The following is a 57,152-nucleotide window of genomic DNA, read 5'->3' as shown; positions in this document are numbered from 1 at the left end:
AAGGATGGCCTGCTGATCCTCTCCACCCCCAACCGCACCGCGCTGTCGCGGCTTGCGTTGATTACCGTGGGGGAAGGGCTCGGGCAAATCCCGCGCGGCACGCATGACTGGGACAAGTTCCTGACGCCGGATGCCCTGACCGAATTGGTCGAGGCGGCGGGCTTGCGCGTCGTCGATGTGCGCGGGCTCGGCTTCTCGGTCGCCAAGGGCTTCGTACTGAGCGACGACACCAAGCTCGATTATTTCGTGACGGCGGTGCGGGCATAACGCCAACACGCGCGCCATTCTTCCCCCCTCCCTGGAAGGGAGGGGCTGGGGGTGGGTGGCTCTCCGTGCTGGGCGACAGCGCGACCAACGGGCCGACCCACCCCCGCCCCCTTCCTTCCAGGGAGGGGAGCGCCGCTCACTACAACCCCAGCCGACGCTCCAGCCAGCGCGCCGCATCCTCGGGCGACACTTTGCCCCGGTCGCGGTCGACCAGATAATTCGCCTCGCGCATCGAAGCGACCGGGATGCGCCCGACCAGCGGCTTGAGCGCCGCCACCAGCCTAGCGTCCTTCGCCCGCTTGGGTGCCAGCAGCAGAATCGCGTCATAGCCCGGAATCGCGCGGCGCGGGTCGGTGAGCACGGTCAAATGCTCCGCCGCGATCCGCCCGTCCGACGAGAAGGCCGAGATGACATCGGCCTGACCGCTCTCCAGCGCGCGGTACATGAAGGTCGGGCTATAGGCGTGCGTGGCGGCAAAGCGGATTGGATAAGCGCGCTGCACCGCCGCCCATTCGGGCCGCTCCAGAAATTCGAGGTCGGAGCCGAGCGTCAGCCCCGGCGCCGCGCGCACCAGATCGTCGAGCGAGACGATCCCCTTAGCCCGCGCCGCATCGCCGCGCATCGCAAAGGCATAGGCATTCTCGAACCCCAAGGCCCCGAGCAGCCGCACGCCCGACGTCTGCGCGCTCCACGCACCGATCGCCGCCACCATCGCGGGCCGCGCGGGCGTGTCGCTGCGCCGCATCGCATTGGTCCAGAGCGTCCCCGCATAATCGACATAGACATCGATCGCGCCTGAGCTGAGCGCGCCATAGATCACCGCTGAGCCCAGCCCCTCGCGATATTCGACGCGGTAGCCCGCGCGTTCCAGCCGATGCCCGATCACGCGCGCGAGAATATATTGCTCGGAGAAATTCTTGGCGCCGATCACGATCGTCGGCGAACGCGGCACCGCCAGCGGCGCGAGCGCGGCCAGCACGCCGAGCAGCAGCACCGCGCCCGCGCCGTAAACCCGCCCGCGCCTGCGCGTCGCAATGCCGCGCTCGATCAGACCGAGCAGCGCATCCACCGCCAGCGCCAGCCCCGCCGCGCTGACGCACCCGGCCAGTACCAACGCCCAATTCTGCGTCTGCAACCCGGCGAAGATCAGATCGCCCAGGCTCGGCTGGCCGACCGTGGTCGACAGCGTCGCCGCACCGATCGTCCACACGGCAGCCGTGCGCACGCCCGCCATCAGCACGGGTGCCACCAACGGGGCCTCGACCAGCCGCAGCTTCTGCCACGCCGTCATGCCGATGCCGTCCGCCGCCTCGATCACGGCGGGGTCGATCCCGGCGAGCCCGGTCACGCCGTTGCGCAGGATCGGCAGCAGCGCATAGAGCGTCAGCGCCAGCAGCGAAGGCAGGAAGCCCAAGGCCGGTATCCCGCCCCCGACCAGCCCCGACACGAACAGCAACAGCGGATAGAAGAGCGCGAGCAGTGCCAGGCTCGGGATCGTCTGCACCAAACTCGCAAAGGCCAGCGCGACCCGCGCAACACCCGGCCGCCGCGCCGACCAGATCGCCAGCGGCAGGCTGATCGCCAGCCCCAGCGCCAATGCCGCCGCCGCCAGCAACAGATGCGCGGCGAGCAGCGGCGGCACGCGCGTCATCGCCTCGAGGAACGGGCTCATGCCCCCTCCTCCAGCGCGCGCAACCGCCGCGCCTGTTCACGCGGTACCGCCACCAAGGCATCCGCCACCGCGCCGCCTTGCCCGGCGAGCAAGGCTTGCGGCGTGGCGTCCGCCACGATCCGCCCAGCATCCATCACCAGCACCCGGTCCGCCAGGATCAACGCCTCGGCCATGTCATGCGTCACCATGATCGTGGTCAGGCCCAACCGATCGTGAAGCGCGCGCACCGCTGTGCCGAGTTGGTCGCGCGTCACCGGATCGAGCGCGCCGAACGGTTCGTCGAGCAACAACAGCCCCGGCGCGGTCGCAAGCGCGCGCGCCACGCCGACGCGCTGCCGTTGCCCGCCCGACAGCGCATCGGGCATCCGCACGGCGAAAGCCTGCGGCAAATCGACCAGATCGAGCAATGCCGCCACGCGCGCGGCAGTGTCGCGCCCGCCCGCCAGCCGCAGCCCTATCGCGACATTCTCGCCCACCGTCATATGCGGGAACAGCCCGATATTCTGGAAGACATAGCCGATCCGCCGGCGCAGCGCGGGTGCCGCACCCTCGGCAACATCCTTCCCGTCGATCCGCACAAGCCCCGCGCTCGGCACGATCAAGCGGTTGATCATCTTTAGCAGCGTCGATTTGCCGGAGCCCGAACTCCCGACCAACGCGACGAAAGCGCCGCCCGCAATTTCCAGCGAGACATCGTCCACCGCGACCGCGCCGCCACGGTAGCGCTTCGTCACCGCGTCGAAGGCAACGCTTGGGCCTGTACTGTGAGAATCCGGCATCGACGCGGACACTGGGGGAGGATACCGTTCGCGTCAAAGGGGAGAGGGATCATGACCCAACAAAAGGCAATCTTCATCACCGGCGGCGGCTCGGGCATCGGCCAGGCGACCGCGCGGCTGTTTGCCGAGCGCGGCTGGCGCGTTGGCCTCGCCGACGTCAACACGACGGGCTTGCGCGAAACCGCAGCAATGCTGCCGGCCGGCATGGCCGAAACCTATCAAATGGACGTGCGCGACCGCGCCGCCTGGGTCGCCAGCCTCGATGCGTTTACCGCGACCACCGGCGGGCGGCTCGACGTGCTGTTCAACAATGCCGGAATCGGCACTGGCGGGGCGATCATCGACATGTCGTTCGACGATCTCGACCGCGTCGTGGCGATCAATCTAGTCGGCGTGCTCAACGGTGCCAAGATCGGCTATGCTTATCTCGCGCGCACGCAGGGTTCCTGTCTGCTCAACACCGCCTCCGCCTCGGCGATCTATGGCACGTCGGGGCTACCCGTTTATTCGGCGACCAAATTCGGGGTGCGCGCGTTAACCGAGGCGCTCGACGGCGAATGGTATGGGGCGGGCGTCAAGGTACGCGATCTGGTGCCAAGCTTCATCGACACGCCTTTGCTGGCAGCGCCAGCGGGCAGCACCAATTATTCGATCAAACAGGTCGTTACCAATGCCGGACTCGAACTGACCGGGGTCGATGCCGTGGCGCAAGCCGCGTGGGATGCGGTGCACGGCGACAAGGTCCACACCTATGTCGGCAAGACCGCCGACCGCATGGCCTTTGCCGCCCGCTGGCTCCCCGGCCGCCTGCGCAAGATGATGCGCCGCAGCCTCGTGGCCTCAGCCCACTAAACTGTCGATCGCCTCCGCCAGCGCCACGTCCTTGTGCGACAGCCCACCTGCATCGTGCGTGGTCAACAGCACATCGACGCGGTTCCACACATTGTACCATTCGGGGTGATGATCGGCCTTTTCCGCCAGCAAGGCGACGCGCGTCATAAAGGCGAACGCCTCGCTGAAATCGGCGAAGGTGAAGGTGCGGGTGATCGCGTCGCGTGCTTCGTCGAAATCCCATTCGTCGAGCGTGTCGAGCGCCTCGGCCCGTTCGTCATCGCCCAGTGGTTCAACGCGCACCGCTTGCTCTCCTGCTGGCGCACCGTGCGCCTTCGCCGTAAGGCATAGCCGATGGTGCAGGCCGATCAACCTCCGGGCCCGTCTTTTGGCTCCGCCGCCGTTGTCGACGGGCGAGGCACGAACGCCGCTCTGGCCTTCCGCGACGTCACCTGCGTGCGCGGCGGGCGCGTGTTGTTCGAACGCCTGTCCTTTGCGGTGCCGCCGGGCGGCGCGGCGCTGGTCACCGGCCCCAACGGCATCGGCAAATCGAGCTTGATCCGCGTCGCCGCCGGGCTTTTGCGGCCCGCCAACGGCGAGATTGCGGGAGCGGCAACGCGCACGCTGATGGCCGAAGCCGCCGCGCTCGATGCCGCGCGCCCTCTGCGCGATGCGCTCGGCTTTTGGGCGGCGCTGGATGCCGACCCAGACGACCCGTACGGACGCGTCGCCCACGCCCTCCATGCGGTCGGCCTGTCGCATATCGCCGACGTGCCGGTGCGGCTGCTCTCCACCGGCCAGCGCCGCCGTGCCGCGCTCGCCCGCGTCGTGGCGAGCGGTGCGATGGTGTGGCTGCTCGACGAACCCGCCAACGGTCTCGACGTGGCGAGCGTGACGGTGCTCGAACACTTGATCGCGGCGCACCGGGGGCGCGGCGGCGCGGTGCTGGTCGCGACGCATTTGCCGATCGCCTTGCCCGACGCACAGACGATCTCGCTCTTATGACCGGGCTCGGCGCGCTCATCACTCGCGACGTGCGGATCGCCTGGGCCAGTGGCGGGGTGGTCAATGCGCTCGCTTTCTTCCTGCTCGTCACCATCCTGTTTCCCTTTGCGGTTGGGCCCGACACGGCGTTGCTGGCGCGGATCGGCGGCGGCGTGATCTGGGCGGCGGCGTTGCTCGCGGCGTTGATGCCGGTCGAACGGCTGGTCGGCCCCGATGCCGAAAGCGGCGTGCTCGATCAGTTGAGCGTGCGCGGCTTTTCGATGCCGACGGTGGCGGCCGCAAAAATCGCCGCGCATTGGATCGGCTTCGGCCCGCCGCTGATGCTCGCCACGGTGGTTGCGGCGGGGTTGCTCGGCTTGTCGGCGCAGACGCTCGGTGCGGTCGAGCTCGGGCTGCTGATCGGCACGCCGGGGCTCGCCGCGCTGGCGGTTGCGACCGCCGCGCTGGTCACAGGGCTGCGCGGCGCGGGCTCGGTCGCGGGGCTGGTAATGCTGCCGCTGGCCGTACCGCTGTTGATTTTCGGCGCAGGGTCGATGGAGGGCGGTGTCGGCGCGATCAAACTGCTCGGTGCGGTCAGCCTGATGCTGCTGGCCGGTGCGCCGTTCGTCGCGGGTGCGGCGATGCGCGGAGCACTCGAGTAAGCGAGCCGTCGGCGGCCCGAAGCGCCGGGTTGCGCCCTTCCCCAAAAAAATTCTGAAAAAACTGTCATGCGCGACGGGCCGGGAAACATTTGCGACAAAGCAACGTTACACAAACCCAACGATGTTAAGCCCGCGCCCCCCCGCATCGCATATCCTCGCCTACGCCCAGACCCTTGATGGGGGCGGGGTCGAAAAGGCGCTGCTGCGGCTGGTCCGTAGCTGGAGCGAAGTGGGACGACGCGTAACGCTGGTCCTCGGGGACGTAACGGGGCCGCTTTCGCGCGACCTGCCTACCGGCATAGAAACACGCATCCTCGGACGGCACTCTATGCTTGGCATGGGGGCCATTGCCGCGTTGACCGAGGAAATCGCGCCCGACATCCTGTTTTGCCCGGGCAACCATTATTCGGCACTGGCCGCGTGGACCAAGATGCGACTCGGCCACCGCTGTCCGCCGATCGTGGCGAAAATCTCCAATGCCCTGGTACGGCGCGATCACGGCGCAGCCTTTGCCGCCGCCTATCGCACCTGGCTGCGCTGGCATCCGCACTTTGTCGACGAACTGGTCGCAATGAGCCCGGCCATGGCCGACGAGGCACGGATCGAAATGGGTGCGCGACCGGAGATGCTGCACGTCATCCCCAATCCGCCGCTGCGTCCGGTGCTTGGCGCGAGCATCCCCGCCTTGCCCAACGGGCGCTTTCTCCTCGGAGTGGGGCGACTCGCCCCGCAAAAGCGCTGGGACCGGCTGATCGACGCTTTTGGTCAGGTAGCGCAACGCGATCTGGCGCTGGTGATCATCGGCGAAGGCGGCGAGCGCGCCGCGCTCGAAGCGCAAGTTGCTCGACTTGGCTTGGAGGGCCGCGTGTTGCTGCCCGGCCATGTCGCCGATCCGACACCGATTCTGGCGCGCGCGGCGGCGCTGGCGCTAGTGTCGGATTTCGAGGGGGTGCCGGGCGTGTTGCGGGAAGCGCTCGCCGTCGGCACGCCGGTGGTGACCACCGATTCAAGCGTCGCCGTGCGCGAAATCGTGACCCACCCGTCGCTCGGCAGCATTGTTCCGCCGGGCGATGGTGTGGCGTTGGTGGCAGCGCTCGACGATTGGTTGGTTCCCGGGCGCGCACGCCCGACGCCTGTGCCCCAGCCGGGCGAAAATGCCGCTGCCGCCTATCTCGATTTGTTCGACCGCGTCGTGCTGGATCGCCGGGTCAAGCTTGCGGCTTGACGCGATCGGGATGCGCCGCGGCGATCTCGGCGACGTTTGAGGCTGCGGTGTCGGCAGCGAGCAGTCGCGGGAAAGCGTCGAGCGACACCGAAAAGCGCCGCGCATTATAAAGCTGCGGCACCAGGCACACATCGGCGAGATTCGGCATATCTCCGCCCAAAAAGGGCCCGGGCACATCGGCGGTCATCGCCTCCAGCGCGGCAAGGCCTTCGACCATCCAGTGCACGTACCACGCCTCGCGCGCGGCCTGATCTGCCCCGAACTGGCTGGTCAGCCGGTTGAGCACGCGCAAATTGTCGATCGGGTGAAGGTCGGCGGCGATCACCAGCGCCTGTGCCAGCACCGCCGCCCGCGCGACCGGGTCAGCCGGAACCATGGGGGGCGCTTTGTGGATGGCGTCGAGATAGTCGATGATCGCCAGGCTCTGCGTCAGCACCACCGTTCCGATGTCCAGCGCGGGCAGCAGCCCCTGCGGGTTGCGCGCCAGGAAGGCCGCCGACCGATGCTCACCCTGCGTCAGGTCGACCGCGACCCGTTCATAAGCGACGTGTTTCAGGCCAAGCGCGATCCGCACGCGATAGGAAGCCGAGGAGCGCCAATAATCGTAAAGGACCGGCATCATGCCTTTACCGCCGCTTCGTCCTCGCCTTCCGCCTCCGAGCTGCGCTCCAGCGCGACCTTGATCATCGCGGTCAGCGGATCGGCCAAGGTCAGCCCCAGCACGCCAAACAGCGTCCCCGCCAGAATCTGCATCGACAGCGTCAGCGCGGGCGGCAAATCCACCGTGCGCCGTGCCACCATCGGGATCACGACATAGCCATCGAGAGTCTGGATGAAGACATAGATGGCGATCGCCCAGAAGCCGGTGTGCATCCCCGCACTGAACCCGACCGCGACCATCAGCACGCCGCTGGTGATCGCGCCGATATTGGGCACAAAGGCCAAAATCCCGGTGATGATGCCGAGCACCAGCGCCATCGGCACGCCCGCCAGTGCGAGCGCAATGCCCGTCATCACGCCTTCCAGCGCCATGCCGAACAAGCGCCCGGCCAGCAGCCGCCGCATCGTTGTCGCCATCTGCTCGATCGTGCCGGCGAAGCGCGCGCGCTGGTCGCGCGGGATCAGCCATTGCAACCCGCTTTCATACAGCCGCGGCTCCATCGCGATGAACAGGCCGATCACCAGCACCATCACCAGGCTGGCAAGGGCCCCGAAGGCGATACCGAGATAGGAGGTGAGCTTGCCGAACGAGCCCAGCGCCTGTTGCGCGATGCCATTAAGGTCGGCCTTGCCTGGCATGATGCCGATGCGCGACGCCCAGTCCATCAGCTTGGTCGCTTGCGTCATCAAGGTGCTGCGCAATTGCTGGACCTGTTCGGTGATGCCCGCACCCGTCAGGTACATCACCCCGACGATGAAGGCGACGGTCAGAACCACCACGATCAATAACCGCCACGGCCGCCCGATCGGCAGCACGCGGCGCAGCAGCCGCACCCCGCCGTCGAGCATCGAAGCGAAGACAAGCCCGCCAAAGATGATCAGCAGCGGCTGTACCAGCAGCACCGCCAGCGCGATCGCCCCCGCAAGCCCGAGCCAGATCGTCGCGCGCTTCAGCTCCTGCCGCACGAAGGGATCGCGCAGTTCGTTGGGGGCCGGTTCGCTGACCAGCTCAGGCTTTGCGCCCTGGCTCATTTATCGCGCTCGGCATGAAGCGAGGTTCCCGCGCGACCACCGCGGAAGGACTGCCCCCAGGTCAGCGGATTCCAGCTCCCCAGCCCGGTCTTGGAAAAGGTGATGAACTCGGCGCGGCCGCCGAGATATTCCCACGGCACCGGCCCACCCAGCCCTTGTTCGGCCAGGCTGAAACGGCTGTCGGCACTGCGATCGCGATTGTCGCCCATCAGGAAAACATGCCCCGGCGGGATCAGCGTTTCGGGATAATTGTCGCCCGGCGATGGCCCCAGATCGACCGTCTCATAATGCCGCCCGTTCGGCAGCGTTTCGGTATAGAGCGGCAGACGGCAATAGTTCTTTCCGTCTGCCCCGGTGTGGAGCGCACCGGGATATTGCAGCGGATCGCAGGTCACGCCGGGTTCCGACACCAGCGGCGCGCCACCATAATTGGGAATGTCGACATAATGCAGCGGCCCGCGCTTCAGCGGCACGCCGTTCAGGATGACGATGCCGTCGCGCACCGCGATGCGGTCGCCCGGCAAGGCGATGAGCCGCTTGATATAGTCGGTCTCGGTACCCGGCGGCGTGACGATCACGACATCGCCCCGCTCGGGCAGCTGCCCAAGCAAGCGGCCATGAAGGAACGGCAAAACGTGGAAGGTCGGCGAGACAAACGACCAGCCATAGGGAAATTTGCTCACCACCAGCTGATCGCCGACGAGCAGACCCGGCAGCATCGATTCCGACGGGATATAGAAGGGCTTGGCGATGAAGGTGTGGAAGCCGAGCACCGCCAGGATCAACCACAGGATGCCGCGCAGTTCGGACGCCCAATCGGTCTTGCTTGGTTTGGCGGCGGAGGCGGTGGCGCGCTCGCTTTCGCCGGGCTCCCCGGCTTCGGTCGTGCTCAGCGCCAAGTCGTCCTTCATGTCTCGTCCTTCGGGCGCTCAGCCACCGCGCGCGCTTCAAGGACGACCAGCGCCTGTGCCCAGGGATGGTCGTCGGTCATCGTCAAATGTACCACCGCGACGTGGCCGTCGGGCGTCAACGCGTCAAGCCTCGCCTTGGCCCCACCGGTCAGCAACAAGGTTGGCGCGCCCGAGGGGGCGTTGACCACGCCAATGTCCTTCATGAAGACACCGCGCTTGAATCCGGTGCCGACCGCCTTGGAAAAGGCTTCCTTCGCGGCAAAGCGTTTGGCCAGCGTGCCCGCCTTCGTGAACGGGCGTCGCGCCGCCTTGGCGCGCTCCACATCGGTGAACACCCGCTGCTCGAAGCGGTCGCCGAAGCGGTCAAGCGATGCCTGGATCCGCTCGATATTGCACAGGTCGGAGCCGAGCCCGATAATCATACAATCCCTCTCCCACCGGGAGAGGGAGGGAGCCGCGAAGCGGCGGAAGGGTGAGGGTGACAGGAGTGGTACGAGGCCGCCCTCACCCTTCCCACGCCTGCGGCGCGGGCCCAGTTTCGGGTGAACAGTGCCCCGCGCTGTTCAGGTCGTGCCGGGGGCACGACCGACCCGAAACTCCTCTCCCGATGGGAGAGGGATATCACCGCGCCGCGTCCATCGCCGCGCGCATCTGCTGCACGCTGGTCGCCAACCCGACGAACAGCGCCTCGCCGATCAGGAAATGCCCGATATTGAGCTCGCGCACTTGCGGGATCGCCGCGATCGGCGCGACATTGGCATAGGTCAGGCCATGCCCGGCATGGACTTCGATCCCGTTGCGCGCCGCCAAAGCCGCCGCATCCGACAAACGGCGCAGTTCGACCGCCTGCGCTTCGCCCTCGAGCTCGGCATAGCGCCCGGTGTGCAGCTCCACCACCGGCGCGCCCAGGCGAATCGCCGCGTCGATCTGCAGCGCATCGGGTTCGATGAACAGAGAGACGCGAATCCCCGCGTCGCGCAACGCCGCCACCAACGGTGCCAGCGTGTCGAACTGACCCGCCGCGTCGAGCCCGCCCTCGGTGGTCCGCTCCTCGCGCTTTTCGGGCACGATGCACGCGGCGTGGGGGCGATGCCGCAAGGCGATCGCCAGCATCTCGTCGGTCGCCGCCATTTCCAGGTTGAGCGGGATCGTCAATTCGACTGAAAGGCGCGCAATATCGTCGTCGGTAATATGCCGCCGGTCCTCGCGCAGATGCGCGGTGATGCCATCCGCTCCCGCCTCCGCCGCCAGCAACGCCGCGCGCACCGGATCGGGATAGCCCGACCCACGCGCATTGCGGACGGTGGCGACGTGATCGATATTGACGCCGAGGCGGAGCGGGGCGCTCACGCCGCGCGGCTCCCGGGCTTGATCGCGGGGATCGCCGCCAGTTCCGGCGGCAGCGAATCGGCGGCGTAGGTCGGCACGTCGAGCCGGATCAGCGGGAAGAATGGCACGCCCAGCTCGGCGGTGCCGTTCGAACGATCGACCAGAGCCGCCGCCGCCACGGTTTCCCCTCCCGCCCGGGCGATCGCCGCGATCGCCTCGCGCGAGGACAGGCCGGTGGTCACGACATCCTCCATCATCAGCACCTTGGTGCCGGGCGCGAGGCGGAAGCCGCGCCGCAGCTCGAACACGCCCTCGGGCCGTTCGAGGAACATCGCAGGCACCCCCAGCGCGCGCGCCATTTCATGCCCGGCGATCACACCGCCCATCGCGGGCGACACCACGGCCGCAATGCTGTCGCGAATCTCGACGGGAAGGCGGGCAGCCAGCGCCGTTGCCAGACGGCTACCGCGCGCCGGGTCCATCAACACGCGCGCGCACTGCAAATAGCGCGGCGAGCGCAGACCGGACGACAGAATGAAATGACCCTCCAACAACGCCTCGGCGGCGCGGAATTCGGCCAGAACATCATCGTCGGTCATCGTGGTGGTCATCGTTTCTGATCCTGCGGAATGGGACGCCTGATTAGGGTCCGGGGGGCGTCGGTGCAACGATTGCGCCAAAAAAGGTGCCGCGCGGCTTGAGGCCCCGGCATCCCCTGCGTATAGACACCAGATAGAGGGCACATATCTGCCCCGTCCGGCCCCGCACGATCGGGGCGATTGATAGGGGTAGACGCAGGGGATGCACATGATCGGGATCAAATCGATCGTACTGGCAGCTGGGCTCGCGATGCTGAGCGTCGGCGCGGCGCAGGCGGCACCCGCTGCGCCAGCCGCGAAGCCGGTGGCGGCCGCACCCGCCACACCCGCCGCAGCAGTGTCGCACGATCCCATGCTCGCGGTCGACGGCGCGCCGGCCATGGCGATCGACCCCAAGGTCGGCCAGCCGGTCGATGGTCTCATCACCATCCAGCCGCAGGTCACCCCCAATGGGCAACAGGCGCTGTGGTTTCACAACACGCTGCTGATGCCCGTCATCACCGGCATTTGTATCCTGGTGCTGGTGCTGCTCGGCTGGGTGGCGCTGCGCTACCGCCGCGCGGCCAATCCGGTTGCGTCCAAGACCTCGCACAACACCATCCTGGAAGTGTTGTGGACCGGCATTCCGGTGCTGATCCTGCTAGGCCTCGCTTTGCCGTCGATCGGGCTGCTGCAAGCACAGTACAAGCCCGCGCCCAAGAATGCGGTGACGCTGAAGGCGATCGGCAACCAATGGTATTGGACCTATCAATATCCCGATCATGGCGGGTTCGAAATCACCTCGAACATGCTCAAGGAAGCGGGTGAAGTCGGCAAGGGCGAACGCGCCCGCACTGCCGTCGATGGCCCGCGCCTGCTCGCTACCGACAATCGCGTCGTGCTGCCGGTCGGCGTGCCGATCCGGCTGATCACCACCGCCAATGACGTGATCCACAGCTGGGCGATCCCGGCCTTCTGGATCAAGCTCGATGCGGTGCCCGGCCGCCTGAACGAGACCAGCTTCACCATCAACAAGCCCGGCGTCTATTTCGGCGTCTGCTCGGAACTGTGCGGCGCACGGCATGGCTATATGCCGATCACGGTCGAGGCGGTCAGCCCGGCGGTGTTCGCGCAGTGGATCAAGGCCAAGGGCGGCACCATGCCGGGCGCAGCGCCTGCGCCCGCCGCAGCCCCCGCTGCCGCCACCACCGCTTCGATTGCCACCCCAGGCGCAGCGGCTCCCGCCGCCGCCGTCGCCACCGCTGGACAATAAGCCATGACCGACACCGCCCTCACCCCGAGCGCCTTCGAGGCGCATCACGATGACGCCCACGCGCATGACACGCACGAAATGTCGTTCTTCACGCGCTGGTTCATGTCGACCAACCACAAGGACATCGGCACGCTGTACCTGATCTTCGCGATCGTCGCGGGCATCATCGGTGGCGGCATTTCGGGCCTGATGCGCGCCGAACTCGCGCAGCCGGGCATTCAATATCTCGGCTATTGGGCAAGCTTCCTGCCCGGTGGCGAACAGGGCCTCGACCATTCGCTGCACCTGTGGAACGTGCTGATCACCGCGCACGGCATCATCATGGTGTTCTTCATGGTCATGCCCGCAATGATCGGCGGCTTCGGCAACTGGTTCGTGCCGATCATGATCGGCGCGCCCGACATGGCCTTCCCGCGGATGAACAACATCTCGTTCTGGCTGCTCATCCCCGCCTTCACGCTGCTGCTCGCCTCGCCCTTCTTCGGCGGTGCCGGTAACGGCTGGACGCTCTACGCGCCGCTGTCGACGTACGGCGAGCCTGGCCCGTCGACCGACATGGCGATCCTCGCGCTGCATTTGGCGGGTGCCTCGTCGATCCTCGGCGCGATCAACTTCATCACCACCATCTTCAACATGCGCGCGCCGGGCATGACGCTGCACAAGATGCCGCTGTTCGTGTGGTCGGTGCTGGTCACCGCCTTCCTGCTGCTGCTCTCGCTGCCGGTGCTGGCGGCTGCCATCACCATGCTGCTGACCGATCGCAATTTCGGCACCACCTTCTTCGATCCCGCCGGTGGTGGCGACCCGATCCTGTACCAGCATCTGTTCTGGTTCTTCGGCCACCCCGAAGTCTACATCATGATCCTGCCGGGCTTCGGCATCGTCAGCCAGGTGATCTCGACCTTCTCGAAAAAGCCGGTCTTCGGCTATCTCGGCATGGCCTATGCCATGGTCGCGATCGGCGTGGTCGGCTTCGTCGTGTGGGCGCACCACATGTTCACGACGGGCCTCAGCGTGAACACCAAGATGTACTTCACCGCCGCCACGATGGTGATCGCGGTGCCGACCGGGATCAAGATCTTCTCGTGGATCGCGACAATGTGGGGCGGTTCCTTGAGCTTCAAGACCCCGATGCTGTGGGCAATCGGCTTCATCTTCATGTTCACCGTCGGCGGCGTTACCGGCGTCGTGCTCGCCAATGGCGGCATCGATGATTACATGCAGGACAGCTATTATGTGGTGGCGCACTTCCACTATGTGCTGTCGCTGGGTGCGGTCTTCTCGCTCTTCTCGGGTTTCTATTACTGGTTCCCGAAAATGTCGGGCCGGATGTACAACGAATTCCTCGGCCAGCTGCACTACTGGATCTTCTTCATCGGCGTGAACCTGCTGTTCTTCCCGATGCACTTCCTCGGCCTGCAGAACATGCAGCGCCGCGTGCCCGATTACACCGATGGCCTCGCGCATTGGAACTGGGTCGCCAGCATCGGCTATGCGGTGATGGCGGTCGGCATGGGCGTGTTCTTCGTCAACCTGATCTGGTCGCTGCTCGCGGGCAAGAAGGCCGGTGACAACCCGTGGGGCGAAGGTGCGACCACGCTCGAATGGACGCTGTCGAGCCCGCCGCCCTACCACCAGTTCGAAACGCTGCCCCGGATCGATTGATTATGGAGTACCCCTCTTCCACTCGCGGGAGGGGGGTACTTCTTTATTCCCCTCCCGCTTGCGGGAGGGGCTAGGGGAGGGCAGTGAACGCCCACCCGACACAGCCCTCCCCCAACCCCTCCCGCGCGCGGGAGGGGAGGATCAATTCCATGACCGCTGCCACCATGCCGAGCACCACCCTCCCCGCCGACTGGCGCGATTTCTTCGCGCTGACCAAGCCGCGGGTGATGCGTTCGGTCGTGCTGACCGGGCTGTGCGGGATGTTGGCCGCGCCGGTGCATTTGCCTTTCGTGCTCGGCTTCACTGCGATCCTGTGCATCGCGCTGGCGGCGGGCGCGGCAGGCGCGCTCAACCAATGGTATGAATCGGATATCGATGCGCTGATGAAGCGCACCGCCAAGCGCCCGCTCCCGGCCGGCAAGATGGACCGCGAGACCGCGCTCCATTTCGGCGTCGGGCTCGGCGTGTTCTCGGTGCTGCTGATGGGCCTCGCCATCGGCCTGCTCGCCGCTGTGCTGCTGGCGGTGTCGATCCTGTTCTACGTGCTGATCTATACGGTCGGTCTCAAGCGGCTGACCCCGCAGAACATCGTCATCGGCGGGGCCGCCGGGGCCTTCCCGCCGCTGATCGGCTGGGTCGCCGCCACCGGCAGCATTTCGACGCTGCCGCTGTTGATGTTCGCGATCATCTTCCTGTGGACCCCGCCGCACAGCTGGGCGCTGGCGCTGCTGATTCGCGACGATTACGCCAAGGGCGGCGTGCCGATGCTTCCCGTCGTGGCGAGCGCGGCGACGACGCGCTGGCAAATGCTGTTCTACGCGGTGCTGATGGCCGCCGCCGCCGTGTCGCCGTGGGCGCTGGGGTTGGCCGGGATCGCCTATGGCGCGGTCGCCGCGATCGGCTCGGCGGTGTTCCTCAGCCTCACGCTCTGGGTCGTTGCGGCGCGCGCGGGCACCCCCGCCGAGATGAAGGCCGAACGCTTCCTGTTCGTCTATTCGATCGGCTATATTCTGATGATCTTCATTTCCCTCGCAGTCGATCGGCTCACCGCATGACCCCCGACCCGCACAGCGACCTCGTCCGCAAGCGTCAGCGCAGCCGCGCGACAGCGCTCGCGCTGATCCTCGGTGCTTTTGTGGTGCTGGTGTTCGCGATCAGCATCGCCAAGATCCAGGCGGGGATGCCGCACTGATGGCGATCGACCGCAAACTGCGCACGGCGCTGTTCGCGGTGGCGGGCATTTGCTTCATGAGCGGGCTTGGCTGGGCGAGTATCCCGCTCTACCGCCTGTTCTGCCAGGCGACCGGCCTCAACGGCACCACCCAGCGCGGGCTCGTGGCACCGGGCGCGGTCAACCGGCAGATCCGCATCGATTTCGACACCAATGTCGCGCCGCACATGCCGTGGAAGTTCGCGCCCGAACATCCATCCGAAACCGTCGATATCGGCGGGCGCGACATGGCGTTCTTCACCGCGACCAACACATCGGACCATCCGATCACGGGCACCGCGACCTACAACGTCACCCCGGCGCAAGCGGGCAAATATTTCACCAAGATCCAGTGCTTCTGCTTCACCCAGCAAACGCTGAAACCGGGCGAAACCGCGCGGATGCCGGTGATCTTCTTCGTCGACCCGAAGATCCTTGCGGATCCGGACGCCAGTGACGTGCAGACGATTACGCTCAGTTACACTTTTTACCCGGTGGATTCCACCAAAGCCAAGAGCTAGAACCGAACGACAAAAGAGGACGAGGGACAGATGGCCGGCGCCAAGAACCACGATTACCACATCCTTCCCCCCAGCATCTGGCCGTTGGCCGGGGCGATGGCGGCACTCGCCATGGCATCGGGTGGCATCATGTGGATGCATTCGGCGGCCGGGGGCGGCGCGGTGTTCTTCGCCGGCGTCGCGGGCGTGCTCGCAGTGATGTATGGCTGGTGGCGTCAGGTCATCCTCGAGGCGCATGCAGGCGACCATACCCCTGTCGTCCAATTGCACCTGCGCTACGGCATGATCCTGTTCATCGCCTCCGAAGTGATGTTCTTCGTCGGCTGGTTCTGGGCGTTCTTCGACTTTTCGCTGTTCCCCGCCCACATCGTCTATGATTCGGTGACCAAGACCGTCTCGGTCGCCGCCGATGTCGCAGCGCAATGGCCGCCCAAGGGTCTGGAAGTCATCGACGCCTTCCGCTTCCCGCTGCTCAACACGCTGATCCTGCTCACCAGCGGTACCACGATCACCTGGGCGCACCACGCGCTGATCCATGGCGACCGTGACGGCCTGAAGAAGGGCCTGTGGGTCACGATCATCCTCGGCCTGCTGTTCAGCTCGATCCAGGCCTATGAATATGCCGACGCCCCCTTCCCCTTTAAGGGCCTGAACTATGGCGCATCCTTCTTCATGGCGACCGGGTTCCACGGCTTCCACGTGATGATCGGCACGATCTTCCTGATCGTCTGCCAGATCCGCGTCTATCGCGGCGATTTCACTCCGCAGCAGCATTTCGGCTTCGAAGCGGCGGCGTGGTATTGGCATTTCGTCGACGTGGTGTGGCTGTTCCTGTTCGTCTCCATCTATGTCTGGGGTGGCTGGGGCGCGCCCATCCACGCCGGCTGATCGCCGTCCGATGACCGAGGTGCGGGCCGAGGCCGTAACGCCGACGCCCGAACCGGCCCCCTTGCCCGCTGCGTTCAAGGGCCTGTGCCCGCGCTGCGGCGCACCGAGCTTGTTCAAGGGCTGGCTCGCTTTTGCCGATCGCTGCGCCGTGTGCGGGCTCGATTACACCCGCTTCAATGTCGGGGACGGACCTGCCGCGCTGCTCGTCCTGCTGCTCGGCGCGATCGTAGTGGGCGCGGCGATCACGATCCAGCTGACGCTTGCCCCGCCGATCTGGCTGCAACTCATCCTCTGGGTGCCGGTGACCATCGCCGCCGTGATCGGTGCACTCCGCGTCGCCAAGGCAGCCTTGCTCGGTTCCGAATATCGCACCGCCGCGCGCGAGGGGCGCATAACCCCGCTCGACCCCAATCCATGAACCGCATCCCGGTCCTGCCGACGGTACTCGTCGGCATCGCCATCGCCGCGATGATCGCGCTCGGCGTCTGGCAATTGCAGCGCCGCGCCGAAAAGGAAGCGCAGCTCGTGCAGTATGCGCGCAACGTCACGCTGCCGCCTGTCGCCTTCCCGCGCATCCCGGTCGATGAGGATGGCAGCCTGCTGTTCCGCCGTGCCAGCGCCTTCTGCCTGCAACCGGTCAGCTTCCGCATCGAAGGCGGGCGCAATGCGCGCGGCGGCACCGGCTGGCGGCAGATCGCCGAATGCCGCACCGGCGCAGAAGGCCCCGGCTTCACCGTGCAGATCGGCTTCGGCCTCGATCCCCATGCCAAGCCCAATTGGAGGGGCGGCCCAGTGCGCGGCTATATCTCGCACGTCCCCGGCCACGCCCCGCTGATCGCCTCCGCGCTCGGCGGCGCACCCAAGATGCTGATGCTCGTCGCGGATCCTCCCGCCGCGGGACTCGACCCCAATCCCGCGCCCGATCTGTCGGCGGTGCCCAACAATCACCTCGCTTATGCGGTGCAGTGGTTCGTCTTCGCCGCCATCGCTGCGATCATCTATGCGCTGGCGCTGCGGCGGCGGACGGTTGCCCCGGCGGCTCCACCTCGCTAACCGCAGGGGTCATGCGCTACACAAGCACGCGCGGCTCCGCGCCCACCCTCGATTTCCGCGACGTCACGCTCGCGGGCCTGGCCAAAGACGGCGGCCTCTATCTGCCCGAAAGCTGGCCGCGCTTCTCGACCGAACAGATCGCGGCCCTGCGCGGCCTGTCTTATGTCGACACCGCCGTCGCGGTGATGCTGCCCTTCGTCGAGGGCACGCTCAGCGAGGCCGATCTGCGCCAACTCTGCACCCAGGCTTATGGCCGCTTCGCCCATGCCGCCGTCGTGCCGCTGGTCCAGCTCGATCCGCAAAACTGGCTGCTGGAGCTGTTCCACGGCCCCACGCTCGCCTTCAAGGACGTCGCGCTGCAATTGCTCGGGCTGCTGTTCGAGCGCTTCCTCACCGGCAGCAGCCAGCAAGTCACCGTGATCGGCGCGACCTCGGGCGATACCGGCTCGGCTGCGATCGATGCGCTGGCCGGCCGCGCCGGGGTCGATGTGTTCATGCTCCACCCCAAGGGCCGCGTGTCCGAAGTGCAGCGTCGCCAGATGACCACCGTCATCGCCCCCAACATCCACAATATCGCGCTGGAGGATGCCAGCTTCGACGATGCGCAGGCGCTGGTAAAGGCGATGTTCAACGACGACGCTTTCTCGGGCAAGTTCGCGCTGTCGGCGGTCAATTCGATCAACTGGGCGCGGCTGATGGCGCAAGTGGTCTATTATTTCTACGCCGCCGTCCGTCTGGGCGCGCCCGAGCGCCCCGTCGCCTTCTCGGTGCCGACCGGCAATTTCGGCGATGTCTTCGCCGGTTACGTCGCCGCCAAGATGGGCCTGCCCATCGCCAAATTGATCGTCGCCACCAACGTCAACGACATCCTCCACCGTGCGCTCAGCGCCGGCGATTATTCGCAAGGCACCGTCGTGCCGACGCCAAGCCCGTCGATGGACATTCAGGTGTCGAGCAATTTCGAACGACTGCTGTTCGATCTCGGCGGCCGCGACGGTGCCGCGCTCGCTGAACAGATGCGCGGTTTCGAAACAACCAAGGCCATGCGGTTGACCAACGCGCAGCGCGAAGGTGCCGCCGCTCTGTTCGGCAGCGACCGCGTCGACCTCGACGACATGGCACTGGCAATGCGCTGGGCGTGCGAATCGAGCGGGGAGATCATCGATCCGCACACCGCGATCGGCCTCGCCGCCGCGCGCCGCGCCGGGCTTCCCGCCGATGTGCCGGTGGTGACGCTGGCAACCGCCCACCCTGCCAAGTTTGGAGATGCGGTCGAGCGCGCGACCGGCAAACGGCCGCCGCTGCCCGCACGGATTGGCGATCTGCTCGAGCGCGAGGAACGCTACGCCTCGCTGCCGGGCACGTTCGACGCGGTCACCGCCTATATCGCCGAACGCGCGAGCGCGCGGTGAGCGATCTCAAACTCACCCTCACCCTTCCCACTCGGCTGCGCCGAGCGGGCCCCTTCCCTCTCCCGTTGGGAGAGGGAGGGAGGAGCGAAGCGACGGAAGGGTGAGGGTGAGCAAAATGAACGACCTAATAACCCTCATCACCGAACCCTGGCCCGATTACGGGCTCATCGACTCCGGCCACGGCCGCAAGCTCGAACGCTATGGCCGGTTCCGCTTCATCCGCCCCGAACCGCAGGCGATGTGGGCCCCGGCGTCGGAAAGCTGGGAAGCCGATGGCGATTTCATCGGTGCGTCGGATGAAGAGGGCGGCGGGCGCTGGCATCTGTCGCGGGATGTGCCGCGCGGTGGCTGGCACGTGCGCTGGGAGGAAGTGCTGTTCCTCGCGCAGAACACGCCCTTCCGCCACCTCGCTTTCTTCCCCGACATGGCACCGCAATGGCAGTGGATGCGCGGGCGCGTCGCCGAGGGGGATCAAGTGCTCAACCTGTTCGGCTATACCGGGGTCGGCACGCTGGCGCTCGCCGCCAGGGGCGCGGCGATGACGCATGTCGATGCCTCCAAAAAGTCGGTCGAGGCGGGCAAGGCCAATGCGTTCCTGTCCGACATGGCCGACCGCCCGATCCGCTGGATGGTCGACGACGCCGCCAAATTCGCCGCGCGCGAAGTGCGGCGCGGGAAACGCTATGACGGCATCTTCCTCGATCCGCCAAAATTCGGGCGCGGGCCCGATGGCGAAGTGTGGCGGCTGGAAGAGGGCCTGCCCGGCCTGATCGCGGATTGCCGTCGCTTGCTCGACCAGGACAGCAAGTTCCTGGTGCTGACCGTCTATGCCGTGCGCATGTCGGCGCTGGCGATCGGCGAGGTGGTGCGTCAAGCGCTGGCCGACCTCGGCGGCACGGTCGAAGTCGGCGAGATGGCGGTGCGCGAGGAAGCGCGCGGGCTGTTGCTGCCGACCGCGATCTTCGCGCGCTGGTCACGGTAAACCCGTCAGGCCCCCCGCAAAACGCCTCATCATATTGGATGGACCACGGTTCCCGCTCTTTTCTTGGCGTTTGCCGCGCCACACTTATGCCGCTAATGCGCGGCAATGGGGCCGCCCTGACCGGCCAAGAAGCGGACAAACGCGCCACGTGGATAACTATACGACTGGACCAGTGATCGGCGTTTCGACGCAGGGCGCATCCGCGCACCTTTCGCTGCCGCCGATGCCCGGAACGCCCGATCTCGCCGGCCTTGAGCCGATGGCACCGCTGGCGCGACGCTGGCCCTCCTATCTGGGCGCAGCGGTCACGCTCGTAATGATCGTGTGGCTCGGCTTGAAGCTCCATGCGCTGGGCGTCGACAGTCTGGTCTCGGCGCTGCCGAGCAGCCCGCTTTTCTATCTGTTCTTCGGACTCTTCTACCTTTCTCCGGTGACGGGCGACTTCATCATCTTCCGCAAATTGTGGGGGATCCCGGCGGCCGGTTACGTGGCATTGACCAAGAAGCGCATCGCCAACGACGTGCTCAATTATTCGGGCGAGGCCTATTTCTACGCCTGGGCGCGGCAACGGTCGTCGATGGTGGCGGCACCGTTCGGCGCGGTGAAGGATGTCAGCATCCTGTCGGCGATTGCCGGCAATATGGTGACACTGGCGATGATCGCGATCGCGATGCCGCTGGGCATCGGCCTGCTTACCGAACAGCAATTGCACAATGCACTCTGGTCGGTGGTCGTGGTATTCGCCATGTCGCTGCCTTTCCTGATCTTCTCGAAACGCGTTTTTTCGCTCCCGCGCGCGACTTTGTGGTGGATCTTCGGCATCCACTGTCTGCGGTTGATTGCGGGATCGGTGCTGATCGCCTTTACCTGGCATTATGGTCTGCCAAGTGTGTCGCTCGGGATGTGGCTGCTGCTGTCGGCAGCGCGGCTGATCGTCGGGCGGCTGCCACTTGTGCCGAACAAAGACCTTCTTTTCGCCACCTTCGCCACCCTATTGATCGGTCAGGACGCAGCCTTGTCGGTGCTGATCGCGGTCACCGCGGCGCTGCCGTTGCTCGTCCATGTTGTGCTCGTCGCGATGTTCGGGCTGGTCGACTTGGTGAGAAAGAGTTGAAAATGGTGCGCAAGGTTTTGATGGCGGCGGCAATCACCGGCGCAGCACTTCTGCCTGTCACGGCAAGCGCGGCGCAGATTCTCGGTAGCGACGCCGCGGCCTGCACCTCGGGCGGCCCCGCGATTCGCGTGACCGTCGATGGCTTGAAGGATCGCACCGGCGAACTGAAGCTCGAGCTGTTTCCCGCCAACGACGCCGATTTCCTGAAGGATGATCGCGACCTGATCAAGGAAGGCAAGTTCTTCCGTCGCGTGCGCCTGCCTACCCCGGCCAGCGGCCCGATCGTGCTGTGCATCCGCGTGCCGACGCCTGGCCCCTATGCCTTGCTGTTCACGCACAATCGCGACGGCAAGAACAAGTTCAACCTGTGGCAGGATGGCGCGGGCTTCCCGACCAACGCCCGGCTCGGCCGGTCGCGTCCCAAGCTTGCGATGGCGCGGATCGTCGTGCCGCAGGGGGTGGTATCCACCGAGATTCGGGCGCAATATCTGCGCGGGCTCGGGGGGTTCGGGCCGCTCAAGGACGAATAGACGCCATGCGGATCGTCGACGTCAATGAATTCTACTCGCCGACCGGTGGGGGTGTGCGCACCTATATCGATCGCAAGATGGGCATCATGTCCGATCTCGGGCATGAGCTGATCGTGCTCGCCCCTGGTCGCGAAAATGCGGTCGAGGAACGCCCCGGCGGCGGCAAGGTCATCTGGATCCAGACCGGTCATTTGCCGCTCGACCAGAATTACGGGCTGTTCTGGGAATCGGCCCCGATCGTGAAGCTGCTCGACCAATTGCAGCCCGATGTCGTCGAAACCTCCTCGCCGTGGCGCTTGCCGTGGGTGATTGGCAAGTGGCAGCCCAAATATGAGGGCGGTGCGGTGAAGAGCTTCTTCATGCACAATGACAATATGGCCGCTTATGCGCTGCGCTGGTTCGAGGGCCTCGCCCCGCAGGAGCGGATCGAGCGCGCTTTCTCCTGGTACAGCCGCTATATGAGCGGCTTCCTCCAGCATTTCGATGCGGTCGTCACCAACGGCCCGGCGCTGGAAAAGCGGCTTAAGGCGCGCGGCGTGCGGATCGACGCGGCGATGCCGCTGGGGATCGAGCGTGGCCATTTCTCGCCCGATCTGCGCGACGATCGCTTGCGTGCCGCGTTGCTCGCGCAATGCGCTTTGCCGCCCAGCGGGCATTTGCTGCTCGGGCTTGGCCGCCATCATCCCGAAAAGCGCTGGCGGCTGGTGATCGACGCGGTCGAGCGCGCCGGTTCGGATTTGCCGGTCGGGCTGATCCTGCTCGGCACCGGGGTCGAAAGCCGCCAGATCGAGGCCCGCATCGCCGGATCCCCGCACATCCGCATGTTCCGCCCGGTCTATGACCGCGAACGCCTCGCCCGCATCGTCGCGAGCTGCGACGCGCTGATCCACGGATCGGAGGCGGAACCGTTCGGCTTGGTCGCGTCCGAGGCAATGGCGGGGGGCCTGCCCCTGATCGTGCCCGACACGGGCGGTTGCGCGGAGGTTGCCGACCGCCACGCCTCCGAATTCTACACCGCGCGCGATGCGCAAAGCGCCGCGGCGGCGATCCACCGGCTGTTCGCACGCGACCAGCGCGTGCTGCGCCGCGCGGTGCTGGTAGCGGCGGGCAAGGTGCGCAGCGACCGCGACCATGCGGTGGAACTGATGGACTATTATCAGGGGTTGGTCGACGCCAAGCGCAACGGAGCGCTGCTCAAGGTCGCCTGACGTACACGCGGAAACGCGTACTGTTGATCGGCACCGTCCGATACCCTCGCGCGATCGCCCAGCGTTCGAGCAGGGCGTCGGTGTCGCTGTCGCCCGCTGTCCATGGAGCCTCGCCACCGACCAGCACGGCGGACGGTGGGTTGCGATCAAGGTCGGCGGGACGATCCGCCGACACAACATGGAAGCGCGGCTCGGTCGCCGGGTCGGCGAGCCGGTGGGTGCGATAATAAAACGGACCGGCCGCAAAACGCGGGTCGGGCAAGCGTCCGGTCGCGCCGAGAAACTGCGGTGACAGCGTCGCCACGCCGCCCTGCACCCCGGCGGAATCGAGCGCGGCGCGGATCGCCCGGCCTTCGCGCAAGGCCACGGGCATCGACGCTCCTTCCAGCGCCTGGACCGCCGCCGCGGTCGTCGGCGCAAGGCCGGCGAAAATCGTCACCACGGTAAAGATCCGCAGCCCCCGCCCCGGCGGTGCCCGGTCCCACACCAACGCCAGCAAGACGAAGAGCGGCGGCAGAACCGGCAGCAGATATTGCCGCCAGGTGGGAAACGGCAGCAGCGCGGCGACCAAACCGGCCAGCACCAGCCACTCGATCACGCCGGGCCGCACCAAGCGGCGGCGCACCATCACCAGCGCCAGCAAGGCCGGGCCGAGCGCGAAGAATTTCAGCGCATCGACCGCCTTGGCGAGATAGGACATCTTCCACGATCCCGGCGTGTAATATTCCGCCGGAGCCAGCGCCGGGAAGCGCAGCGTACCGAACACGAAGGCGGCGGGGGCGATCGCCCAGGTCCAGGCGACAAACGCCACCATCGGCATTGCTCCGGCCAGCACGGCGAGCGGGCGATGCCGCCGATCGACGAGCGTATACACCCCATAAGCCGCCGCAGGCAGCGCGTAGGACACTTTCGCCGCTGCGGCTGCGGCCAGCAACAGCCCGATCAGCATTGCCTGTCCCGCGCTGCCGCGCCCCTGCTGTGCGCGCACGATCGGCACCAATGCGGCGGCGAGCAGGGCGGCTGGCAAGGCATCGTTGCGCGCGGTCGCCACACTGAACAGCAGGATATCGCTCAGCGCGAACAACCCGGCCGCGATCACCGCAGCGCGCGCAGAAGCCCCGGCCTCGCGCGCCGCGCGCCAGACGCAGCCGACCAGCACCGCGCCGAGCGTAGCATTGACCAGCCGCAGCGCGGGCCACACCCACGGCCCGGCCAGCCACGCGACGGGCGCAAACAGGAATGGCTGCAACGGCGTCTGCAAATAGGCGAAGTCGCGAAAGGGCAGGTATCCGTGCGCGGTGAGCACGGCTGCCGCGACATATTGGCTCTCATCATGATCGACCGAGCGGATCAGCGCGCAGAGCGTGAAAAATACCAAGACACCCGCGCCGTAACGCCAGGGAAATAGAACCGGATCGGTCGTTCGCTCGTCCATCGAGCGGCTTTAGCCAAGGCCGATCGCACTGTCACGCAGACGCCATATCGAGGGCGCAGGGGCTCGGCATCAGCTGGAGATGTTCCCATGACCCTTCGTATCGATCGCCGCTCCTTCTTGCTCACCGGTTCGTTCGGGCTCGGCGCGTTCGCGGTGCCGGGCTTTGCGCAAAGCAACACAGTTGCGAGTGCGCGGGGCTTCACCCACTCGGTCGCCAGCGGTGAACCCGCCAGCGATTCGATGCTGCTATGGACCCGCTATGTCCCCGCCACCGGTGACACCGCCGAAGTCCGCGTCGAACTGTCCGAAACGCCCGATTTCGCGCATGTCGTGGCGGGGGGATCGCAAATCACGGGTGTGTGGCGCGATTTCACGGCGAAGATCACCGTCGATGGCCTCGCTCCGGGCCGCGTCTATCATTACCGCTTCATCGCGCCCGATGGCAGCTTCTCGCCGGTTGGCACCACCAAAACGCTGCCGGTCGGCCCGGTCGACCGCTTCCGCGTCGCGACCTTCTCCTGCTCGAACATGCCCTATGGCTATTTCAACGCTTATGCCCACGCGGCCGCGCGCGACGATCTCGACCTGACGATCCATCTCGGCGACTATTTTTACGAATATCGCACCGGCGATTATCCCGCGCTGAAGGATCAGGTCACCGGACGCACCCCGCTTCCCGCGACCGAATTGCTCCACCTCGCCGACTACCGCATCCGCTACGCCAGCTATCGCAGCGACCCAGATCTGATGGCGCTGCACGCCAAATTGCCGATGATCGTGCAGTGGGACGATCACGAATCGGCGAACGATAGCTGGGAAGGCGGGGCCGAGAATCACCAGCCCGACGAAGGCGACTGGAATGCCCGCCGCGCCGCCTCGATCCAGGCCTATCGCGAATGGATGCCGGTGTCCGACGAGCCGTGGAAGGCCTATGAGATCGGCACGCTCGCCACGCTGTTCCGCACCGAGACCCGCCTGCTCGCGCGTACCAAGCAGCCTGACGTCGCGCCGCTGTTCAAGGCGAACGACCCGATCGCCGCGCTGAAAAACTTCCGCGATGGCGCGTGGACGGACCCGGCCGTCACCATGATGGGGTCGCAGCAGGAAAGCTGGCTCGGCCACGCGCTCGCGCAATCGGTCCGCCAGGGCCAGCGCTGGCAAGTGGTCGGCTTCGGCACGATCATGGGCGAAACCGTGATGCCGCAGGATGCGCTCGCCTGGGTGGCACCCGATGCCCCCGCGCGCGCCAAAAACTATATTCTGGCGGGCGTTGCTGCGGCCAAGCTGGGACTGCCGTTCAACTACGACAATTGGGGCGGCTACCCCGCCGCCCGCGCGCGCTTCCTGAAGGGCGCGCAGGCGCAAGGGGCCAATCTGATCGTGCTGTCGGGCGACAGCCACAACGCCTGGGCCTATGACCTGGCGCAGGACGGCAAGCCTGCCGGGGTCGAATTCGCAGGTCATTCGGTGACGTCCCCGGGCTATGAAGCCGCCAGCAAGACCGACCCCAAGGTGATTGCCGCCACGCTGGTGCGCGCCAATAAGGAGCTGAAATGGTGCGACACCTCGCGCCGTGGCTATATGGCGATGACGCTCACGCCCGACCGCGCGAGCAACGACTGGATCATGGTCGATACCATCAAGGCCCATACTCCCGCCGCCAGCATCGGCCACAGCGCCACGGTCCAGCGCGGTCGCAATATCATGGCATGACGGTTGCCGATGCCCCGCTGGTGCGGCACACCCGTGCGCCACACCAGCGGGGCTTTCGGGAGCGGCGACTTTGCGCGTAACCATCAAGGACGTATCTCGCGTTTCGGGGGTTTCGATCAAAACCGTGTCGCGCGTCCTCAACAAGGAGCGCTATGTCGGCGAGGAAACGCGCGCCAAGGTCGAGGCGGCGGTAGCCGAACTGAACTTCCGCCCGAATGTCGCGGCACGGTCGCTTGCCGGGCGGCGCAGTTTCCAGATCGCGCTGATCTGCGACAATCCCAGCCCTTATTATGTCTACGAAATGCAATCGGGCATCCGGGATCGCTGTGTGGCGGACGGGGTGCGGATGATCGCCCAGCCGTACGATCGCAATTCCACCACCTTGCTCGACGATATCGAGAATCTGGTCGACGCCACGCATGTCGATGGCCTGATTCTGACCCCGCCCGTATCGGACTATCCGCACGTGCTCGACTTGCTCCAACGGCGCGGGGTGCGGTTCGTGCGGGTTTCGCCGGGGAGCGCGCTCGATCTCGCCCCCTCGACCTTCATCGACAACGCTGCCGCCGCCGCGGCGATGACCGCGCACCTGCTGTCGCTCGGACATCGGCGGATCGGCTTCATCGCCGGGCATCCGAGCTATGCCACCAGCGGCCAGCGCTTGCAGGGCTATGCGTCTGCGCTCGGGCAGCAGGGCATTGCCTTCGATCCCGTGCTGGTCCGCGAGGGCAGCTATGATTTCGCCTCCGGCGCGGCGGCGGCGGCGGCGCTGCTGTCGCTCGCCGAACCGCCAAGCGCCGTGTTCGCGTCGAGCGACGACATGGCGGCGGGGGCGCTGACGACGGCGCATCGCTATGGCCTGTCCGTACCGGGGCAGCTCTCGATCGCGGGCTTTGACGACACCGCGCTGGCAGGTTTCGTCTGGCCCCCGCTCACCACCATCCGCCAACCGACCCGGCAAATGGCGTATCAGGCAGCGGACCTGCTGCTCGCGCCCGCGCATGCACCGGTCGAACGCCGCGAAGTCGGCTATGAGCTGATCGTGCGCGAATCGACCGGGCCCGCGGCAACACAATAAGCGCGGCATTTCCTCCCTTCCGAGGAGGGGAGGCAGCGCAAAACGATCACCCGATCAACAGTAGCGCCGCCGCCAGCGCCAGGCCGAACGCCACCAAGGTCGCCGCCAAAATCACCAGCAACGGCTTGGGCCCCGCTTCCAACAATTGCGACAAAGGTGAGCGGATCGCGGTCGCCGTCACCGCCGCTGCCAACATTGCCGCCGCAACCCGCTCCGCGCCGGTCGCCACCACCGCCGGGATCACGCCGAAAGAATTGATTCCGGCCAGCACGAAGAACCCAATCACAAACCACGGCACGCCCGGCCCCTTGGCGTGTCCCTCGCCGCCGCCACCCCAGCGCGCCAGGCCCATCGCCACCACCGCCAGCACCGGAGCCAGCAAGGCCACGCGCGTCAGCTTGACGATTGCCGCGATCGCCCCGGCTCCGTCCGAATAGGAATAGCCCGCGCCCAACGCCTGTGCGACATCGTGGATCGACGCGCCCAGCAGGAACCCGGCCTTCAGGTCGCTCATGTGGAAGGCATGTGCCACCAGCGGATACAGCATCATCGCCGAGGCACTCATCGCCGAAATGCCGACCAGCACCAGCGTCAGTTGCGCCTGAGTGGTGCGTTTTTCGCCCAGGGTCGTCGCCAGCGCCATCGCCGCCGACGCGCCGCAAATCGCCACCGATCCCCCCGCCAGCAACCCGAAGGCGGTATCGAAGCCGAAGCGCCGCGCCGCAAACACCCCCGCTGCCATCGTCGCCGCGACGATGCCCACGACGCACAGCAAGGCAACCGGCCCAAGCGCGACGATCTGCCCCGCCGTCACCCGCACTCCGACCAGCACGATCCCCCAGCGCAACAGCGAGCGCGAGGCAAAGGCCAGCCCCGGCGTCAGTCGCCCATCGGCGCTGAGGAAATTGAGCGACAGGCCGATCAGCAACGCCATCAGCGTCAGCGGCACGCCATAATGATCAGACAGGAACCCGGCGGCCAGCGTACCCATCAGCACCACCACCAGCCCGGGGGCATAGCCGCGCCAGTCATGCTTGGGCGCGGTCTCGATGGCACCGTACAAATCGCCATACAGGTCGGCAGCCATCGGAAGCGGGCGGGTTTGCCGGGAAATCGCCATCGTCTTTGCCGCCTCTTCCGTCACCCGGGGCTTGTCCCGGGGGCCACCGTGCCGCACACCGCACGGCACCTCTTGCCGCCCGGTCGCGCTTGGGACAAGCCCGGTGCCAGCACCTTTTGGACCTAGCCGAACCCCACCTTCTGTGACAACGCTGTCTCCATAAAGCCGGGAGCGGATCAATGGCACTACGCGGCGGCGCAGCACGCTGGATCATCGTCGCGATGGTGTTCGTCGCGGTGATGCTCAATTATGTCGACCGCCAGATCCTGGCGCTGCTCAAACCCACCCTGGAAGCGCAATTCCGCTGGTCCAACCAGGATTATGCCAATCTCGGCACCGCTTTCCAGGTGGCGACCGCCTTTGCCTTTCTCGGCACCGGCTGGTTTCTCGACCGCGTCGGCCTGCGCCTGGGCTTCGCGCTCGGCGTGCTGGTCTGGAGCCTGGCTGGCATGGCGCATGCCTTTGCCGCGACCGTCCCCGCTTTCTTCGCCGCGCGCATCGTGCTCGGCATCGCCGAATCGGTGGGCACGCCGGCCGCGGTGAAGACCGCAGCGACCTATTTCAACCATAAGGACCGGCAGATCGCCTTGGGCATCGGCAACATCGCACCCAATATCGGCGCGATCGTCACGCCGCTATTCATCCCCGCGCTTGCCGTCGCTTATGGCTGGCAGGCGGCATTCCTGGTCGCGGGCGGGCTTGGTGTCGTGTGGGTGGCGATATGGTTCGCGATCCGCATCAAGCCCATCGCGCTCGACGCAGTGGCACCCGCCCCCGTGCCGTGGCTCAGCATCCTGCGCTCACGCGAGACCGCCGCGATCGCCATCGCCAAGGTGCTGTCGGATCAGGTGTGGTTCTTCATGTTGCTGTGGCTGCCCGATCTGTTCCACCGACTGTTCGACCTGCCACAGGGCACGCTCGGACTGCCGATCGCCTTGGTTTACGGGATGGCGGCGTGCGGCGCGCTGACCGGCGGCTATTTGCCGACACGGCTGATCGCGCACGGGTGGAGCGTCAACCGCGCGCGCAAGCTGACGATGCTCGGCTATGCGCTGCTCGTGCTGCCAGTGATATTCGTCCAGTCGGTCGACAATCCATGGGTCGCGGCGTTGCTCCTCGGCTTGGTGCTGTTCGCGCATCAGGGCTTTTCGACCAACGTGTTCGGCGTAACGACCGACATTACCCCCGCCCGCGCGGTTGGCTCCCGCATCGGCATCGCCGCCTTTTGCGGCAATTTGTGCTCGATCGGGATGATCCAGTTTCAGGTCTACGCGCTGTCGCACGGCTGGGGTTACGCCCCCGCGCTGGCAATCTGCGCGGGGTCGTATCTCGTCGCGCTGCTCGCGATACACCTCCTGATCCCGGTGATCAGGCCGACACCGTGATCCTCCCCGCACGGGGAGGATCAAAGGCTCAGAAATTCACCCGCCCGGTCACGCCGAAGTAGCGATCGGCATCGCGCGGGATCTGGTAGCGATAGGCCTGTCCCGGTCCACCATTGGCGATCGCCGCAGCAAAGCTCTTGTCGAACAGATTGCGCACCTGGAAGGTCAATTTGTAGCGATCGTTCTTGCTGACCAGACCGGCACTGAGGTTGACCAGGCTGTACGCCCCGATCGTCCCCAACTGCCGCTGCACCGCATCGGCCGAGAACAGCCCGAGCTCGCTGCTCTGATACGATCCCTGCGCCCCCAGCAGCACATCGGCAAAGCCGCCGGTGCGCAGCCGATAATCGACGCTGACATTGCCCTTCCACTTTGGCGCAAAGCCAAGCGGCGTGCCTGCCGGAATCGTCGCCGAACCAGCGGGGGCGTTGAACTTGTCGACATGCGCGTCGGTATAGGCAGCACCGCCGGTGATGCTCAGGTCGCGCACCGGCCGCAGCGTGGCATCGAGTTCCACCCCGCGCGTCGACACGTCGCCGGCATTGGTGAAGCGCGTGACGACCACGCCCGCGACCAGATCCGGATTGTTCGCCTGGAAATTCTTATATTTGGCGTAGAATGCGGCGAGGTTGAGCGTCAGCTTGCCGCCGAGCAGCGTGTTCTTCAGCCCGATCTCATAGGAATCGGAGGTTTCCGGCGCGATCACATTGGTGCCGGTCGCGGTCAGATTGTAGAACACGTTGAACGCCGGGCCCTTATAGCCGCGCGCATAGGTCGCATACGCCGTCGAGCCATGCGAAATATCGTACTGCACGCCTGCCTTGCCCGACAGGTTCTCATTGGTCGCCTTGGCGCGGAACGGCACGCCGTTAGAAGCGCTCACCGCCTGTGACGCGGCTGTCGTCGGCGAAACCCCCAGCGCGACCAGCCGGATATATTCGTTATACACGCCCTGATCGAAATTGGCGTTGATCCCCGGCCCCGCCAGTGTGGTGGCACGCGAATGGAACACGTCGAGCTGGTCGACCGTATAGCGCAAGCCACCGATCACGCGGAAGCGCTCGCTGATGTTGAGCGTCCCCTGTCCGAACAGCGCGACATTCTTGAACACCGAGCCGAAATCGGCGGTGCCGGTCGGAAAGGTCGAGGGGTTGGCGGACGCGCTTGAACACGGCGTCAGCGCGGTCGGCGCGGGCGTCACCGCCGACGTGCAGACCTGATCGTTGCGCGTGAAGATGCGCTCGCTCGCCGCACGCGAATAATATGCGCCCAGCACATAGGTGAGGAACTGGTGCCCCGGCGAGGTCAGCCGGATTTCCTGGCTGAACGTGTCGCCAGTCTGTGGCCCGAAATCGTGAAGCTGGTTGAAGCCGATATAGGCGGCCGGCAGGAAGTCGCCGTCGCGGATCTCGGTATTCTTGTAATTGCGATAGGCGGTGATGGAAGTGACCGTCTGCGTCCCCGCCTGAATATCGGCCTGGAGCGAGAAGCCGTAGCCGGTTTCCTTGGTCCGCGTCGTCAGATTCTGCGCGAGTTCGCGGGTATCGGTGCCACGCGGCGTCGGCAAAGCGGCACTGGAGGCATTGGTGGTGACGGCACCCGTCGCGGTGTTGATCGGCCCGGTTGCGATCACCTCACCGCAGCAATCATCATTGTTGCGGTGATAATCGGCGATGAAGGCGAGTTTCACATTGGGCCCGGCATCGGCATCGACCTGCAGCCGCCCGCCATAATGTTCGAAGCCGTTGACCAGCTTGCCGGTCGTCACGTTGCGGATATTGCCGTCATAATTGGTGTAGAAGCCGGTCAGCCGCGAGCGCACATTTTGCCCGATCGGCACGTTGATCGCGGCGCGCGCACGATATTCGCTGTCGGTGAAGAACCCCGCCTCGGCATAGCCGCCAAAGCTGGCGGTCGGCTTTTTCGAGATGATGTTGATGACGCCGACGCTCGCATTCTTGCCAAACAGCGTGCCTTGCGGCCCGCGCAGCACTTCGATCTGGTCGACATCGACCAGGTCGCCAAACGCTTCGCCCGCGCGGCTATACACCACGCCATCGACCACCGTCGAAATCGACGGCTCGCCCGCGATCGAGAAGGTCGAGGTGCCGACCCCGCGCAGGAACAGCGACTGGTTGAGCGTCGTGCCCGATTTCAGGAAATTGAGCGACGGCACCAGATATTGCGCGCCCTCCAGGCTGGTCTTGCCCTGCGCGGCGATCGCATCACCCGAGATAACGGTGACCGCGAGGGGCACGTCCTGCAAACGCTCGGAGCGCTTCTGCGCGGTAACGATGATGTCGCCGGGGTCGCCCTCTGCTTGCTGGTTCGCTGACGCAGCCGCGGGCGCAGTCTGTGCGGAACCCGGCGAGGCCGCCACCAGCGCGAGCGCAGCCGCACCCGTCAGGTAAAGTGCTTTCATCCTATCCCTCCTTCGAAATCCCATCTTGGCGATGGGTATTATTCTTTTCGCGGATCGGACATCGCTGTCATACTTGTCCGCCGTAAAGCTCGGCTTGGCGTCAGAACCCCAGTTCGGCCATCTCCACCACGCGATGTTCGCGTGCGCTGATCTCGGCGGCGGTGCCGATCGCGACCGCCATCATGCCATCGCGCGCAGTGACCTCGACCGGCCCCGCCCCGCGCACCGCAGCGTTGAAGCGCTGATGCTGGTAGAAGGTCGAACCGTGATGGCTCCCCGCATCCAGCGCGGCCTGGTCGACCTCGATCACGCGCCGCGTCACCTGCTTGGCGTTGCGGAAGCCGACGCGCGGGGAATGCACCAAAGCGCCTTCCGGGATCAGCACGTCGAGCCGGGCTGCGTCCCCCACGGCGGTAATCTCTTCCTGATTCTCCGCGCCATCGGCAAACATCGACAGGTCGAGCAACGCACGCACGCCGTTCGCGAAATCCACAGTCGTATAGCTGTTGTCGATAATGTCGGGCGTCTCGCCGCCATAACGCTCATCGACATGGTTCACGTCCATCGCGCCCGAACAATAGACGCGCACCGCCTCGCTGCCGGTGATCAGCCGCATCAGGTCGAAGAAATGGCAGCATTTCTCGACCATCGTGCCGCCAGTGTTGCGGCTGAAGCGGTTCCAGTCGGCCACCTTGACCAGAAACGGGAAGCGATGCTCGCGGATCGACAGCATCTGCAACCGCCCGATCGCGCCACCTTTGATCTCCTCGATAAAGGCGGCGGCAGGCGGCATGTAGCGATATTCCATCGCCGTCCAGAACACGCGGTCGCTCTGCGCGGCGCGCGCCACCACCCAGCGGCAATCGTCGAGCGTCGTCGCCAGCGGTTTTTCGCACAGGATGTGGAGCCCGGCATCGAACAACGGCTCGAGCACGCGGCGGTGCGTATAATTGGGGCTCGCCACGATCACCGCGTCGCACAGCCCGCTCGCCGCCAGCGCCTCGACCGAGTCGAACACCGCCGCCGCGCCCGCACGATCGCCCAGCGCCGCCGTCGCCCAACCGATCGATTCCGCCACCGGATCGGCAATCGCGGTCACCACCGCCCCCGGCGTAATCGCCAGGTTGGTGATATGCTCGACCCCCATCATGCCGGTGCCGACCAGACCGTAACGCACTTGCTCCATTAAGGTCTTCGCCTCTATATGACAACGATGTCTGAAATCATACTTACACCCGAATTGCGCGCCCTCGGCAAGAGCGGAGTGCAGGTCAGCCCGATCGCCTGGGGCATGTGGCGTTTCGCCAATGCGACGGTAGCGGAAGCGCGCGCACGGATCGAGGCGGCGCTCGCCGCCGGGGTGACGCTGTTCGACACCGCCGACATTTACGGCTTCGATGGTGCCGACGGCTTTGGCGATGCCGAACTGCTGCTGGGGCAAGTGCTTGCCGAAGCCCCCGGCCTCGCCGCGCAGATGGTGCTGGCGACCAAGGGCGGCATCCGCCCGCCATTCCCCTATGACCAAAGCGCCGCGTATCTCGGCCAAGCGCTCGACGCCTCGCTCACCCGGCTCGGGGTCGATCAGGTCGATCTCTACCAGATCCACCGCCCCGACATCCTCGCCCACCCGCAGGAAGTCGCGCGCACGCTGGAAGACATGGTCCGCGCCGGCAAGGTCCGCGCGGTCGGCGTCTCGAACTTCACGCTGGCGCAAACGCGCGCGCTCGAATCCTTCCTGACGATCCCGCTCGCCAGCCTCCAGCCCGAACTGTCGCCGCTCGAACTCGGGCCAATCGAAAACGGCTTGCTCGATCTGGCGATGGAGCGCGATATCGCCGTGCTCGCCTGGTCGCCGCTCGGCGGCGGACGGATCGGCGCGCCCGAGGACGACCGGTCGAAAGCCGTCGCGGTCGCGCTCGATGTCGCAGCCCAGGAGGCCGGCGTTTCCCGCGCCGCGGCGGCCTATGCCTGGATCATGGCGCACCCCGCGCGCCCGATCCCGATCGTCGGCACGCAGAATCTCGCGCGCATCGCCGAGATCGCCGAGGTCTATAAGGTCCGCTTCACCCGCCAGAGCTGGTATGACGTGCTGGTCGCGTCGCGCGGGGAGCGCCTGCCATGACCGCGCTGCCGCCTTGCGAAATCAGCTGGTTTTCCGCTTTGTGCGATGACGATTACGAGTTTCTCGGCGTCCCCGATGCGCATTTGCAATCGAGCTGGGCGCATTGCCGCGACATCGTGCTGCAGGCGGAGACCGGCGGCTTCGACAATATCCTGCTGCCCTCGGGCTATGCGCTGGGCATCGACACCACCGCCTTTGCCGCCGGCATCGCGCCGCTCCTGCGCCGCATCGCACTACTGATGGCGGTGCGCGTCGGCGAAAGCTGGCCGCCGCAACTCGCCCGCCAGATCGCGACGATCGACCAGATGCTGGGCGGTCGCTTGCGCGTGAATATCATCTCGTCGGAGATGCCCGGCGAGACGCTCGGCTCCGCGCCGCGCTACGCCCGCACGGTCGAGGCGATGCACATCCTGCGCACATTGCTCAACGGCCAGCCGCTCGACCATGATGGTGAGTTCTGGAAACTGAAGGTCGATCCGCCGCGCTTGCGTACCGTCTCGGGCAAGGTGCCCTTGCTCTATTTCGGCGGCCTCTCGCCCGATGCGCGCGACGCCGCCGCCAAGGGTGCCGACGTGTTCCTGATGTGGCCCGACCGGCAGGAGGCCGTCGCCGCGATCATCGCCGACATGACCGCGCGCGCCGCCGCTTATGGGCGAACGCTGAAATTCGGCTACCGCGCGCATGTCGTGGTGCGCGAGACCGAAGCCGAAGCGCGCACCGCCGCCGACCGCCTGCTCTCCAAGCTCGACGCAGCCGAAGGTGCCGCGATCCGCGCCAAATCGCTCGATTCGCAGTCGGCTGGCGTCGCCGCGCAAGCCGCCCTGCGCGAAAATGCGGGCGATGACGGCTATGCCGAAGCCAACCTATGGACCGGCATCGGCCGCGCCCGCTCGGGCTGTGGCGCTGCGATCGTCGGCGATCCCGATCAAGTGCTCGCCAAGCTCGACGCGTACCGCGCCATGGGCATCGAAGCGTTCATCCTCTCGGGCTACCCCCACGCAGCCGAAGCCGATCTGTTCGCACGGCATGTGCTGCCGAAGATCGAGCATGGGCTTTTGGCGGGGTGACGCTCAAGGGCGCGATCACACTACCGTAACCCGTTCGTTTCGAGCGAAGTCGAGAAACAGCCACATGCGCTGTGCCGGGTTTCTCGACGATGCTCGAAACGAACGGAAGGGGATAGTTCAAAGAAACGCCGTGCGAACCTATCTCGCATGATCCCCCCGCCTCGCCGAGCGACACCGCTCGGCCAGCGCAGGGCAGGTCCATCGGCACCGGGGCAAGTCTTGTTTCTCGGGAAGGGTTTGAGAAGCGGCAGCCGAGCCACCCAACCCTCGCGCGAAATTCCTATGAGGAGGCGTCACCCAAACCCCTGCGTCCGCGCCCAGCTCAAGAACAACTCCGGCCACGCCGCCACCGGCTTGCCCACCGTGCCGCGCAGGCCAAAGCCGTGCCCGCCCTGGGCGAACAGATGCATCTCCACCGGCACGCCCGCGCGCACGCACGCCGCGCGAAACGCCAGCGTGTTCTCCACCTTCACCACCCCATCATCCTCGGCATGGAGCAGGAAGCAGGGCGGCGTGCGTGGCGACACGTTGGCGGCGGTCGAGTGCGCCCGTTCCAGCGCCGCGCTCGGCGATGGCCCCAGCAGCAGCGCGCGGGAGCCAGCATGGGCGAGGTCCGCCGTCATCGCCTGCACGGCGTAGATCGGCGCGGCGAGGCACGGACGCGCGCTCAGGCGGTCGGCGGCATCGACCGGCGCATAGACCGGCGTGTCAAAGCGCGTCGCCAGATCGCCGCAGACATGCCCGCCCGCCGAAAAGCCCATCGCGCCGACGCGCTCGGGCACGATGCCATAGTCCGCCGCCCGCGCGCGGATCAGCCGCAGCGCGCGCTGCGCGTCGGCCAGCGCCACGTCCGGTCCGGCCGCCCAGCCATCCCCCGGCAGCCGATAGAACAGCACGAACACGGTGAAGCCGCGCGCCGCGAGCCAGCGCGCGATCTCATAGCCTTCCTTGTCGATCACCACCAGGCGATAGCCCCCGCCCGGCGTCACCAGTAGCGCCGCGCCATTGGGGGTCGCCGGGCGGAACACGACCAGGCGCGGGCGGCTGATGCCCTGCACCGCACGGTCGTTCAGCGTGCGATCCTTGCTGCGCTCGTCGACGGTCTCCAGCGGGAGTGTTGGCGGCGCGCCCGGCGCGCCCTTGGGCCACAGGTCCAACGTTTCGTCGGGTTCGGGCAGCGCCGTCGCCGGTGCGGCACCGCCAACCCGTGGCGGCGGCGTCTGCGCAAGCCCGCGCGCCGCCCACCCGCTCGCCAGTGTCCCGAGGATGGCGCTGCGACGGTCGATCACGGGCATTCTCCGGAAAAACGAACGGGCGTCGCCATAGCTTTGGCAACGCCCGAACGGGGAGGAAGGGTCTTCCAAGCTTACATCTTCACACGCGCGCCGAACAGAATGGTGCGGCCGAAATGGTTGTTCTCATAATTCCGGTTCGCATCGACATCGGTGTAGCGATAGCGATAAGTGTCGGTCAGGTTGGTGCCCTCGACCGAAACCTCAAGCCATTTGGTCAGGCGATAGCGCACCGAGGCGTCGAAATTGGTGGTCGCGGCATAGCCTTCGAACACGTTGCCGGTGCCGCTATTCTGGTCGACATAGGGCCCGCGATAGCTGATCGAACCGCGCGCACTGAACTTGGCGTCCTCATAATAGAGCGTGCCATTGAACGCTTTCTTCGACAGGCCGAACAGCGTCGAGGTCCGCTGCACCGCAGTCGGCGCAACGAGCTTGCAGGTGAACTGCGTCGCGCAGACCAGGCTGGATGGCCCAACCACGCCGTAGGTCGCGCTGCTGTCGATGAACGTCGCGTTCGCAATGCCGCCGAAATTCTTGAGGAAGCCGGGCAGGAACTTGAACGGTGCCTGCACCGACAGCTCGATGCCCTTCAGCGACGCACCGGTGCCGTTCACCGTCGTGCTGACCGTGTAGAGCTGGTTGGGATCGAAATTGATGTAGGCCGGCGAGCTGGGCGGCAAGACCGATTTCGGCAATCCGGTCGAGGCGAAGGTCTGGGTCAGCGTGTTCGACACCGGGAAGCTGTCGATCGATTTCTTGAACACGGCGATCGACGCGATCGACTGGGGTGCGAAATACCATTCCAGCGCGATATCATACGCCGTCGCGCGGAACGGATCGAGGAACGGGTTGCCGTTGCTGATCTTGTAGTTGAACCCGTCCACCGTACCGCCCGGCGTAAGGTTGCCCAGCGTCGGCCGCGTCATCACCTTGGCGACCGCGCCGCGCACGATGATCTTGTCGGTCGGATAGAAGGCCACGTTGAGCGCCGGCAGCCAATCGTCGTACGAGCGCTGGACCGTGGCGGCGGTGCCGCTGACAAGACCGGTCGAGCTCTGGTCGGTATGGACATACCGCACCCCGGCATTGAACGCATAGTTCAGCCCGAAGAGCGCGCCCTTGGTATCGAATTCCAGATACCCGCCCGTCACCTTTTCCGAAACGCTGCGGGTATTGCCGGCATCGACGACCAGCGCGCGATTATACAGGTTGGTCAGGGTCGCCGCCGCCGGGATGTTGGCAACGACATATTGCGAGGTCGCGCCGGACGGCTGCCCGGCCGAACCCAGATTGACCAGATCGGTCAGCGCCGCCGTCACCGGGAAACCGTAAACCGCGCCCGACCCGAATTGCGAGGATGGCGAACAGGTCAGCGTGCCGAGCACCAGATCCTTGCCGCCATTGCCGCACACCACGGTATCGCGGGTGAAGCCCACGGTGTCGAAGGTGAACTTGCGGTAGACGCCCCCCGCCTCGATCTGGAAGCCATCGGCCACGTCCCATTCGGTGCGCAATTGCACGGTACGGAATTTGTTGACGGTCTCCGACGGACGATCGCGAATTTCGGAAAGCTGGTAGGCGCTCGGGTCGGTCACGCTGCTGCCATAGCTCAGCGTCGGGCTCGACATGTTGGTATAGTCGTATTTGAAGCCCTGCGCCGCCTTGTTGTCCAGCAGGATGGTCGTCTCGACCGGGATATTCGCATCCGATTTCGACAGCCCGCCCAACAAAGTGAAGCGGAACTTGTCGGTTACGTCCTGATCCCAGGTGCCGCCGATCTGATAGAATTCGGTGCTCGATTTGCGCAGATAATGCTCGTTGCGATTATATGCATCGTTCAGCGTCGCCGAGACGATGTTATTGTTCGCATCGTAGACCGGATTGACGAGGTCGATCGAGCGCTCGTTGCTGCGCGCCAGCACCTCCAGCCATTCCTCCTCGCGGGTTTCCTTGAACTTGGAGTAGAGGCCATCGATCGAGATCTTGGTCTTGTCGGTCGGCGCGAACTGCACGCTGGCAGTGATGCCCAGGCGCTCGCGATCATGCTTGATCACACCGTAGCGCGGAATTCGCGGATGGAAGGCCTGCGCTGCCTTGTCGCACGCCGCGCTTTGCCGATAGACGCCGCCGCTATTGGCCGCAGGCGTGGTAAAGGCCTGCGCCGCTCCCGAACCGGTGGTGTTGTAATAACACGGCGTACCGTCAACCGAGTCGAACTGGGCCTGCGCCCAGCGTGTCGTGTTGTTGCCGAGTTCGAGCGTGTTGACCTTCGAATATGCGGCGGAAACCGACGCGCCGAAGGTGCCCGCCTCGTTCCGCCAGGACAGCAGCCCGGCGACGCGCGGCCCGAGCGTCTTGGCGAGGTCGTTATACGACCCCTGCACCGACAGCGCGCCCGAGAAACCCGCCTTTTTGCCGCCAAGCGGGTTGCCCGTGTTGAGATCGACGACCGCGCCCAACGACCCTTCGTCGAGCGACGCTTCGGCGGTCTTATGGACCACCAGCGAGCTGAACAGTTCGGACGCGAACACGTTGAAGTCGAACGCGCGGTCGCGGTTGGCGCTGGCACCGTCGGTCGAGGTCGCGACGGTTTCCATACCGTTCACGCGGACGCGGGTGAATTGCGCGCCAAGCCCACGCACGGTGATCGCACGCCCTTCGCCACCATCGCGCTGGATCGAAATGCCCGGGATGCGCTGCAGCGATTCGGCAAGGTTCTGGTCGGGGAATTTGGCGATGTCCTCGGCGACGATCGAATCGACCGCTGCGACCGAGTTTTTCTTTACGTTGAGCGCCGCCTGGAGCGACTGGCGGAAGCCGGTCACCACGATGTCCTGCCCCGTATCCTCGCTGGCCGGAGGCGCGGACGGCGTCGGCTCGGTCTGCGCCAAGGCAACGCTTGGCAAGAACAGTGCGAGCGCAAGCGCGCCTACCGAGACACCGTGCTGCACCGTCGCTGCCGCAGAAATCTTGCGCATTCTTCATCCCCCCTGGGCGTCGCTGTCCCGCGACGCCGATTGACACCGGTAGCCATGCCGCGCCTGCAAATTGGCGGCGGAATGGCGAGCAGAGGAAGGGAAAGGTGCACTATTGCGGCGCATCGCTCCTCTCCTGCCCGATGGTCGCTCTTCGGCAACTCATCCTGACGCCTAAATGTCGCGTTTGGTAACCGGTGTCAATCGGCTTTTTGGCTTAAGTACCCGGCTGAATATAGGGAATGCGGGCGAACAGTTCGCGCTGCCAGCGGCGGGGATCGTCCTCGCTATGGGGTATTGAATCGAACACCATCGTCGCGCGTCGCGAAAGATCGTAGCGGGCCCATTGCGGAAGCCCGGCATGATTGGGGTCCCCGGCTTGGGCGAAGGCGACGAAGCTGTCCTGCATCGCCCGCGACGCCGCCTGCGCATCCGCCCCCGTCCCGGTTTGCGAGCCCTTCGCGCTGATCGTGCCGAAGACCAGCGGAATGTCGATGGTGTGAAAGGCCCCGCGTCGGGGGTCGAGGCGCGACGTGAAATCGACTTGATAGACAAAGGCCGGAGCCCCGGCGCTTGCGCGTGCCTCGGCCTCGATCACTTGTCCGCGCCAACTCCGCCCAGCGGTGGTCGCGCCGTAAAATACCTCGGTCGGCGACCATGCCGGGAAGTGCGCGCGATACTGTTCGACCACCCATTCGGGCAGAATGTCGATCCGCAATTCCGGTGCGATTCGCGCGGCGACATTATCCCAGTTGAGCCCGCGCACCTTGTCCGAATCGGGTGAGAGAAAGCCACGGGTCTCGTCTCGGACATTGCCCAGGATCAGCGGAATATCGAGGCCTTGCGGGTTGGCATCGGGCCAGAACGGATGCCGCGCGAGCCACTTCATATCGAGCACCGGCCCGAAATAAACGCCGCCGCCAAGGATCGGGTCGGCCGTGTCGAGTGCGGCGACGAGGCGGTCCTGCGGCATCGCCAGCAGCGGCGACAGCTCGCGCGTGTCCACCCCGAGCCGCGCGAGATACGCCCGCGTCCGCGCAGTGGCGTTGAGCGGCCCCGAAGCGGTCACTTGCTGCCCGCTCATCGTGGCGGCGCGGTGGAACAGCCCGCGCGCGGCGGGCATCCCCAGCATGGTCGCGATCTTCGCGCCTCCGCCCGACTGGCCGAACACCATCACCCGCGCCGGATCACCGCCGAACGCCGCGATATTGTCACGCACCCATTTGAGCGCGAGGATCAGGTCGAGCTGCCCGGCATTGCCGCTATCGGGGAAACGCGAGTCGAGCCGCGCGAGATAGAGATAGCCCAGCGCGTTGAGCCGGTGGTTGACCGTCACCACCACGACATCGCCACGCGCCGCCAGCGCCGCGCCGTCGTTCAGCGGATCGGTCACGCTGCCGCCCGAATAGGCGCCGCCATGAATGTAGAGCATCACCGGCAGCCGGGCCGCGCGATCGGGTCGCGCCGTCCAGATGTTGAGGAACAGGCAATCCTCGCTTTGGGGACCATAGGTGGTGCCCGCTTGCGGCGCGACCGGGCCGAACGTGTCGGCCGGATGCGGCGAGGGCCCATAAGCGAAGGGTGTCGGCGCACGAAAACGCTCGGCGCGCCCGTAGCGGATGCCGCGATAGCTGCGGACGCCGTTCAGCTCCTTTGTGCCAACAAATCGCCCCGCAGCGCACGCAACGTGCGGGGCCCGCGCCGCGCGCAACGGCGTGGCGGCAGCGGCCAGCGCTGCCGCCACGCCGTTGCCGATCAGTGTGCGGCGGGTTAGATCAGCGCCGGACATCCAGCCCGCCCGCGAGATAGGCATCGATATCGGCCTGGCGGAACAGACTCGCATCTCCCGGAAGGGAATGTTTCAGCGCCGCCAGCGCGAGCCCGGTGCGCGCCGCCTCCGCACTGTCGCCACCGCGCCGCAACGCATGCAACACACCCGCGGCAAAGGCATCGCCACCACCAATCCGGTCGACGATTCCGGCCAGCACGACCTCTTCGGTCTGCGCCGATCCCGAACGGGTATCGATGCGCGCCGACAGCCGGTGGAGATCGACATGTTCGACATGCCGCGCAGTCGAGGCGATCGTCTGGAGTTTGGGGAAGGCAGCAAACGCCGCTTCGACCGCCTCGCGCCGCCGCGACTCGCCTTCGCCGCCAAAATCGCGCCCTAGCAGCAAGCCAATGTCGCGGTGGTTGCCGAACAGCAAATCGGCTTCCGCGACGAGTTGCGTGAGGATGCCGCGCGGATCGCTGTCCCAGCGCTCCCACAATTTGCCGCGCCAATTGCCGTCGAACGACACCGCAATGCCGCGCGCCGCCGCGGCTTGCGCCGCCGCAATCGCGCTCGCGGCGGGCACCGGCCCTAGTGCCGGGGTAATGCCCGACAGATGCAGCCGATCGACGCCATGCAGCAGCGTGTCCCAATCCCAGGCGTCGCTCGGCATCTCGGCGAAGGACGACCCGGCGCGATCGTAAATCACCTCGGTCGCGCGCAGCCCTGCCCCCGAGGTCACGAAATACAGCCCCATGCGGTCCCCGCGGAGCTGGATACCGGCGGTCGCGACACCGGCACCGCGCAAATAGGTCAGCGCCGCCCGCCCCAGATCGTTGTCGGGTACCACGCTGGCAAAGGCGACATCGTGTCCGAGCCGCGCCAGCGCCCCCGCAACATTGGCCTCGGCCCCGGCAACCCACACGTCGAGCCTGGGCGTCTGCAACAGCAACTCGCGCCCCGGCGGCGAGAGGCGCAGCATGATTTCCCCGAAAGCCAGAAACGTACTCATGCAAATCCCCTCAACGTCACCCTCACCCTTCCGGCGCTTCGCGCCTCCCTCCCTCTCCCACCGGGAGAGGGAAGGGGCCCGCCCGGCACCGCCGGGTGGGAAGGGTGAGGGTCCGTTCTTCCCTTATCGCGCCAGCCAACCGCCATCGACCGCCAGAATATGCCCTTGCACATAATCCGCCGCGCGGCTGCACAGGAACACTGCCGCACCACCAAGGTCGGAGGGATCGCCCCATTTGCCCGCCGGAATGCGCTCCAGGATCGAACGGTTGCGGTTCTCATCGGCTTGCAGCGCGGCGGTATTGTTGGTCGCGATATAACCCGGCGCAATCGCGTTGACGTTGATGCCTTTGCCCGCCCATTCATTGGCAAGCAGCTTGGTCAGCCCGCCAATGCCGCTCTTCGACGCGGTATAGCTCGGCACGCGAATGCCGCCCTGAAAGGTCAGCATCGACGCGATGTTGACGATCTTGCCAGATCCCCCATCTTTCTCATGGCGCGCGATCATGTGCCGCCCGGCCGCCTGGCACAGGAAAAACACCGATTTGAGATTGGTGTCGATCACCGCATCCCAATCGTCCTCGCTGAAATCGACCGCGTCGGCGCGGCGGATGATCCCGGCATTGTTGATGAGGATGTCGAGCCCGCCCAGCTTATCCACAGCTTCATCCACAACCCTCTGCACAGGCTCGATCGTGGAAAGATTGGCCGAGATGATCTCGGCGCGACGACCCAGCGCGCGGATCTGTTGCACGGTGTCGTCCGCCGGGGTTCGGCCGACGCAGGCGATGTCCGCCCCCGCCGCAGCAAGCGCCAGCGCGATCGCCTGACCGATGCCGGTATTGGCCCCGGTGACGACGGCGACCTTGCCGGAGAGATCGAAGGGATTGTTCATATCTCGGTCCTTCTCCCCTCCCGCTTGCGGGAGGGGTTAGGGGAGGGAATGGAGAGGACCTGCGCGCTGCCCTCCCCCAGCCCCTCCCGCGCGCGGGAGGGGAGCTTCACGCCAGCTGGCAAATATCCAGCACGCTCATATCGGTATAATCCTGATTCTCGCCCGCCATCGCCCAGATGAAAGCATAGGCCTTGGTGCCCGAGCCCATATGCACCGACCAGGGCGGCGAGATCACCGCCTCTTCATTGGCCATCACGATGTGCCGCAGCGCTTCCCCCTCGCCCATATAATGGAACACGCGGTCGTTCGGCCCATCCAGTTCGAAGTAGAAATAGATTTCGCTGCGCCGCTCGTGAATGTGCGGCGGCATCGTGTTCCACACCGAACCCGGCTTCAGCACCGTCAGCCCCATCACCAATTGCGCGCTGTCGCAAATGCCGGGGATGACCATCTGGTAGATCGTGCGCTCGTTCGATTCCTCGAGGCTGCCGCGCTCCAGCTTGGTCGCGTCGCCTACCGAAATCACGCGCGTGGCGAACGCCTTGTGCGCCGGGCACGACGCCAGATAGAAGCGCGCGCCTTCGCCGGAAAACACCACGTCCTTGGCGCCCATCGTCACATACAGGCAATCCTTATTGCCCAGCGTGAACACCTCGCCATCGACCGTGACGGTGCCGTCTGCGCTGCCGACATTGACCACCGCCAACTCACGCCGTTCGAGGAACGGGTGCCCCTCCGCCGAGGCCGGCTCGGTCTGGTCGGGCAATTTCACCGCGGCATCCGCCACCAGCACGCCCCCGATCACGAAGCGATCGGCATGGGTATAGTTCAGCACGCATTCGCCCGCGCGGAACAGGTCCTGGATCAAATAGCGATCGCGCAGCTCGTCATTGGAGACGCATTCCATCATGTCGGGATGGGTGGCGTAATAGGTGCGGTCGAACATCGGGGGCTCTCCGGGGGTCAGGCCGCTTTGGCGGCGATTTCGGGTGAATCGATACGATAGGCGCGGCGGACGAGGCCGCTGGTCAGCTCGTGCGCGAGCTCGGCGGCCTCCCAATCTTCGAGCCGATGCTCGGCCACGAGGCGCGCGAGAAAACCGCAATCGATCCGACGCGCGACATCGTGCCGCGCCGGGATCGACAGGAAGGCGCGGGTATCGTCGTTAAAACCAACCGTGTTGTAGAAACCCGCCGTCTCGGTGGTCATCTCGCGAAAACGGCGCATCCCCTCCGGACTGTCATGGAACCACCATGCGGGCCCGAGCTTGAGGCAGGGGTAATGCCCGGCCAGCGGTGCCAGTTCGCGCGCGTAGACGCTCTCGTCGAGCGTGAAGAGGATGATCGAGAGCTCGGTCGAGGTGCCGAAGCGATCGAGCAAGGGTTTCAACGCGTGAACGTAATCGGTGCGCATCGGAATGTCGGCACCCTTGTCGCGTCCGTGGCTGGCCAGCAGCCCGGCATTATGGTTGCGGAAAGAGCCGGGATGGATCTGCATCACCATCCCGTCCTCAACCGACATCGCCGCCATTTCGGTCAGCATCTGCGCGCGGAACAGTTCCGCATCCGCGGGGGTCCAGGTGCCGCCGACAATCTTGCCGAACAACGCCTCGGCCTCGGCGTTCGAGAGGTTGGCGGTCGCGGCGGTCGGGTGACCGTGATCGGTCGCGGTCGCCCCCGCCGCGCGGAAATCCGCCCGCCGTTTGCGGTGCGCGGCAAGATAGCCCTTCCAGCCATAGACATCTTCGCCGGTCAGTTCGGCAAAGCGCGCCATTGCGCCGGCGAACTGCTCATGCTCGACATCGATGACGCCGTCCGGCCGATAGGTCGTCACGACGCGCCCGCTCCAACCCGAGGCGCGAATGCGGTGATGTGCGCCCAGATCGTCCTGCGGCCCCTCTGTGGTCGCCAAAAAGTCGATCTTGAAGCGATCGAACAGCGCGCGCGGGCGGAAAGCCGGACTGGCCAGCGTCTCGGCGATCGTATCGAAATACAGATCGGCGGTGTCTGCCGCGAGCGCCACCTCGAACCTGAACACCTCGGCAAAGACATGGTCGAGCCACATGCGCGAGGGCGTGCCGCGAAACAGATGCAGGTTCTGCGCGAACAACCGCCATGCGGCGCGCGGATCGGTCGCGGGCGTGCCGCTGCGACGCGGAATGGCGAGCGCGTCCAGGTCGATGCCCTGGCTGTAGAGCATCCGGAAAATGTAATGATCGGGCGCAAGCAGCAACGCGGTCGCGTCGGTCCAGGCGGTGTCGTCGGCAAACCACCCGGCATCGGTGTGGCCATGCGGGCTGACGATCGGCAGCGCCGCGATCTCCGCGTAAAGCGTGCGCGCAATGGCCCGCGTCGTTGGATCGCTCGGAAACAGGCGATCGGGATTCAGGTCGAGCGGCCGTGCCATTGTCATTCTCCCTCCCCGCACTGTTTTATGCGGGCTCTGGTAACCGGTGTCAGGTTGGGTCGCAACCCCGTTAGTGGATGATCTATATGCTCGGTGCCGCCACCGAGCCACGCCGAATCAAGGTCGACAGGAACAGCGAGGGTTCCTCGACAATCTGTTCCCCGTCCAACCCCGCCGTGAGCTTCAGCGCCGCCGAGCGCGCCATCGATGCAATCGGCCATCGCACCGTGGTCAGCGGCGGCCAGACGTGTGCAGCAACGGGCGTATCGTCGAAGCCGACGATCGACAAATCCTTGGGGATGTCGAGACCGCGCTGTCGTGCCGCATGCATCACGCCCGCCGCCATTTCATCGTTGCTGGCGAAGATCGCGGTTGGACGCGGCATCAGATCGAGCAGGCGCTCTGCTGCGGTCAGCCCGGATTCGAAGGTGTAATTGCCGTCGGCGATCATGCTCCGCGGGAGCGCGATGCCCGCTTTGCTCAGCGCTTCTTCGAAGCCCAGACGTCGCTCGCGCGCCGAGCGGAAGCCATGCGGCCCAGCGATCAGGCCAATCCGGCGATGCCCCTGCTCGATCAGATATTCGGTCGCGGCTCGCACCGCCTCGCAATCGTTGGAGGCAACCATATGATCGTTATCGTCCAGCGGAGCAGACCCCATGCGGACATAGCGACACCCGATTTCGGCACACAATTTGGCAATCGTGTCATTCTCGCTGATCGGCGGGAGCAGGACGAGCCCGAACAGGCGCTGACGTTCGAGGAAATGCCGCAGATCGACCAGCATCGTCGCCGATCCGCGATCGACCGGGCGCACCACCAGTTCGAATTCGGTGCCGTGCAGCGCCTCCAAAATCCCCTGCTGCACATTCATCACCATTTGCGCATTGGGGTTGTCGTGGACGAGCCCGATCAGGAAATTGCGGCGCAGCGCGAGCGCGCGCGCCTGCGGATTGGGAATATAGCCCAGTTCACCGATCACATCCTCGACGCGCCGCCGCGTATCGTCGTTGAGCAAGGGCGAGCGGTTTATAACGCGGCTGACGGTCTTTTTGGAAACGCCCGCGATCCGCGCAACATCGTTGATCGTCGGTTGTCCGGTGCTTTTCATGCCATCGGCTTAAACCCAGGATGACCGGCTTGGCTAGTCCGACGGCGCGCTACGGCGAGCATTGGTGCCCTTGCCAAGCGATACGCGCCTGAGGCAGAGGCTGATACCGGTTACCCAAAATAAGCGAGCGAGGCGTGGCAAAAGCCCTTCTGGTGCATCCCGACGACAGCGTCGCGACCTTGGTCGAACCTGCGTCGGCGGGCGATGCCGTCACTTACGACGGTCACGAGGTCATCGCGCTTGTCGCCATACCGAGCGGACACAAGGTGGCGATCGCGCCGATCGCCGCGGGCGCGCCCGTGCTGAAATTCGGTTTTCCGATCGGCACGGCCACCGTCGCCATCGCGCCCGGCATGCACGTCCATTCGCACAATCTGGCGACCGCGCTCGACGGGACGCTCGACTATCACTTCACCCCCAAGCCCCCCGCACCGACGAGCGACGCGCAAGAAGCGGCGAGCTTCCAAGGCTATGTCCGCGCCGACGGGCGCGTGGCCACGCGCAATGAAATCTGGATACTCCCGACCGTCGGCTGCGTCGCGCGCACCGCGACCCGTATCGCCGCGCAGGCCGATGCCGCATTGGTGAACGAGAGCGCCGACGGTGCCGTCGACGGAGTCCACGCCTTCACCCATCCCTTTGGCTGTTCGCAGCTTGGCGACGACCTTGACGGTACGCGCAGCATCCTGGCTGCGCTCGCGTGCCACCCCAATGCCGGCGGCGTGCTGATCGTCGGGCTGGGGTGCGAATCGAACCAGATCGACGCCTTGCTGCGCGAAATCCCGGAGGGACGGCGTTCCGCCATCCGCACGCTCGTCACGCAATTGGCCGGGGACGAGATTGACGAGGGCGTGGCCAAGGTCGCCGAACTGGTCGCGCTCGCACGCAGCAAACGCAGCACCGTCGCGCTCGACCGGCTGGTGCTTGGGGTGAAATGTGGCGGGTCCGATGGCTTGTCGGGGCTCACCGCCAACCCGCTCGTCGGCCGCATCAGCGAGCGCGTGGTCGCGGCAGGCGGAAGCGTGTTGCTAACCGAAATCCCGGAAATGTTCGGCGCGGAACGCCTGCTCATGGACCGCGCGGTCGACGAAAGCGTGTTCGACGGCATCGTCACGATGGTCAATGCTTTCAAACGCTATTTCCTCGACCATGGCGAGCCGGTGTCGGAGAATCCCTCGCCCGGCAATGTCGCGGGCGGCATCACCACACTGGAGGAAAAATCGCTGGGGGCCGTGCAGAAAGCCGGACGCGCACCGGTATCCCACGTCATCCCCTATGGCGCGCGCGTCGGCGGAGCCGGGCTGACTTTGCTCGAGGCACCGGGCAACGATGCCGTGTCCTGCACCGCGCTGGCCGCAGCGGGGGCGACCGCCATTCTGTTCACCACTGGGCGCGGAACGCCGCTCGGCTTCCCGGTGCCGACGATCAAGATCGCCTCGAACAGCGCACTCGCCACGCGCAAACCAGGCTGGATCGACTTCGACGCAGGCGAAGTTCTCGGTCACGGCTTCGACACGGTGGCGCAGGCGCTGGCCACGCAAGTCTGCGCGATTGCGTCTGGCGCGGCGACCGCCGCCGAGCGTAATGGCGAACGCGAAATCGCAATCTGGAAGCGGGGCGTAACCTTATGACGCGTTTGGGATATGGCACGCTCGATACTGTGCCAGCACAGGTGGCCCGCCCCAACCGCACCGCACCGCCGACCACCGGGATCGTCCATTTCGGCCCCGGAGCCTTCCACCGCGCGCACCAGGCGGCCTATATCGATACGCTGCTCGACGGCGAGCCGGGTTGGGGCATTGCTGCGGTGTCGCTGCGCAGCGCGGGAACGGTGGCGGCGCTGACCGAGCAGCAGGGGCTGTACACGCTCGCCATCCGCGACATCGCGCCCGCCTATCGCATCATCGGTGCTCACAGCCGCTTTCTGGCCCCCGACGACGCAGAACAGACGCTTGCCCTGCTCGCCGACCCTGCAGTGCGGCTGGTGACGACGACGGTGACCGAGAAGGGCTATTGCCTCACGGCGGACGGCACGCTCGACCTCTCGCATCCCGACATCGTCCATGATCTGGCCGCGCCTGCTGTACCGCGCAGCGTCATCGGCTGGATCATTGCGGGGCTCGCTGCGCGCCAAACCGCCGGGATTGCGCCCTTCGTGGTGATGCCGTGCGACAACCTCGCCAATAACGGGGCCAAGGTGCGTGCAGCGCTGATCGGTTTTGCCCAGGCGCATGCGCCCGACCTGGCGACGTGGATTGCCACGCATGTCCGCGTGCCCGGCACGATGGTCGATTCGATCACCCCCGCCGCCGACGAAGCGCTCTATGCCGATGTCGCGGAGGTGCTCGGCGTCGAAGACCGCGCCGCCGTGCAGCGGGAGGCATTCGCGCAATGGGTGATCGAGGATCTCGACGATCCGGTCTGCGCCGCGCTCGGTCGCGCGGGAGCGACGTTGACCGACAATGTCGCGGGCTATGAACAGGCCAAGCTGCGCATTCTCAACGGGTCGCATTCGACGCTGGCCTATGCCGGTTTGCTGCGCGGCCATGCCAGCGTCGCCGACGCGATGGGCGATGCCACGCTGGCCGGATTCATCGATGCGATGATCCGCGACGACATCATCCCGACGTTGCCGCCCGTCGCCGGGCTCGATCTCGATGGCTATCGTTCGGCGGTGCTGGCCCGCTTCCGCAACCCCGCGATCGTCCATCGGCTGGAGCAGATCGCCGCCGATGGCAGCCAGAAGATCCCCTATCGACTCGGCGACACGCTGGCGGCGCACCGCGCGCAGGGCCGGTTGCCGCGCCATGTGCTCGCCGCGCTCGGCTGCTGGATCGCCTTTCTGATGCAGCGCGCGCGCGCGGGGGTTCCGATCCTGGACCCGGCGGGCTCCGTCCTCGCCGATCTTGCGGCAACGGGCGACGCTCGCGCGGTGTTGGCCCGGCTGATCGCGGCGAGACTGGGCTTTTCGGGGGCATTGGCCGAAGATTCGGAGGCTGCGCAGTCGATCGCGCTCGCCGCGCAGGCTGCGTTCGACGGCGATTGGGCGACTGCGCTTTCCGGCTGATCGCGCCGATCCGCGATCCCTCTTGTCAATGACACCGGTTTCCCATACCCAGTCGTCGAGATCGTCCTAGCGATCCATGAGGGGATGAAGCCACGTGCAGGCCAAGAAACGTCAAGACAATATCGCGCGAGTCGCAACCGAATTTGTCAGCGCCCGGCGCAGCGCGTCCGCACTGGTCGATTACCCCGGCACCATGCCCGCCGCGCTCGCCGAAGCCTATGCGATGCAGGACGCCGCCATTGCGCTTGCCGACCGCGTGATCGCCGGCTGGAAGGTCGGGCGGATCAACCCGCCACTGGAGGGGGCCGACCGCCTCGCCGGGCCGATCTTCGCCGACCAGACTTTCGACGCTGGAGAAACCCCACGCGCGATGACCGTCTATGCTGGCGGATTCGCGGCGGCAGAGGCGGAATTTCTGCTGCGGATCGGCACGGCACCCGACCCTGCCAAGATCGATTATACGCTGGCCGAAGCGACCGCGCTGATCGACCGGGTGTGTGTCGGCATCGAAATCGCCAGTTCGCCCTTTGGCGGCATCAACGACCATGGCCCCGGTGTCACCATTTCCGATTTCGGAAACAATAACGGGCTGGTGATCGGCCCCGATATTGCCAACTGGCGCGACCTCGACCTCAATCAATGGCCGGTCGAGTTGACCATCGACGGCGCATCGACCGGGGTCGCCACCGCCGCCGCCATGCTTGATGGCCCCTTCGGCGCAGCCCGCTTCCTGTTCGAACTGATGGCGCAGCGTGGCATCGCGCTCAGCGCAGGGCAGTGGATCTCGTCCGGAGCGGTCAGCGGCGTCCACCAAGTTCACATTGGCGCGCAAATTTCGGCCATCTTCGACAACCGACTGACGGTGGCGTGTAGCATCGCCGCCCAATAACCGCGATTATGATCCGGCAAAGGTTCGAAACAGGGCCGCCGACAGGAGAGAGATGATGGCGACGGCCGAACTTCCGATCGAAACGGGTGCAAGCGGGACGATAGCGGCCGACGCAAGCACGGTCGGACGCTATCGCTGGGTGATTTGCGGCCTGCTCTTTGCCGCCACCGCGATCAATTATGTCGACCGCCAGATGATCGGGCTGCTCAAGCCCAACATCTCGGGCGAATTCGGCTGGGACGAGAATGCCTATGCCGACATCGTCTTCTGGTTCCAGGCGGCCTATGCGATCGGCTATATCAGCTTCGGCTCGATCGTTGACCGGGTCGGGGCGCGTGTCGGCTATTCGATCGCCTTCATCATCTGGACGCTCGGCCACACCTTGTGCGGCTTTGCCGGATCGACCTTGCAGTTTGCGGCTGCCCGCGCGGTCCTGGGCCTTGGCGAATCGGGCAATTTCCCGGCGGGCATCAAGGCCGTCTCCGAATGGTTTCCGGCACGCGAGCGGGCACTGGCGACGGGCGTGTTCAACGCCGGTGCCAATATCGGCGCGGTGGTGACCCCACTGATCGTACCCGCGATCACGCTCGCCTTCGGGTGGCGGATGGCGTTCATCGTCACCGGGGTCGCGAGCCTGGTGTGGCTGGTCGCCTGGATCGCCATCTACCGCCGGCCGCGCGAACAGCCGCGCCTCAGCGCCGCCGAACTCGCCCATATCGAAAGCGACCCCGCCGACCCCGCGCAGAAGATCGCGTGGACGCGGCTGCTCGGCTATCGTGAGACCTGGGCCTATGCGCTCGGCAAGTTCCTGATCGACCCGATCTGGTGGCTGTTCCTGTTCTGGACGCCCGATTTCCTGTCCAAAGCCTATCATCTCGATTTGAAGAGCTTCGGCCCGCCCTTGGTGGTGATCTATCTGATCTCGGACTTTGGCAGCATCGCCGGGGGCTGGTCCTCCTCACGGCTAATGAAGCGCGGCTGGTCGGCCAATGCCGCGCGCAAGACGACGATGCTGGTCTGCGCCTTTCTGGTGATGCCGATCTTCTTTGCGCAATATATCGCCAATCTATGGGCGGCGGTGGGGATCGTCGGGCTGGCGACGGCCGCGCATCAGGCGTTTTCGGCCAATCTCTACACCATCCCGTCGGATATGTTCCCGCGTAAGGCGGTGGGATCGGTGGTCGGCATTGGCGGCATGGTCGGCGCGATCGGCGGCATGGGGATGGCGAAGTTCACTGGCTACATCCTGCAAACGACGGGCAGCTACACGCTGATCTTCGCGGTCGCGGGCAGCGTGTATCTCATCGCGGTCGGTGTCATCCATCTGCTCTCGCCGCGACTGGCGCGTGTCGATGCGCTGTAAGACCGGGCTGGCGAGCCTGCTCGCCATCGCTGTCGCCACCCCGGCGGCGGCGCAGGATGCGACCGGCCTGCTGTTCCGCGTTTCCGCCGACAAGAGCCTGACCGCGGACACTGCCGCGGGCGACCCGGTGCCCAATTTCCGCAGCGGCGTCAGCGTCGTGCCCGATGGCGCGATCGGCGGCGCAGCGCGCTGGGCCGATGATGGCTATGTCGCGTGGAAGGCACCGGGCAATATGCGTGCGCAGCGCGGCACGCTCAGCTTCTTCTGGCGGCCGCGCGAGCCGCTCGGCGTCGCGCCCTTCGTCATCTTCCGCGCGGGCTTTGCCGATCACAGCAGCTGGGACATGGCGTTCCTGCGAATCGACTGGAACGGCCATGGCTTTGATGCCTTCGTCACCGATGCGAACCTATCGCGCATCCGCGTCTCCTGGACGATCCCGCAGACACCCGCTGCCGACGCCTGGAAGCACATCGCCTTCGCCTGGGACGAGACCAAGGGCGTCCGCCTCTTCGTCGATGGCCGCGAAGTCGCGCGCAAGGATCAGGTCGCTGATCTCGATTCGGGGCTCGACCAGTTCGGCCTCGCCGGGCGCGTGCTCTCCCCCCACCAAGTGCAGAGCCGCTACAATTTCATGCGCGGCAGCGATCTCGACGAGATTCGCGTGTACGACCGGATGCTGGCCGCCAGCGACATCGCCGCGCTCGCCGACAAGCGCGATCCAGCCCCCGCCCCTTCCGAGGACGCCGCCGCCCGCCGCACCGCCTGGCTGCACCGTTACGGCTGGGATGCGGGCGCGCCGCCGGTGCTCGATGCCCCCGTCACCACCGTGCGCAAGGTCGAGTTCGCCGACGCCAAGGATTTGAAAGAGTGGATGTGGAAGGGCGTCGACGGCATCGCCGAGACGACCTGGCCCGGCGTCTATAACCGCTCCAAACTGCCCGGCCGCGACGATTATTTCGAGCTGCCCGACTGGAACGTCTATGTCGAAGGCGGCAAGCGCTATGACCTGACCGTGCCGCCCGGCGAACGCTTCAACCGCGTCGAAATTCGCGGCGCGGCCTATGGATCGCTGCTATGGTCGGACGCTGGACAAACCACCACGCTCGCCACCCGCGCGCAAGGCACCGTCCGCAGCGTCAGCGCGATACCCGAGCGGCAAGGCGGCACGCTCAGCTTCGTCAACACGGTGCAGGAGCAGCCGATCCAGGAGCTGTGGGCCTATGACGTGAAGCCGGGCGCGGAACCGGCGGGATCGTTCAAACTCTCCTACACCGTTAACGCCACCGCCTCGACCCGGATCGCCGCGCTCGCCACCCTCGAATCCTTCATCACCGGCCGCTATGCGCCGGACGAGCGCAGCATGGTCGTCGCCTTGCCCAGCTCCGGCATCAAGGCGGCGGTTGGCGCGGCGGCAGCGGGGGCGGGCGCGCCAGCGCAGACGCGCACGCGCGGCCTGCCGATCGTCCATATCCTGATCCCGGCCAGCCTTGGCGATGCCTATGCCGACAAGCCGCTGGCGCGTGCCTTCGATTATGGCTGGCAGAATCTGCATGACGGGCTCGATGGCATCGCAATCGATTTGCCCGCGCTCAGCGGCACCGGGCCGATCCCGCTCAACCTCCGCGTCAAGGACCCGATCTGGCCCGCGCGCGACCTGATCGACCTGTCGGTCAGCGTGCCGGCTGGCACGCCGCGCACGCTGTGGCTCGACCTGCGCGACCGTATCCTGTCGAATGACAGCCTGTACCTCAGCATCGCCTCGGCGCTGCCCAGCTTCGATGCCGCCGCGCTCAACGGCGCGAAAATCCGTTTGGTGTTCAAGGATCGCGCGGCGGCGCTGCCCGAACATATCGCCGACCGGCTCAACCAGGTGAAGGACAATTGGGGCTTTCTGGTCGAGGAGCACACCGCCTCCAAGCGCGCGGCGCTCTATGCGCGCCTGTTCGGCGACGTGACCGACCTGCTGCGCGTCGACCCCGACAATGTGACGGCCCGCCAATATTGGGCGGACATCAATTACCGCCCCGAAAACCTGCCCGCCATAACCCAGCCGACCGCGCCGCCCGGCGTGCCGCTCTGGGCGTTCCGCCAATTGGAGGATCTGAAGCTGGTGCGGCAGTTCGTTACGTGGTGGATCGATCACCGCCAGTTGCCGTATGGCGATTTTGGCGGGGGTATTTCTGACGATACCGATCTGACGCAGCAATGGCCCGGCCTCGCGCTGATGGGGGTTGAGCCCGACAAGATCAACGCCTCGCTGCGCGCCCTCGCCGATGCCGCGTACACCAACGGAATGCGGGTGAACGGCCTCGGCTACATCACCACCGATGAGCTTCACGCGTATGAGGAAGGGCTCAACTCGGATGCCGAGCGGCTCTATCTCAACTGGGGCGAGCCGCGCTCAGTCGAGCGGCTGATGGAAACGACCAAGGCGCTGCAAGGCGTGATCCTGAAGAACCCTGCGGGCCATCTGCATTTCGCCAGCAACTGGTATGGCGGGCGTATGATGTACCGCGAGGGGGCGTGGGAATGGCAGAAGCCCTATAGCTTCACCGTGCTGCACGCGCCGATCCTGCTCGGCCTGTATAATGGCAGCACGCCCGCGCGCGCGCTGGTGACGGGCGTGATCGACGGCTGGATGGCGCATGGCAAACAAGGGGCCGATGGCGCGTGGTCCTACCCCAATGAGATCAACTGGCGCAGCGATGCCGAGCGTGTCGGCGATGGCGGCGGGGTGAGCACGCCGCTGCAGGCAAGCTGGGCGGCGTGGCGCTTTACCGGCGATGCCAAATATCTGCGCCCGATCGAGGCGCGGGTCGCCAAGAGTCCGGCGGGGCTGGCCGAATTCAACGAAAACGCCTTCACCGCCTTGCCCGATGGCACCGCGTTGCGCGCGCGGGCGGCCAAAAGCGAGGAGCCGTTCGGCCGTTATGCCGCTTGGTCGGCAACGGGCGATCTAGACGTGCTCGCCACGCTGCACGGCGAGGCGATCGCCGATAAGATGCAGCATATGGCGATGTACACCGACGGCCATTGGTGGAGCGACCGCGTCGAACAGCCAAGCGACATCCTGCAGCGCGAACGGCTCGGCGGGATCGCGCTGAAGCGCAACCAGACCTGGCCGGGCAATACGGTGAGCTGGCGCTTCGCCACGCCGGACGCGGCGGAGCAGGTCGCGATTCTGCTGCCCGGCGCGACGCGCGACCGCTTCAAGGTGATCGCCTATAACACCAGCAACCGCCCGCAAGCCGCGACGATGACGGCGTGGAACGTCACCGCCGGACGCTGGTCGATCGCAACCGAGCGCGGCGCGGCACCTGAGCGCACGACGGTCGCGCTGGAGCGCAGCGCCGCGATCCCGCTCACCTTCGCGCCGGGCGAGACCGTGCTCGACTTTGCGCTGGTGACACCCACCACGCCGGTCGAAACCCGCCCCGATCTAGGCATTGGCCGCGACGATGTGCGCGTTGCGGGCCAGCGCGTCACGGTCACCGTCCACAGCCTAGGCGCAGTGCCAACCACGGCGGGCCGCGTGTCGCTGTGGCAGCAGGATCGCAGGATCGCCAGCGCCGCCGTGCCGCCGCTCGCCGCGCCGGGCGATCTCATCCCCAAAACCGCGCAGGTGACGCTGACGGTGCCCACGGGCATCGACCCGCAACAGCTCTTGGTTCGTGTCGAACAGGCTGATGGCGGTGCCGAAGTCACCCAGCAGAACAACACCGTCGCCATCGCCGATCGCACGCCATGACGACGCGGCGCGCGCTGCTCGCCGGTGGCGCGGCGCTGGCGCTGGCCGGGCGCGTGCGAGCCACGCCGCCTGCGCCCTTACGCGCGGCGCTCGATGCGGCGGCGGCCTTGCCGCACGATCCGGGAGCAGCGCTGTCGCTGCTGGCAGGATATGACCGGAACGGCCTTGGCCCGTCTGCGCAGCTCGACCTCGATACCGCCCGCGCCGGGCTGGCAATCGACCTCGAGATCGTGCGCCGCTTCGCAGTCGATCCCCGCGCCAAGGGGCCGCCGCGCACCCCGGCGCACGCCACGCTCTTGCTCCGCCGCAAGCTCGGCAATGACGTCGATCCGCGCGCGGCGGCGACCCGGCTGGAGGCCGAACGCCGCTGCTGCGCCGCCCGCGCCGATGCCCTGTTCGCGCGGCTGGGGATAGCGGGGGCCACTACCGGCGCGCGCTTCTCCGCTTTGTGGCGCGACCCTCGCCAGGCTTATGCCAGCCCCGACGCCGCTTTGGCCGATATGAACCGGTGGCTGGTGGAGCTACGCGCCCGTGTCCCGGCCGTGGTCGGTGCCGTGCCGCGCTGGTGCCTGAACGTCGCCGCGAATCCCCCAACCGCCGCCGACCGCGCAGCCGCCCATTTCGGCTATCGCACGCTGCCCACGCCCACCCAGCCGGGCGGCTACGTCCCAGACCTTCAGCGCCTCGCCGATCGCCCGGCGTTCACCCTGCCGAGCGTCGTCGCGCACGAATTGCTCCCCGGCCATATGGTGCAGATGCCGCTGGAAGCCGCTGCCGATCCGCACCCGCTCCGGCTCGATTATGCGCCGGGCTTTGCCGAGGGATGGGCGATCTATATCGAACGCCGTGTTGCCGATGCGGGCGTCTACGCCGCCGATCCGCTGGCCGAACTCGGTTATCTCCACTGGCGACTGTTCCGCATTGGCCGGGCGTTGGTCGATCTCGCCATCCATCTCCACGGCCTTTCGCTCGCCGAAGCGCGCGCGCGCATCGTCGCGTGGCAGGGCGAACCCGCCTATTTCGCCCCGTTCGACGCCGATCTCGCGCGGGTCGCGCAGGAACCGATGACGCGCGCCACCGAAATGCTGTTCGCGCTCGCCATCGAAGACGGCGCACGCGGTCGATCGGGCATAGCGCTGGCGCGCTATCACCATGTGCTGCTCGATCACGGCCGGATGCGCAGCGACGAACTGGCGCGCCGCGCCCGGAGGGTTTGATGCGCCTCACGCGCCGGGACGCGCTCGCCGCAGCTGGCGGCAGCGCTGCGCTGCTGCTGCCCACCGCCTCCGCCGCCACGCCCGACACCCCCGCCGATTACAGGCGCGGGCTGGATCAGCAACGCATCGCCGATCTCGGCGACGGGCGCTTCCTCAATCCCGTGCTGTCGGGCGATCGCCCAGACCCCGCGATCCTGAAAGACGGGCAGGACTATTACCTGACCTTCTCCAGCTTCGATTCCTATCCCGGCCTGATCCTGTGGCATTCGCGCGATCTGG

The 57,152-nt window shown here is 66.2% G+C and carries 51 protein-coding genes (2 of these 51 running past the window's edge); 30 read left to right on the top strand and 21 right to left on the bottom strand.

All coding sequences use genetic code 11. The annotated features are described in order from the left end of the window. Window positions 1-267, top strand: partial view of a bifunctional 2-polyprenyl-6-hydroxyphenol methylase/3-demethylubiquinol 3-O-methyltransferase UbiG gene (gene ubiG / locus ACP7BL_RS00845; RefSeq protein WP_426257370.1) — the 3' end only. Its footprint begins 474 nt before the window's first position; 267 of the gene's 741 nt are visible here — the last part of the coding sequence; its start codon lies off the left edge, out of view; its stop codon occupies window positions 265-267. A 139-nt stretch (window positions 268-406) separates the two neighbouring features. Here ubiG and ACP7BL_RS00840 read toward each other — a convergent pair whose 3' ends face one another. Beyond that, a complete protein-coding gene (locus ACP7BL_RS00840; protein WP_426257369.1) occupies window positions 407-1,939 on the bottom strand; it encodes an ABC transporter permease/substrate-binding protein in 1,533 nt (510 codons plus the stop codon). Then, the gene (locus ACP7BL_RS00835; protein WP_426257368.1) at window positions 1,936-2,718 is read right to left on the bottom strand and encodes an ATP-binding cassette domain-containing protein; all 783 of its coding nucleotides are present in this window, start codon (window positions 2,716-2,718) and stop codon (window positions 1,936-1,938) included. The genes ACP7BL_RS00840 and ACP7BL_RS00835 overlap by 4 nt, the downstream gene beginning before the upstream one ends. A gap of 51 nt (window positions 2,719-2,769) precedes the next feature. Here ACP7BL_RS00835 and ACP7BL_RS00830 point away from each other — a divergent pair, with 51 nt between their 5' ends. Further along, the gene (locus ACP7BL_RS00830; RefSeq protein WP_033967427.1) at window positions 2,770-3,570 is read left to right on the top strand and encodes an SDR family oxidoreductase; all 801 of its coding nucleotides are present in this window, start codon (window positions 2,770-2,772) and stop codon (window positions 3,568-3,570) included. Here the strand turns inward: ACP7BL_RS00830 and ACP7BL_RS00825 are convergent. Beyond that, window positions 3,559-3,852 (bottom strand): 4a-hydroxytetrahydrobiopterin dehydratase, encoded by a 294-nt coding sequence (locus ACP7BL_RS00825; protein WP_033967428.1) that lies wholly within the window; start codon window positions 3,850-3,852, stop codon window positions 3,559-3,561. The two genes, ACP7BL_RS00830 and ACP7BL_RS00825, sit on opposite strands and share 12 nt — an antisense overlap. A 51-nt stretch (window positions 3,853-3,903) precedes the next feature. Between ACP7BL_RS00825 and ccmA the strand changes: the two genes are divergently transcribed. The 3 genes from ccmA to ACP7BL_RS00810 all read left to right on the top strand — a co-directional run bounded on the left by ccmA (window position 3,904) and on the right by ACP7BL_RS00810 (window position 6,420). Continuing rightward, a complete protein-coding gene (gene ccmA / locus ACP7BL_RS00820) occupies window positions 3,904-4,554 on the top strand; it encodes a heme ABC exporter ATP-binding protein CcmA (protein ID WP_426257367.1) in 651 nt (216 codons plus the stop codon). Continuing rightward, complete coding sequence (locus ACP7BL_RS00815) at window positions 4,551-5,195, top strand: heme exporter protein CcmB (RefSeq protein ID WP_137902733.1); 645 nt, start codon at window positions 4,551-4,553, stop codon at window positions 5,193-5,195. The genes ccmA and ACP7BL_RS00815 overlap by 4 nt, the downstream gene beginning before the upstream one ends. Window positions 5,196-5,316: 121 nt before the next feature. Then, window positions 5,317-6,420 carry a glycosyltransferase gene (locus ACP7BL_RS00810; protein WP_126846815.1) on the top strand — a complete coding sequence of 368 codons (1,104 nt, stop codon included), beginning with the start codon at window positions 5,317-5,319 and terminating at the stop codon, window positions 6,418-6,420. Here ACP7BL_RS00810 and maiA read toward each other — a convergent pair. From maiA to pyrE, 6 genes are all read right to left on the bottom strand, one after another. Continuing rightward, window positions 6,404-7,042, bottom strand: coding sequence for a maleylacetoacetate isomerase (maiA, locus tag ACP7BL_RS00805; protein ID WP_033966930.1), 639 nt, complete (start codon window positions 7,040-7,042; stop codon window positions 6,404-6,406). The two genes, ACP7BL_RS00810 and maiA, sit on opposite strands and share 17 nt — an antisense overlap. After that, window positions 7,039-8,112 (bottom strand): AI-2E family transporter, encoded by a 1,074-nt coding sequence (locus ACP7BL_RS00800; protein WP_033966928.1) that lies wholly within the window; start codon window positions 8,110-8,112, stop codon window positions 7,039-7,041. Before ACP7BL_RS00800 ends, maiA begins: the two co-directional genes overlap by 4 nt. Further along, entirely contained in the window at window positions 8,109-9,023 is a 915-nt protein-coding gene (lepB, locus tag ACP7BL_RS00795; RefSeq protein WP_126846813.1) for a signal peptidase I, read from the bottom strand. Before lepB ends, ACP7BL_RS00800 begins: the two co-directional genes overlap by 4 nt. Beyond that, the gene (gene acpS / locus ACP7BL_RS00790) at window positions 9,020-9,445 is read right to left on the bottom strand and encodes a holo-ACP synthase (protein WP_426257366.1); all 426 of its coding nucleotides are present in this window, start codon (window positions 9,443-9,445) and stop codon (window positions 9,020-9,022) included. Before acpS ends, lepB begins: the two co-directional genes overlap by 4 nt. 199 nt (window positions 9,446-9,644) lie before the next feature. Continuing rightward, window positions 9,645-10,373 carry a pyridoxine 5'-phosphate synthase gene (locus tag ACP7BL_RS00785; protein ID WP_426257365.1) on the bottom strand — a complete coding sequence of 243 codons (729 nt, stop codon included), beginning with the start codon at window positions 10,371-10,373 and terminating at the stop codon, window positions 9,645-9,647. Next, on the bottom strand, window positions 10,370-10,951 hold the full coding sequence (gene pyrE / locus ACP7BL_RS00780) for an orotate phosphoribosyltransferase (RefSeq protein ID WP_033966935.1): 582 nt from the start codon (window positions 10,949-10,951) through the stop codon (window positions 10,370-10,372). Before pyrE ends, ACP7BL_RS00785 begins: the two co-directional genes overlap by 4 nt. A 208-nt stretch (window positions 10,952-11,159) precedes the next feature. Between pyrE and coxB the strand changes: the two genes are divergently transcribed. The 13 genes from coxB to ACP7BL_RS00715 all read left to right on the top strand — a co-directional run bounded on the left by coxB (window position 11,160) and on the right by ACP7BL_RS00715 (window position 22,786). Further along, entirely contained in the window at window positions 11,160-12,203 is a 1,044-nt protein-coding gene (coxB, locus tag ACP7BL_RS00775; RefSeq protein ID WP_426257364.1) for a cytochrome c oxidase subunit II, read from the top strand. A 3-nt stretch (window positions 12,204-12,206) separates the two neighbouring features. Next, entirely contained in the window at window positions 12,207-13,868 is a 1,662-nt protein-coding gene (gene ctaD, locus ACP7BL_RS00770) for a cytochrome c oxidase subunit I (protein WP_426257363.1), read from the top strand. Window positions 13,869-14,017: 149 nt separating this feature from the next. Next, window positions 14,018-14,923 (top strand): heme o synthase, encoded by a 906-nt coding sequence (locus ACP7BL_RS00765; RefSeq protein WP_426257362.1) that lies wholly within the window; start codon window positions 14,018-14,020, stop codon window positions 14,921-14,923. Then, window positions 14,920-15,060, top strand: coding sequence for a hypothetical protein (locus ACP7BL_RS00760; RefSeq protein ID WP_171010507.1), 141 nt, complete (start codon window positions 14,920-14,922; stop codon window positions 15,058-15,060). Before ACP7BL_RS00765 ends, ACP7BL_RS00760 begins: the two co-directional genes overlap by 4 nt. Beyond that, entirely contained in the window at window positions 15,060-15,599 is a 540-nt protein-coding gene (locus tag ACP7BL_RS00755; RefSeq protein WP_126846803.1) for a cytochrome c oxidase assembly protein, read from the top strand. Before ACP7BL_RS00760 ends, ACP7BL_RS00755 begins: the two co-directional genes overlap by 1 nt. A 30-nt stretch (window positions 15,600-15,629) precedes the next feature. Continuing rightward, window positions 15,630-16,487: a cytochrome c oxidase subunit 3 gene (locus ACP7BL_RS00750; RefSeq protein WP_033965930.1), complete on the top strand. Its 858-nt coding sequence runs from the start codon at window positions 15,630-15,632 to the stop codon at window positions 16,485-16,487. A 10-nt stretch (window positions 16,488-16,497) separates the two neighbouring features. Next, window positions 16,498-16,905, top strand: a complete 408-nt coding sequence (locus ACP7BL_RS00745) for a DUF983 domain-containing protein (RefSeq protein ID WP_033965929.1) — start codon at window positions 16,498-16,500, stop codon at window positions 16,903-16,905. Further along, the gene (locus ACP7BL_RS00740) at window positions 16,902-17,540 is read left to right on the top strand and encodes an SURF1 family protein (protein ID WP_426257361.1); all 639 of its coding nucleotides are present in this window, start codon (window positions 16,902-16,904) and stop codon (window positions 17,538-17,540) included. Before ACP7BL_RS00745 ends, ACP7BL_RS00740 begins: the two co-directional genes overlap by 4 nt. Window positions 17,541-17,551: 11 nt before the next feature. Then, on the top strand, window positions 17,552-18,952 hold the full coding sequence (gene thrC, locus ACP7BL_RS00735) for a threonine synthase (RefSeq protein WP_426257360.1): 1,401 nt from the start codon (window positions 17,552-17,554) through the stop codon (window positions 18,950-18,952). A gap of 115 nt (window positions 18,953-19,067) precedes the next feature. Further along, a complete protein-coding gene (locus ACP7BL_RS00730) occupies window positions 19,068-19,934 on the top strand; it encodes a class I SAM-dependent methyltransferase (protein WP_426257359.1) in 867 nt (288 codons plus the stop codon). A 148-nt stretch (window positions 19,935-20,082) separates the two neighbouring features. Next, entirely contained in the window at window positions 20,083-21,048 is a 966-nt protein-coding gene (locus tag ACP7BL_RS00725; RefSeq protein WP_033965924.1) for a hypothetical protein, read from the top strand. A gap of 2 nt (window positions 21,049-21,050) precedes the next feature. After that, window positions 21,051-21,578, top strand: coding sequence for a DUF2141 domain-containing protein (locus ACP7BL_RS00720; protein ID WP_171010506.1), 528 nt, complete (start codon window positions 21,051-21,053; stop codon window positions 21,576-21,578). A 5-nt stretch (window positions 21,579-21,583) separates the two neighbouring features. Then, window positions 21,584-22,786 (top strand): glycosyltransferase, encoded by a 1,203-nt coding sequence (locus tag ACP7BL_RS00715; protein ID WP_033965921.1) that lies wholly within the window; start codon window positions 21,584-21,586, stop codon window positions 22,784-22,786. Here ACP7BL_RS00715 and ACP7BL_RS00710 read toward each other — a convergent pair. Continuing rightward, entirely contained in the window at window positions 22,773-24,221 is a 1,449-nt protein-coding gene (locus tag ACP7BL_RS00710; RefSeq protein ID WP_426257358.1) for a DUF2029 domain-containing protein, read from the bottom strand. The genes ACP7BL_RS00715 and ACP7BL_RS00710 overlap by 14 nt on opposite strands. A gap of 87 nt (window positions 24,222-24,308) precedes the next feature. On the opposite strand from ACP7BL_RS00710, the gene ACP7BL_RS00705 reads away from it, so the two are divergent. Further along, entirely contained in the window at window positions 24,309-25,934 is a 1,626-nt protein-coding gene (locus tag ACP7BL_RS00705; protein ID WP_426257357.1) for an alkaline phosphatase D family protein, read from the top strand. A 70-nt stretch (window positions 25,935-26,004) separates the two neighbouring features. Then, window positions 26,005-27,012, top strand: a complete 1,008-nt coding sequence (locus ACP7BL_RS00700; RefSeq protein WP_426257356.1) for a LacI family DNA-binding transcriptional regulator — start codon at window positions 26,005-26,007, stop codon at window positions 27,010-27,012. A gap of 46 nt (window positions 27,013-27,058) precedes the next feature. Here the strand turns inward: ACP7BL_RS00700 and ACP7BL_RS00695 are convergent, their stop codons facing one another. Beyond that, entirely contained in the window at window positions 27,059-28,099 is a 1,041-nt protein-coding gene (locus tag ACP7BL_RS00695; RefSeq protein WP_126846865.1) for a YeiH family protein, read from the bottom strand. Between the two features lie 212 nt (window positions 28,100-28,311). Between ACP7BL_RS00695 and ACP7BL_RS00690 the strand changes: the two genes are divergently transcribed. After that, window positions 28,312-29,517, top strand: coding sequence for an MFS transporter (locus tag ACP7BL_RS00690; protein WP_126846784.1), 1,206 nt, complete (start codon window positions 28,312-28,314; stop codon window positions 29,515-29,517). 28 nt (window positions 29,518-29,545) lie between these two features. On the opposite strand, the gene ACP7BL_RS00685 is transcribed toward ACP7BL_RS00690, so the two are convergent. Next, the gene (locus ACP7BL_RS00685; protein WP_426257355.1) at window positions 29,546-31,939 is read right to left on the bottom strand and encodes a TonB-dependent receptor; all 2,394 of its coding nucleotides are present in this window, start codon (window positions 31,937-31,939) and stop codon (window positions 29,546-29,548) included. A 100-nt stretch (window positions 31,940-32,039) separates the two neighbouring features. Next, window positions 32,040-33,116 carry a Gfo/Idh/MocA family protein gene (locus ACP7BL_RS00680; protein ID WP_426257627.1) on the bottom strand — a complete coding sequence of 359 codons (1,077 nt, stop codon included), beginning with the start codon at window positions 33,114-33,116 and terminating at the stop codon, window positions 32,040-32,042. A 36-nt stretch (window positions 33,117-33,152) separates the two neighbouring features. Between ACP7BL_RS00680 and ACP7BL_RS00675 the strand changes: the two genes are divergently transcribed. Together ACP7BL_RS00675 and ACP7BL_RS00670 are read left to right on the top strand one after the other, a co-directional pair. Further along, window positions 33,153-34,061, top strand: a complete 909-nt coding sequence (locus ACP7BL_RS00675; protein ID WP_033965263.1) for an aldo/keto reductase — start codon at window positions 33,153-33,155, stop codon at window positions 34,059-34,061. Continuing rightward, entirely contained in the window at window positions 34,058-35,128 is a 1,071-nt protein-coding gene (locus ACP7BL_RS00670) for an LLM class flavin-dependent oxidoreductase (RefSeq protein WP_426257354.1), read from the top strand. Before ACP7BL_RS00675 ends, ACP7BL_RS00670 begins: the two co-directional genes overlap by 4 nt. A 293-nt stretch (window positions 35,129-35,421) precedes the next feature. On the opposite strand, the gene ACP7BL_RS00665 is transcribed toward ACP7BL_RS00670, so the two are convergent. The 8 genes from ACP7BL_RS00665 to ACP7BL_RS00630 all read right to left on the bottom strand — a co-directional run bounded on the left by ACP7BL_RS00665 (window position 35,422) and on the right by ACP7BL_RS00630 (window position 46,589). Continuing rightward, window positions 35,422-36,423, bottom strand: a complete 1,002-nt coding sequence (locus ACP7BL_RS00665; protein ID WP_171010505.1) for an alpha/beta hydrolase — start codon at window positions 36,421-36,423, stop codon at window positions 35,422-35,424. A 71-nt stretch (window positions 36,424-36,494) separates the two neighbouring features. After that, a complete protein-coding gene (locus ACP7BL_RS00660) occupies window positions 36,495-39,401 on the bottom strand; it encodes a TonB-dependent receptor (protein WP_426257353.1) in 2,907 nt (968 codons plus the stop codon). Between the two features lie 214 nt (window positions 39,402-39,615). Further along, complete coding sequence (locus tag ACP7BL_RS00655; protein WP_426257352.1) at window positions 39,616-41,187, bottom strand: carboxylesterase/lipase family protein; 1,572 nt, start codon at window positions 41,185-41,187, stop codon at window positions 39,616-39,618. Beyond that, window positions 41,174-42,181, bottom strand: coding sequence for a sugar kinase (locus ACP7BL_RS00650; RefSeq protein ID WP_426257351.1), 1,008 nt, complete (start codon window positions 42,179-42,181; stop codon window positions 41,174-41,176). Before ACP7BL_RS00650 ends, ACP7BL_RS00655 begins: the two co-directional genes overlap by 14 nt. A 123-nt stretch (window positions 42,182-42,304) precedes the next feature. Next, entirely contained in the window at window positions 42,305-43,075 is a 771-nt protein-coding gene (gene kduD / locus ACP7BL_RS00645; protein ID WP_426257350.1) for a 2-dehydro-3-deoxy-D-gluconate 5-dehydrogenase KduD, read from the bottom strand. Between the two features lie 106 nt (window positions 43,076-43,181). Next, the gene (gene kduI, locus ACP7BL_RS00640; protein WP_426257349.1) at window positions 43,182-44,021 is read right to left on the bottom strand and encodes a 5-dehydro-4-deoxy-D-glucuronate isomerase; all 840 of its coding nucleotides are present in this window, start codon (window positions 44,019-44,021) and stop codon (window positions 43,182-43,184) included. A 17-nt stretch (window positions 44,022-44,038) separates the two neighbouring features. Next, window positions 44,039-45,481 carry a glucuronate isomerase gene (uxaC, locus tag ACP7BL_RS00635; protein ID WP_126846765.1) on the bottom strand — a complete coding sequence of 481 codons (1,443 nt, stop codon included), beginning with the start codon at window positions 45,479-45,481 and terminating at the stop codon, window positions 44,039-44,041. 82 nt (window positions 45,482-45,563) lie between these two features. Next, window positions 45,564-46,589, bottom strand: a complete 1,026-nt coding sequence (locus ACP7BL_RS00630) for a LacI family DNA-binding transcriptional regulator (RefSeq protein WP_126846763.1) — start codon at window positions 46,587-46,589, stop codon at window positions 45,564-45,566. A gap of 134 nt (window positions 46,590-46,723) precedes the next feature. On the opposite strand from ACP7BL_RS00630, the gene ACP7BL_RS00625 reads away from it, so the two are divergent. From ACP7BL_RS00625 to ACP7BL_RS00595, 7 genes are all read left to right on the top strand, one after another. After that, on the top strand, window positions 46,724-48,220 hold the full coding sequence (locus tag ACP7BL_RS00625; RefSeq protein WP_426257348.1) for a UxaA family hydrolase: 1,497 nt from the start codon (window positions 46,724-46,726) through the stop codon (window positions 48,218-48,220). Next, window positions 48,217-49,656: a mannitol dehydrogenase family protein gene (locus tag ACP7BL_RS00620; RefSeq protein WP_426257347.1), complete on the top strand. Its 1,440-nt coding sequence runs from the start codon at window positions 48,217-48,219 to the stop codon at window positions 49,654-49,656. The genes ACP7BL_RS00625 and ACP7BL_RS00620 overlap by 4 nt, the downstream gene beginning before the upstream one ends. A gap of 94 nt (window positions 49,657-49,750) precedes the next feature. Next, the gene (locus ACP7BL_RS00615; protein ID WP_426257346.1) at window positions 49,751-50,545 is read left to right on the top strand and encodes a 2-keto-4-pentenoate hydratase; all 795 of its coding nucleotides are present in this window, start codon (window positions 49,751-49,753) and stop codon (window positions 50,543-50,545) included. 55 nt (window positions 50,546-50,600) lie between these two features. Further along, complete coding sequence (locus tag ACP7BL_RS00610) at window positions 50,601-51,908, top strand: MFS transporter (RefSeq protein ID WP_426257345.1); 1,308 nt, start codon at window positions 50,601-50,603, stop codon at window positions 51,906-51,908. Next, complete coding sequence (locus tag ACP7BL_RS00605) at window positions 51,898-55,656, top strand: LamG-like jellyroll fold domain-containing protein (RefSeq protein WP_426257344.1); 3,759 nt, start codon at window positions 51,898-51,900, stop codon at window positions 55,654-55,656. Before ACP7BL_RS00610 ends, ACP7BL_RS00605 begins: the two co-directional genes overlap by 11 nt. After that, entirely contained in the window at window positions 55,653-56,873 is a 1,221-nt protein-coding gene (locus ACP7BL_RS00600) for a DUF885 family protein (protein WP_137903154.1), read from the top strand. Before ACP7BL_RS00605 ends, ACP7BL_RS00600 begins: the two co-directional genes overlap by 4 nt. Next, window positions 56,873-57,152: the 5' end (the start) of a family 43 glycosylhydrolase gene (locus tag ACP7BL_RS00595; RefSeq protein ID WP_426257343.1), read on the top strand. 1,304 nt of this gene lie beyond the right edge of the window; 280 of the gene's 1,584 nt are visible here — the first part of the coding sequence; the start codon lies at window positions 56,873-56,875; the stop codon falls past the right edge of the window. The genes ACP7BL_RS00600 and ACP7BL_RS00595 overlap by 1 nt, the downstream gene beginning before the upstream one ends.

The sequence above is a fragment of the Sphingomonas sp. DC1600-2 genome (assembly GCF_049897605.1).
Classification (GTDB): domain Bacteria; phylum Pseudomonadota; class Alphaproteobacteria; order Sphingomonadales; family Sphingomonadaceae; genus Sphingomonas.
This window is presented reverse-complemented; position numbering and strand designations above follow the sequence as displayed.

What these genes read in the sequence shown, in the direction of transcription:
- ACP7BL_RS00840 (WP_426257369.1), bottom strand. Translation starts at nt 1,939, where the DNA reads ATGAGCCCGTTCCTCGAGGCGATGACGCGCGTGCCGCCGCTGCTCGCC.
- ACP7BL_RS00835 (WP_426257368.1), bottom strand. Translation starts at nt 2,718, where the DNA reads ATGCCGGATTCTCACAGTACAGGCCCAAGCGTTGCCTTCGACGCGGTG.
- ACP7BL_RS00830 (WP_033967427.1), top strand. Translation starts at nt 2,770, where the DNA reads ATGACCCAACAAAAGGCAATCTTCATCACCGGCGGCGGCTCGGGCATC.
- ccmA (WP_426257367.1), top strand. Translation starts at nt 3,904, where the DNA reads ATGGTGCAGGCCGATCAACCTCCGGGCCCGTCTTTTGGCTCCGCCGCC.
- ACP7BL_RS00815 (WP_137902733.1), top strand. Translation starts at nt 4,551, where the DNA reads ATGACCGGGCTCGGCGCGCTCATCACTCGCGACGTGCGGATCGCCTGG.
- ACP7BL_RS00810 (WP_126846815.1), top strand. Translation starts at nt 5,317, where the DNA reads ATGTTAAGCCCGCGCCCCCCCGCATCGCATATCCTCGCCTACGCCCAG.
- maiA (WP_033966930.1), bottom strand. Translation starts at nt 7,042, where the DNA reads ATGATGCCGGTCCTTTACGATTATTGGCGCTCCTCGGCTTCCTATCGC.
- ACP7BL_RS00800 (WP_033966928.1), bottom strand. Translation starts at nt 8,112, where the DNA reads ATGAGCCAGGGCGCAAAGCCTGAGCTGGTCAGCGAACCGGCCCCCAAC.
- lepB (WP_126846813.1), bottom strand. Translation starts at nt 9,023, where the DNA reads ATGAAGGACGACTTGGCGCTGAGCACGACCGAAGCCGGGGAGCCCGGC.
- acpS (WP_426257366.1), bottom strand. Translation starts at nt 9,445, where the DNA reads ATGATTATCGGGCTCGGCTCCGACCTGTGCAATATCGAGCGGATCCAG.
- pyrE (WP_033966935.1), bottom strand. Translation starts at nt 10,951, where the DNA reads ATGACCGACGATGATGTTCTGGCCGAATTCCGCGCCGCCGAGGCGTTG.
- coxB (WP_426257364.1), top strand. Translation starts at nt 11,160, where the DNA reads ATGATCGGGATCAAATCGATCGTACTGGCAGCTGGGCTCGCGATGCTG.
- ctaD (WP_426257363.1), top strand. Translation starts at nt 12,207, where the DNA reads ATGACCGACACCGCCCTCACCCCGAGCGCCTTCGAGGCGCATCACGAT.
- ACP7BL_RS00765 (WP_426257362.1), top strand. Translation starts at nt 14,018, where the DNA reads ATGACCGCTGCCACCATGCCGAGCACCACCCTCCCCGCCGACTGGCGC.
- ACP7BL_RS00760 (WP_171010507.1), top strand. Translation starts at nt 14,920, where the DNA reads ATGACCCCCGACCCGCACAGCGACCTCGTCCGCAAGCGTCAGCGCAGC.
- ACP7BL_RS00755 (WP_126846803.1), top strand. Translation starts at nt 15,060, where the DNA reads ATGGCGATCGACCGCAAACTGCGCACGGCGCTGTTCGCGGTGGCGGGC.
- ACP7BL_RS00750 (WP_033965930.1), top strand. Translation starts at nt 15,630, where the DNA reads ATGGCCGGCGCCAAGAACCACGATTACCACATCCTTCCCCCCAGCATC.
- ACP7BL_RS00745 (WP_033965929.1), top strand. Translation starts at nt 16,498, where the DNA reads ATGACCGAGGTGCGGGCCGAGGCCGTAACGCCGACGCCCGAACCGGCC.
- ACP7BL_RS00740 (WP_426257361.1), top strand. Translation starts at nt 16,902, where the DNA reads ATGAACCGCATCCCGGTCCTGCCGACGGTACTCGTCGGCATCGCCATC.
- thrC (WP_426257360.1), top strand. Translation starts at nt 17,552, where the DNA reads ATGCGCTACACAAGCACGCGCGGCTCCGCGCCCACCCTCGATTTCCGC.
- ACP7BL_RS00730 (WP_426257359.1), top strand. Translation starts at nt 19,068, where the DNA reads ATGAACGACCTAATAACCCTCATCACCGAACCCTGGCCCGATTACGGG.
- ACP7BL_RS00720 (WP_171010506.1), top strand. Translation starts at nt 21,051, where the DNA reads ATGGTGCGCAAGGTTTTGATGGCGGCGGCAATCACCGGCGCAGCACTT.
- ACP7BL_RS00715 (WP_033965921.1), top strand. Translation starts at nt 21,584, where the DNA reads ATGCGGATCGTCGACGTCAATGAATTCTACTCGCCGACCGGTGGGGGT.
- ACP7BL_RS00710 (WP_426257358.1), bottom strand. Translation starts at nt 24,221, where the DNA reads ATGGACGAGCGAACGACCGATCCGGTTCTATTTCCCTGGCGTTACGGC.
- ACP7BL_RS00705 (WP_426257357.1), top strand. Translation starts at nt 24,309, where the DNA reads ATGACCCTTCGTATCGATCGCCGCTCCTTCTTGCTCACCGGTTCGTTC.
- ACP7BL_RS00695 (WP_126846865.1), bottom strand. Translation starts at nt 28,099, where the DNA reads ATGGCTGCCGACCTGTATGGCGATTTGTACGGTGCCATCGAGACCGCG.
- ACP7BL_RS00690 (WP_126846784.1), top strand. Translation starts at nt 28,312, where the DNA reads ATGGCACTACGCGGCGGCGCAGCACGCTGGATCATCGTCGCGATGGTG.
- ACP7BL_RS00685 (WP_426257355.1), bottom strand. Translation starts at nt 31,939, where the DNA reads ATGAAAGCACTTTACCTGACGGGTGCGGCTGCGCTCGCGCTGGTGGCG.
- ACP7BL_RS00675 (WP_033965263.1), top strand. Translation starts at nt 33,153, where the DNA reads ATGTCTGAAATCATACTTACACCCGAATTGCGCGCCCTCGGCAAGAGC.
- ACP7BL_RS00670 (WP_426257354.1), top strand. Translation starts at nt 34,058, where the DNA reads ATGACCGCGCTGCCGCCTTGCGAAATCAGCTGGTTTTCCGCTTTGTGC.
- ACP7BL_RS00665 (WP_171010505.1), bottom strand. Translation starts at nt 36,423, where the DNA reads ATGCCCGTGATCGACCGTCGCAGCGCCATCCTCGGGACACTGGCGAGC.
- ACP7BL_RS00660 (WP_426257353.1), bottom strand. Translation starts at nt 39,401, where the DNA reads ATGCGCAAGATTTCTGCGGCAGCGACGGTGCAGCACGGTGTCTCGGTA.
- ACP7BL_RS00655 (WP_426257352.1), bottom strand. Translation starts at nt 41,187, where the DNA reads ATGTCCGGCGCTGATCTAACCCGCCGCACACTGATCGGCAACGGCGTG.
- ACP7BL_RS00650 (WP_426257351.1), bottom strand. Translation starts at nt 42,181, where the DNA reads ATGAGTACGTTTCTGGCTTTCGGGGAAATCATGCTGCGCCTCTCGCCG.
- kduD (WP_426257350.1), bottom strand. Translation starts at nt 43,075, where the DNA reads ATGAACAATCCCTTCGATCTCTCCGGCAAGGTCGCCGTCGTCACCGGG.
- kduI (WP_426257349.1), bottom strand. Translation starts at nt 44,021, where the DNA reads ATGTTCGACCGCACCTATTACGCCACCCATCCCGACATGATGGAATGC.
- uxaC (WP_126846765.1), bottom strand. Translation starts at nt 45,481, where the DNA reads ATGGCACGGCCGCTCGACCTGAATCCCGATCGCCTGTTTCCGAGCGAT.
- ACP7BL_RS00630 (WP_126846763.1), bottom strand. Translation starts at nt 46,589, where the DNA reads ATGAAAAGCACCGGACAACCGACGATCAACGATGTTGCGCGGATCGCG.
- ACP7BL_RS00620 (WP_426257347.1), top strand. Translation starts at nt 48,217, where the DNA reads ATGACGCGTTTGGGATATGGCACGCTCGATACTGTGCCAGCACAGGTG.
- ACP7BL_RS00610 (WP_426257345.1), top strand. Translation starts at nt 50,601, where the DNA reads ATGGCGACGGCCGAACTTCCGATCGAAACGGGTGCAAGCGGGACGATA.
- ACP7BL_RS00605 (WP_426257344.1), top strand. Translation starts at nt 51,898, where the DNA reads ATGCGCTGTAAGACCGGGCTGGCGAGCCTGCTCGCCATCGCTGTCGCC.
- ACP7BL_RS00600 (WP_137903154.1), top strand. Translation starts at nt 55,653, where the DNA reads ATGACGACGCGGCGCGCGCTGCTCGCCGGTGGCGCGGCGCTGGCGCTG.